The 57,671-nt window shown below is 72.6% G+C and carries 46 protein-coding genes and 3 tRNA genes (1 of these 49 running past the window's edge); 41 read left to right on the top strand and 8 right to left on the bottom strand.

The features are described 5' to 3' along the window. Window positions 1-107 precede the first annotated feature (107 nt). The 4 genes from tig to clpX all read left to right on the top strand — a co-directional run bounded on the left by tig (window position 108) and on the right by clpX (window position 4,662). Window positions 108-1,520 carry a trigger factor gene (gene tig, locus ACIBCA_RS32275; RefSeq protein ID WP_396286613.1) on the top strand — a complete coding sequence of 471 codons (1,413 nt, stop codon included), beginning with the start codon at window positions 108-110 and terminating at the stop codon, window positions 1,518-1,520. A gap of 266 nt (window positions 1,521-1,786) precedes the next feature. Beyond that, the gene (locus ACIBCA_RS32270) at window positions 1,787-2,404 is read left to right on the top strand and encodes an ATP-dependent Clp protease proteolytic subunit (RefSeq protein WP_396286651.1); all 618 of its coding nucleotides are present in this window, start codon (window positions 1,787-1,789) and stop codon (window positions 2,402-2,404) included. Window positions 2,405-2,460: 56 nt separating this feature from the next. Continuing rightward, a complete protein-coding gene (locus tag ACIBCA_RS32265) occupies window positions 2,461-3,123 on the top strand; it encodes an ATP-dependent Clp protease proteolytic subunit (RefSeq protein ID WP_396286612.1) in 663 nt (220 codons plus the stop codon). A 249-nt stretch (window positions 3,124-3,372) separates the two neighbouring features. Continuing rightward, complete coding sequence (gene clpX, locus ACIBCA_RS32260; protein WP_030058268.1) at window positions 3,373-4,662, top strand: ATP-dependent Clp protease ATP-binding subunit ClpX; 1,290 nt, start codon at window positions 3,373-3,375, stop codon at window positions 4,660-4,662. 74 nt (window positions 4,663-4,736) lie between these two features. Here clpX and ACIBCA_RS32255 read toward each other — a convergent pair whose 3' ends face one another. Continuing rightward, a complete protein-coding gene (locus ACIBCA_RS32255; RefSeq protein WP_396286611.1) occupies window positions 4,737-5,528 on the bottom strand; it encodes a hypothetical protein in 792 nt (263 codons plus the stop codon). A gap of 29 nt (window positions 5,529-5,557) precedes the next feature. Beyond that, window positions 5,558-6,379 carry a hypothetical protein gene (locus tag ACIBCA_RS32250; protein WP_396286610.1) on the bottom strand — a complete coding sequence of 274 codons (822 nt, stop codon included), beginning with the start codon at window positions 6,377-6,379 and terminating at the stop codon, window positions 5,558-5,560. A 189-nt stretch (window positions 6,380-6,568) separates the two neighbouring features. Here ACIBCA_RS32250 and ACIBCA_RS32245 point away from each other — a divergent pair, with 189 nt between their 5' ends. Both ACIBCA_RS32245 and ACIBCA_RS32240 read left to right on the top strand, forming a co-directional pair. Further along, window positions 6,569-9,208 (top strand): valine--tRNA ligase, encoded by a 2,640-nt coding sequence (locus tag ACIBCA_RS32245; protein WP_396286609.1) that lies wholly within the window; start codon window positions 6,569-6,571, stop codon window positions 9,206-9,208. Between the two features lie 340 nt (window positions 9,209-9,548). Next, window positions 9,549-10,076, top strand: coding sequence for a hypothetical protein (locus tag ACIBCA_RS32240; RefSeq protein ID WP_396286608.1), 528 nt, complete (start codon window positions 9,549-9,551; stop codon window positions 10,074-10,076). 52 nt (window positions 10,077-10,128) lie between these two features. On the opposite strand, the gene ACIBCA_RS32235 is transcribed toward ACIBCA_RS32240, so the two are convergent. The 3 genes from ACIBCA_RS32235 to ACIBCA_RS32225 all read right to left on the bottom strand — a co-directional run bounded on the left by ACIBCA_RS32235 (window position 10,129) and on the right by ACIBCA_RS32225 (window position 14,477). After that, the gene (locus ACIBCA_RS32235; protein ID WP_396286607.1) at window positions 10,129-11,667 is read right to left on the bottom strand and encodes a chitinase; all 1,539 of its coding nucleotides are present in this window, start codon (window positions 11,665-11,667) and stop codon (window positions 10,129-10,131) included. Between the two features lie 167 nt (window positions 11,668-11,834). Then, on the bottom strand, window positions 11,835-12,992 hold the full coding sequence (wecB, locus tag ACIBCA_RS32230; protein WP_396286606.1) for a non-hydrolyzing UDP-N-acetylglucosamine 2-epimerase: 1,158 nt from the start codon (window positions 12,990-12,992) through the stop codon (window positions 11,835-11,837). Between the two features lie 51 nt (window positions 12,993-13,043). Next, window positions 13,044-14,477, bottom strand: a complete 1,434-nt coding sequence (locus ACIBCA_RS32225; protein WP_396286605.1) for a glycosyltransferase family 2 protein — start codon at window positions 14,475-14,477, stop codon at window positions 13,044-13,046. 207 nt (window positions 14,478-14,684) lie between these two features. Between ACIBCA_RS32225 and ACIBCA_RS32220 the strand changes: the two genes are divergently transcribed. From ACIBCA_RS32220 to rodA, 8 genes are all read left to right on the top strand, one after another. Beyond that, complete coding sequence (locus ACIBCA_RS32220; protein WP_396286604.1) at window positions 14,685-16,076, top strand: bifunctional folylpolyglutamate synthase/dihydrofolate synthase; 1,392 nt, start codon at window positions 14,685-14,687, stop codon at window positions 16,074-16,076. A 1-nt stretch (window position 16,077) separates the two neighbouring features. Then, window positions 16,078-16,428 (top strand): DUF4233 domain-containing protein, encoded by a 351-nt coding sequence (locus ACIBCA_RS32215; RefSeq protein ID WP_396286603.1) that lies wholly within the window; start codon window positions 16,078-16,080, stop codon window positions 16,426-16,428. 145 nt (window positions 16,429-16,573) lie between these two features. After that, on the top strand, window positions 16,574-16,987 hold the full coding sequence (gene ndk / locus ACIBCA_RS32210; protein WP_396286602.1) for a nucleoside-diphosphate kinase: 414 nt from the start codon (window positions 16,574-16,576) through the stop codon (window positions 16,985-16,987). A 313-nt stretch (window positions 16,988-17,300) separates the two neighbouring features. Further along, the gene (locus ACIBCA_RS32205; protein ID WP_031076009.1) at window positions 17,301-18,326 is read left to right on the top strand and encodes a rod shape-determining protein; all 1,026 of its coding nucleotides are present in this window, start codon (window positions 17,301-17,303) and stop codon (window positions 18,324-18,326) included. Window positions 18,327-18,443: 117 nt separating this feature from the next. Further along, window positions 18,444-19,397, top strand: a complete 954-nt coding sequence (gene mreC / locus ACIBCA_RS32200; RefSeq protein WP_396286601.1) for a rod shape-determining protein MreC — start codon at window positions 18,444-18,446, stop codon at window positions 19,395-19,397. A 3-nt stretch (window positions 19,398-19,400) separates the two neighbouring features. Beyond that, a complete protein-coding gene (mreD, locus tag ACIBCA_RS32195) occupies window positions 19,401-20,042 on the top strand; it encodes a rod shape-determining protein MreD (RefSeq protein WP_396286600.1) in 642 nt (213 codons plus the stop codon). A 54-nt stretch (window positions 20,043-20,096) separates the two neighbouring features. Further along, complete coding sequence (gene mrdA, locus ACIBCA_RS32190) at window positions 20,097-22,313, top strand: penicillin-binding protein 2 (protein ID WP_396286599.1); 2,217 nt, start codon at window positions 20,097-20,099, stop codon at window positions 22,311-22,313. Continuing rightward, window positions 22,310-23,509 carry a rod shape-determining protein RodA gene (gene rodA / locus ACIBCA_RS32185; protein WP_396286598.1) on the top strand — a complete coding sequence of 400 codons (1,200 nt, stop codon included), beginning with the start codon at window positions 22,310-22,312 and terminating at the stop codon, window positions 23,507-23,509. The genes mrdA and rodA overlap by 4 nt, the downstream gene beginning before the upstream one ends. A gap of 82 nt (window positions 23,510-23,591) precedes the next feature. Here the strand turns inward: rodA and ACIBCA_RS32180 are convergent, their stop codons facing one another. Next, window positions 23,592-24,884 carry a M14 family zinc carboxypeptidase gene (locus tag ACIBCA_RS32180; protein WP_396286597.1) on the bottom strand — a complete coding sequence of 431 codons (1,293 nt, stop codon included), beginning with the start codon at window positions 24,882-24,884 and terminating at the stop codon, window positions 23,592-23,594. A 383-nt stretch (window positions 24,885-25,267) separates the two neighbouring features. On the opposite strand from ACIBCA_RS32180, the gene ACIBCA_RS32175 reads away from it, so the two are divergent. The 11 genes from ACIBCA_RS32175 to ACIBCA_RS32125 all read left to right on the top strand — a co-directional run bounded on the left by ACIBCA_RS32175 (window position 25,268) and on the right by ACIBCA_RS32125 (window position 39,852). After that, entirely contained in the window at window positions 25,268-27,211 is a 1,944-nt protein-coding gene (locus ACIBCA_RS32175; protein ID WP_396286595.1) for a TIGR03960 family B12-binding radical SAM protein, read from the top strand. 183 nt (window positions 27,212-27,394) lie between these two features. Then, window positions 27,395-28,159 carry a TIGR03936 family radical SAM-associated protein gene (locus tag ACIBCA_RS32170; RefSeq protein ID WP_396286594.1) on the top strand — a complete coding sequence of 255 codons (765 nt, stop codon included), beginning with the start codon at window positions 27,395-27,397 and terminating at the stop codon, window positions 28,157-28,159. 397 nt (window positions 28,160-28,556) lie between these two features. Then, the gene (locus tag ACIBCA_RS32165) at window positions 28,557-32,156 is read left to right on the top strand and encodes a ribonuclease E/G (RefSeq protein WP_396286593.1); all 3,600 of its coding nucleotides are present in this window, start codon (window positions 28,557-28,559) and stop codon (window positions 32,154-32,156) included. Window positions 32,157-32,389: 233 nt separating this feature from the next. Continuing rightward, the gene (gene rplU / locus ACIBCA_RS32160) at window positions 32,390-32,707 is read left to right on the top strand and encodes a 50S ribosomal protein L21 (protein ID WP_396286592.1); all 318 of its coding nucleotides are present in this window, start codon (window positions 32,390-32,392) and stop codon (window positions 32,705-32,707) included. A 14-nt stretch (window positions 32,708-32,721) separates the two neighbouring features. Beyond that, window positions 32,722-32,979, top strand: a complete 258-nt coding sequence (rpmA, locus tag ACIBCA_RS32155) for a 50S ribosomal protein L27 (RefSeq protein WP_014135732.1) — start codon at window positions 32,722-32,724, stop codon at window positions 32,977-32,979. Window positions 32,980-33,102: 123 nt separating this feature from the next. Beyond that, complete coding sequence (gene obgE / locus ACIBCA_RS32150) at window positions 33,103-34,578, top strand: GTPase ObgE (protein WP_396286591.1); 1,476 nt, start codon at window positions 33,103-33,105, stop codon at window positions 34,576-34,578. A gap of 163 nt (window positions 34,579-34,741) precedes the next feature. Continuing rightward, window positions 34,742-35,878 carry a glutamate 5-kinase gene (proB, locus tag ACIBCA_RS32145; protein ID WP_396286590.1) on the top strand — a complete coding sequence of 379 codons (1,137 nt, stop codon included), beginning with the start codon at window positions 34,742-34,744 and terminating at the stop codon, window positions 35,876-35,878. A 171-nt stretch (window positions 35,879-36,049) separates the two neighbouring features. Then, on the top strand, window positions 36,050-36,574 hold the full coding sequence (locus ACIBCA_RS32140; protein WP_396286589.1) for a hypothetical protein: 525 nt from the start codon (window positions 36,050-36,052) through the stop codon (window positions 36,572-36,574). Window positions 36,575-36,704: 130 nt separating this feature from the next. After that, window positions 36,705-38,027, top strand: coding sequence for a glutamate-5-semialdehyde dehydrogenase (locus ACIBCA_RS32135; RefSeq protein WP_396286588.1), 1,323 nt, complete (start codon window positions 36,705-36,707; stop codon window positions 38,025-38,027). 79 nt (window positions 38,028-38,106) lie between these two features. Beyond that, window positions 38,107-38,691, top strand: coding sequence for a hypothetical protein (locus ACIBCA_RS32130; RefSeq protein WP_396286587.1), 585 nt, complete (start codon window positions 38,107-38,109; stop codon window positions 38,689-38,691). Window positions 38,692-38,784: 93 nt separating this feature from the next. Continuing rightward, complete coding sequence (locus ACIBCA_RS32125; protein ID WP_396286586.1) at window positions 38,785-39,852, top strand: hypothetical protein; 1,068 nt, start codon at window positions 38,785-38,787, stop codon at window positions 39,850-39,852. A 66-nt stretch (window positions 39,853-39,918) separates the two neighbouring features. Here the strand turns inward: ACIBCA_RS32125 and ACIBCA_RS32120 are convergent, their stop codons facing one another. Then, on the bottom strand, window positions 39,919-40,986 hold the full coding sequence (locus ACIBCA_RS32120) for a M48 family metallopeptidase (protein ID WP_396286585.1): 1,068 nt from the start codon (window positions 40,984-40,986) through the stop codon (window positions 39,919-39,921). Window positions 40,987-41,222: 236 nt separating this feature from the next. Here ACIBCA_RS32120 and ACIBCA_RS32115 point away from each other — a divergent pair, with 236 nt between their 5' ends. The 8 genes from ACIBCA_RS32115 (at window position 41,223) to ACIBCA_RS32080 (ending at window position 45,899) form a co-directional block, all read left to right on the top strand. Further along, window positions 41,223-41,369: a hypothetical protein gene (locus ACIBCA_RS32115; RefSeq protein ID WP_158845490.1), complete on the top strand. Its 147-nt coding sequence runs from the start codon at window positions 41,223-41,225 to the stop codon at window positions 41,367-41,369. Window positions 41,370-41,520: 151 nt separating this feature from the next. Continuing rightward, the gene (locus tag ACIBCA_RS32110) at window positions 41,521-41,673 is read left to right on the top strand and encodes a hypothetical protein (protein ID WP_396286584.1); all 153 of its coding nucleotides are present in this window, start codon (window positions 41,521-41,523) and stop codon (window positions 41,671-41,673) included. Between the two features lie 67 nt (window positions 41,674-41,740). After that, window positions 41,741-42,373, top strand: coding sequence for a nicotinate-nucleotide adenylyltransferase (nadD, locus tag ACIBCA_RS32105; RefSeq protein ID WP_031076071.1), 633 nt, complete (start codon window positions 41,741-41,743; stop codon window positions 42,371-42,373). Window positions 42,374-42,388: 15 nt separating this feature from the next. Further along, on the top strand, window positions 42,389-44,299 hold the full coding sequence (locus tag ACIBCA_RS32100; RefSeq protein WP_396286583.1) for an LCP family protein: 1,911 nt from the start codon (window positions 42,389-42,391) through the stop codon (window positions 44,297-44,299). 142 nt (window positions 44,300-44,441) lie between these two features. Further along, window positions 44,442-44,900, top strand: a complete 459-nt coding sequence (rsfS, locus tag ACIBCA_RS32095; protein ID WP_396286581.1) for a ribosome silencing factor — start codon at window positions 44,442-44,444, stop codon at window positions 44,898-44,900. Next, window positions 44,897-45,544: a histidine phosphatase family protein gene (locus ACIBCA_RS32090; RefSeq protein WP_396286650.1), complete on the top strand. Its 648-nt coding sequence runs from the start codon at window positions 44,897-44,899 to the stop codon at window positions 45,542-45,544. The genes rsfS and ACIBCA_RS32090 overlap by 4 nt, the downstream gene beginning before the upstream one ends. A 158-nt stretch (window positions 45,545-45,702) precedes the next feature. Then, window positions 45,703-45,775 (top strand) — tRNA-Ala (locus ACIBCA_RS32085). Between the two features lie 51 nt (window positions 45,776-45,826). After that, window positions 45,827-45,899, top strand: a tRNA-Ala gene (locus ACIBCA_RS32080). 61 nt (window positions 45,900-45,960) lie between these two features. On the opposite strand, the gene ACIBCA_RS32075 is transcribed toward ACIBCA_RS32080, so the two are convergent. Further along, entirely contained in the window at window positions 45,961-46,860 is a 900-nt protein-coding gene (locus ACIBCA_RS32075; protein WP_396286580.1) for a helix-turn-helix transcriptional regulator, read from the bottom strand. 103 nt (window positions 46,861-46,963) lie between these two features. On the opposite strand from ACIBCA_RS32075, the gene ACIBCA_RS32070 reads away from it, so the two are divergent. The 8 genes from ACIBCA_RS32070 to ACIBCA_RS32035 all read left to right on the top strand — a co-directional run. Beyond that, window positions 46,964-48,412, top strand: a complete 1,449-nt coding sequence (locus ACIBCA_RS32070) for an MFS transporter (protein WP_396286579.1) — start codon at window positions 46,964-46,966, stop codon at window positions 48,410-48,412. A gap of 188 nt (window positions 48,413-48,600) precedes the next feature. Next, window positions 48,601-48,673, top strand: a tRNA-Ala gene (locus ACIBCA_RS32065). Between the two features lie 97 nt (window positions 48,674-48,770). After that, window positions 48,771-50,066 (top strand): hypothetical protein, encoded by a 1,296-nt coding sequence (locus ACIBCA_RS32060; protein WP_396286578.1) that lies wholly within the window; start codon window positions 48,771-48,773, stop codon window positions 50,064-50,066. 359 nt (window positions 50,067-50,425) lie between these two features. Further along, window positions 50,426-53,305: a leucine--tRNA ligase gene (gene leuS, locus ACIBCA_RS32055; protein WP_396286577.1), complete on the top strand. Its 2,880-nt coding sequence runs from the start codon at window positions 50,426-50,428 to the stop codon at window positions 53,303-53,305. Between the two features lie 303 nt (window positions 53,306-53,608). Further along, on the top strand, window positions 53,609-54,358 hold the full coding sequence (locus tag ACIBCA_RS32050) for a hypothetical protein (protein ID WP_396286575.1): 750 nt from the start codon (window positions 53,609-53,611) through the stop codon (window positions 54,356-54,358). A gap of 101 nt (window positions 54,359-54,459) precedes the next feature. Continuing rightward, window positions 54,460-55,305: a DegV family protein gene (locus ACIBCA_RS32045; protein WP_396286574.1), complete on the top strand. Its 846-nt coding sequence runs from the start codon at window positions 54,460-54,462 to the stop codon at window positions 55,303-55,305. A gap of 125 nt (window positions 55,306-55,430) precedes the next feature. Continuing rightward, complete coding sequence (locus ACIBCA_RS32040; protein ID WP_396286573.1) at window positions 55,431-56,231, top strand: helix-hairpin-helix domain-containing protein; 801 nt, start codon at window positions 55,431-55,433, stop codon at window positions 56,229-56,231. Window positions 56,232-56,268: 37 nt separating this feature from the next. Further along, window positions 56,269-57,671, top strand: partial view of a ComEC/Rec2 family competence protein gene (locus ACIBCA_RS32035; protein WP_396286572.1) — the 5' portion only. Its footprint extends 451 nt past the window's final position; only the first 1,403 of its 1,854 coding nucleotides appear in the window; the start codon lies at window positions 56,269-56,271; the stop codon falls past the right edge of the window.

Below are 57,671 nucleotides of genomic sequence, written 5' to 3'. Positions count from 1 at the left end.
CTCCAACCGCCCATCGCCCGTCTCGCCCGACCCTCCCGTACCGGCTCCGGCCGTGCGGTGGGAGCGGGCGTAGACAACCTGACCGCAAGCCCCTAGGAGACCTAACCGTGAAGAGCGCCGTCGAGACTCTGAACCCGACCCGGGTTCGACTCACCGTCGAGGTGCCCTTCGAGGAGCTCAAGCCCAGCCTCGACGCGGCGTACAAGAAGATCAACCAGCAGGTCTCGGTCCCGGGCTTCCGCAAGGGCAAGATCCCGAACCGTGTCATCGACCAGCGTTTCGGCCGTGGCGCCGTGCTGGAGGAGGCCGTCAACGACGCCCTGCCGCGCTTCTACACGCAGGCCGTCGACGAGGGCAAGATCGAGGTCCTCGGACAGCCCGACATCACCAACATCGAGGGTGTCGAGAAGCTCGCCGACGGCGGTGACCTCAAGTTCACCGCCGAGGTCGACGTCCGCCCGGAGATCACCCTGCCGGACTTCTCCTCCATCGAGGTGACCGTCGACCCGATCGTCGTCGCCGACGAGGACATCGAGAAGTCGCTGGAGCAGCTGCGCGAGCGCTTCTCCTCGGTCAAGGACGTCGAGCGCGCCGCCGCCGAGGGCGACGTCGTGGTCGTCGACCTGGTGGCCAAGGTCGACGGCGAGGTGCCGGACGACGGCACCGCCACCGGCGTGAGCTACGAGATCGGCTCGGGCCGTCTCATCGACGGCATCGACGAGGCCGTCGTCGGCCTGTCGGCCGGCGAGGAGAAGACCTTCGAGACCGAGCTCAAGGGCGGCACCCAGGCGGGCAAGACCTCCGAGGTCACCGTCACCGTCACCGCCGTCCAGGAGAAGGAGCTGCCGGAGCTGGACGACGAGTTCGCCCAGCTGGCCAGCGAGTTCGACACCCTCGAGGACCTGCGCGCCGACTCCCGCAAGCGCCTGGAGCGCATGAAGGAGTATGACCAGGCCACCCAGGCCCAGGAGAAGGTGCTCGACGCCCTGCTCGCCCTGGTCGAGATCGAGTTCCCGGAGAAGCTGCTCGCGGACGAGATCCAGACCCGCAAGCACAACCTGGAGCACCACCAGCTGGAGCCGATGGGCCTGGACCTCGACACCTACCTGGAGACCCAGGGCAAGTCCCGCGAGGAGTGGGACGCGGAGATCGAGGAGCAGGCGAAGAAGGGCATCAAGACCCAGTTCGTCCTGGACCAGATCGTCGCCGACGAGGAGCTGGGTGTTAACCAGGAGGAGCTGACCGAGCACCTCATCCGCCGCGCCGCCGGTTCGGGCCTGACCCCGGACCAGTTCGCGCAGCAGGTCGTCCAGGGCGGCCAGGTGCCGATGCTGGTCGGCGAGGTCGCCCGCGGCAAGGCGCTGGCCACCGTGGTCGAGGCCGCCAAGGTCGTCGACACCGAGGGCAACGAGATCAACTTCGACGACGAGGACGAGACGGCCGAGACCGTCGAGGCCCCCGTCGAGGCCGAGGCTCCCGCCGAGGCCGAGGCCGCCGCCGAGGAGAAGACCGAGGCCTGAGTGCCCCGGTAGCCCCCTGAGGCTCACAGCGGGCCCGGACGCCGTACGGTGTCCGGGCCCGCTGCCGTCCCACCCCGCGCGTACGACCCTGCGCTCACAGCGAACAGTTCTGCGTGAGGGATTCTGCGGCCCCGCCTGCGCGTTAGGGTCCTTGGACAGCAACAATCACGACGTGATACCCGGAAGCTGTGCGACACCGTGGGAGCCGCCGAGCGGCTCCCCAAATCGACTGAGCAGGTGCCTAAGTGACGTTCCCGCAGATGCAGATGCCTGGCCTGATGGCGCCGCACGCCGCCGCTGGTGACGTGCTCGGCGGCCTTGGCGACCAGGTCTACAACCGGCTGCTGGGCGAGCGGATCATCTTCCTCGGCCAGCAGGTCGACGACGACATCGCCAACAAGATCACCGCCCAGCTGCTCCTGCTGGCCGCGGACCCGGACAAGGACATCTTCCTCTACATCAACTCTCCGGGCGGCTCGATCTCGGCCGGCATGGCGATCTACGACACCATGCAGTACATCAAGAACGACGTCGTCACCATCGCGATGGGCATGGCCGCCTCGATGGGCCAGTTCCTGCTGACGGCGGGCACCCCCGGCAAGCGCTTCTCGCTGCCGAACGCCAACATCCTGATGCACCAGCCCTCCGCGGGCCTCGGCGGCTCCGCGACGGACATCCGCATCCAGGCCGAGCAGCTGCTCCGGACCAAGAAGCGCATGTCCGAGCTGATCGCGCACCACAGCGGCCAGACCTTCGAGCAGATCACCCAGGACTCCGACCGTGACCGCTGGTTCACGCCGGAGGAGGCCAAGGCCTACGGTCTGATCGACGACATCATGCACAGCGCCGCGGACGTCCCCGGCGGCGGCGGCACGGGCGCCTGAGCCTCGGCCCGGCCCACGACACCACCGTCCCAACGCCTCGGAGGACAAGGACCCCCATGAACATCCCCAGCCTGTCGGCCGCCAAGGCCCGCGTCGAGGACATGCGCGCCGAGGGCCGCTACATCGTCCCGCGCTTCGTCGAGCGCACCACGCAGGGCATCCGCGAGTACGACCCGTACGCGAAGCTGTTCGAGGAGCGCATCATCTTCCTCGGCTCGCAGGTCGACGACGTCTCGGCGAACGACATCATGGCGCAGCTGCTGTGCCTGGAGTCGATGGACCCGGACCGCGAGATCCAGATGTACATCAACTCGCCCGGCGGCTCGTTCACGGCCCTGACGGCCATCTACGACACCATGCAGTACGTCAAGCCGGACATCACCACGGTCTGCATGGGCCAGGCGGCCTCCGCCGCGGCCGTGCTGCTCGCCGCCGGCACCCCCGGCAAGCGGATGGCGCTGCCGAACGCCCGTATCCTGATCCACCAGCCCTACACCGAGACCGGTCGCGGTCAGGTGTCGGACCTGGAGATCCAGGCCAGGGAGATCTTCCGGATGCGCGAGCAGCTGGAGGAGATGCTCTCCAAGCACTCCAACAAGTCGGTGGAGCAGGTGCGCGACGACATCGAGCGCGACAAGATCCTCACCGCCGAGGAGGCCGTGGAGTACGGCCTGATCGACCAGATCATCTCGACCCGCAAGACCTCGCTGACCTCCTGAACGTCAGCACCCTCCGCGGCGGGGCGCGCACCCTGGTGTGCGCCCCGCCGCGGTTCGGACGGACTCTGCAGACGGCATCTGTTCGGTATCAATTCGCCCAGGGCGTAGGGCAGACCCGGCGAAGAGGACGGAATCCCGGGCCCGGCAGAGTACCTTCGGATAGCGAGACCGATCGCCGTCGGGCGTCGTCGGTCCACAGCACCAGGCCCCGGAACCCCTGCGGGGCCCCTGGCGAAGGGGAAGCACCTCGTGGCACGCATCGGAGACGGTGGCGACCTGCTCAAGTGCTCGTTCTGCGGCAAGTCGCAGAAGCAGGTGAAGAAGCTGATCGCCGGCCCAGGCGTGTACATCTGCGACGAGTGCATCGACCTGTGCAACGAGATCATCGAGGAGGAACTCGCCGAGACCTCCGAGGTGCGCTTCGAGGAGCTCCCGAAGCCGCGTGAGATCTACGAGTTCCTCGACCAGTACGTGGTCGGCCAGGACCTCGCCAAGAAGGCGCTGTCGGTCGCGGTCTACAACCACTACAAGCGCGTCCAGGCCGGTGAGGCGGGCCGCAGCGGCGGCAACGGCCGCGAGGACGCCATCGAGCTGGCCAAGTCGAACATCCTGCTGCTGGGCCCCACCGGCTCCGGCAAGACCCTGCTGGCGCAGACCCTGGCCCGGATGCTGAACGTGCCGTTCGCGATCGCGGACGCCACGGCGCTCACGGAGGCCGGGTACGTCGGCGAGGACGTCGAGAACATCCTGCTCAAGCTGATCCAGGCGGCGGACTACGACGTCAAGAAGGCCGAGACCGGGATCATCTACATCGACGAGATCGACAAGGTCGCCCGCAAGAGCGAGAACCCGTCGATCACCCGTGACGTCTCCGGCGAGGGCGTGCAGCAGGCGCTGCTGAAGATCCTGGAGGGCACCACCGCCTCGGTGCCGCCGCAGGGGGGCCGCAAGCACCCGCACCAGGAGTTCATCCAGATCGACACCACCAACGTGCTGTTCATCGTCGGTGGCGCGTTCGCGGGCCTGGAGCGGATCATCGAGGGCCGCGCGGGTGCCAAGGGCATCGGCTTCGGCGCCAACATCCGCTCCAAGCGGGAGTCGGACGCCAGCGACCACTTCCGCCAGGTCATGCCCGAGGACCTGGTGAAGTTCGGCATGATCCCCGAGTTCATCGGCCGTCTGCCGGTGATCACCAGCGTGCACAACCTGGACCGCGAGGCGCTGCTGCAGATCCTCACCGAGCCGCGCAACGCGCTGGTGAAGCAGTACCGCAAGCTGTTCGAACTCGACGGCGTGGAGCTGGAGTTCTCCCGGGACGCGCTGGAGGCGATCGCCGACCAGGCGATCCTGCGCGGCACCGGCGCGCGCGGCCTGCGGGCCATCATGGAGGAGGTGCTGATGTCCGTGATGTACGAGGTCCCCTCGCGCCAGGACGTCGCCCGCGTGGTGGTGACCGGGGACGTCGTCTCCAAGCACGCGATCCCGACCCTGGTCCCGCGCGACATGATCAAGCGCGAGCGCCGGGACAAGAGCGCCTGACGCTCCCCGCCCGTGGAACGTGGAACGTGGAAAGGGCCCCGCACCGACCGGTGCGGGGCCCCTTCCGTCCGTGCTTACTTGGCGATCTCGGAGGTCGCGCGCAGGTCGCGGGTGTCCGAGGCGAGCTTGTCGAGATCCGGGTTGACCCCGTTCTCGGCGTCCGTGTTCATCACCATGACGAGGCTGCTGCTGTCGGCCCAGGCGCAGATGCCGATCTTGGTGTCGCCGTTCTCGACGAGGGTGCCGCACTCCATGTCGCCGCCCTTGGGGCCGGCGTCCACGCTGTGGCGGTTCTCGATGGTCGAGCCCTTGGCGGCCACGCCGTCGAACGCCTGGTTCAGCTGGTCCTTCGGGTTGAGGATCTTGCCGTAGGCGCCGGCCACGATCATCTTCGGCTGGGACTGGGTGTCCTCGTACAGGGCGGCCACGCCGGTGGGGGACCAGTTGCCGTCGCCCTTGCCGAGGCTGTCCGTCATCGCCTTCTCCATGGCGGCGGTGACGGGGGAGTCGTCGTTGCGCTTCATGTCCTTGAATTCGGCGGGCAGGACGACCTTCTGGGTGCCGGCGTTGCTGACGGCGTCGTAGGCGAAGTAGGCCAGGCCGCCGCCGGCCAGGACGACGACGCCGAGGCCGACGCCGAGGCCGATCCACAGGCCCTTGCGGGACTTCTTCTGCGGGGGCACGGGCGCGTACGCGCCGCCGTAGCCGGGGTAGGCCTCGGGGCCGGGGGTACCCGGGGCGCCGGGGTAGCCGGGCTGCGGCTGGGGCGCGCCGTAACCCGGCTGGGGGGCGCCGTAGCCCGGCTGGGGGGTGCCAGCCGGGTAGCCCGGCTGCTGCGGGGCGCCGTAGGGGGTCTGGTCGGACACGCGAGTTCCCTTTCTGGGGAATGACGGGATTACTTCGCGACCTTCATGAGGTCGCGTATCGCCCGGGTCTTGTCGGCGGCTTGGGAGGGGGTGAGCCCTTGGGTGGCGCCGGACATGAAGCTGACCCGGCCGTACGTGGAGCGGTCGGCCCAGACGCAGACGACCGGGCCGGGCTTGCCGAGGGAGGTGGTCGCGCCGCAGGAGAGGCGTGCGGAGGAGCTCCGGCCGTCCCGTGCGGGGTAGTCCGCCAGCGGCGTGGCCCAGGTGAGGGAGCCGGCGCTCTTCTTGGCCTCGTCCATGACCACGACCGGGTCGTTGAGCTCGCCGAAGAGGCCCGCCACCACGATGTAGTCGCTCTTGTCGGAGCCCTTGTCGAAGGCGACGCCGAGGGTGTGCAGGTTCCTGCCGTACACCGCCACCTCGGGCTTGGTGACGTCGGTGCTGTCCTCCTTGACCAGGCCGCGGTCGTAGCCGTTGCCGATGGTCTGGGGCGCGACGAGCTTGTACGTGCCGGGCTTGTCGTCCCCGCCGCCGCCGAGGTACTTCCAGGCCGCGAACCCGCCGCCGCCGAGCACCAGCGCGCCGATGACCAGCCCCGCGACCAGGCCGCCCCTGCCCTTGCGGGGCGGCGGCGGGTAGCCCGGGTAGCCGGGCTGCGCGGGGTAACCGGGCTGGACGGGCTGGACGGGCTGGGCGGGGTACTGGGGCGGGCCGTACGGAGGCTGCTGCTGCGGGTAGCCGCCGTACCCGGGCTGGGGCTGCGGCTGTCCGTACGGGGGCTGGCCCCCGTACGGAGGCTGGCCGCCGTAGGGCGGTTGCCCCGGCGGATACTGCTGCCCCTGCCCGTACATCTGCTCGTGCCCCCCCGCCGCTCGCGCGGCCCTCCGCCGTCTCGAATAGTTCCGTACACTTCCCGATGATCGGACCAGTGCGCACGGCACGTTATCGCACGGGGGCGACGACGGAGCCGCCCGTGCGGGGCTCCGGGCCGTACCGAAAGCGGTTCGTGACCCACGCCTCCGTTACGTAAACTGTGCGTCGTGACCGACACGACGAACCAGCGCCCCGTGAGCACCTTTGCCGGGGACGATGCGGCAACCCTCCCGACGACCTACACCCCCGCGGACGTAGAGGGCGAGCTGTACGAGCGCTGGGTGGACCGTGGCTACTTCACCCCGGACGCGAAGAGCGACAAGCCCGCCTACACCATCGTCATCCCGCCGCCGAACGTCACCGGTGCCCTACACCTGGGCCACGCCTTCCAGCACACGCTGATGGACGCGCTGACCCGCCGCAAGCGCATGCAGGGCTACGAGACGCTCTGGCTGCCGGGCATGGACCACGCGGGCATCGCCACCCAGAACAAGGTCGAGCAGCAGCTCGCCGAGTCGGGGCTCTCCCGCCACGACCTGGGCCGCGAGGCGTTCGTCGAGAAGGTCTGGGAGTGGAAGCGCAACTACGGCGGCCGCATCCTCGGCCAGATGCGTCGCCTGGGCGAGGGCGTCGACTGGTCGCGCGAGCGCTTCACCATGGACGAGGGCCTCTCGCAGGCCGTCCAGACCATCTTCAAGCGCCTCTTCGACGACGGCCTGATCTACCGCGCCGAGCGCATCATCAACTGGTGCCCGCGCTGCCTGACCGCGCTGTCCGACATCGAGGTGGAGCACGAGGACACCCCGGGCGAGCTGGTCTCGATCCGCTACGGCGACGGCGAGGACTCGATCGTCGTGGCCACCACCCGCGCCGAGACGATGCTCGGCGACACCGCCGTCGCCGTCCACCCCGGGGACGAGCGCTACCGCCACCTCGTCGGCCGGACCATCAAGCTGCCGCTGACCGACCGTGAGATCCCGGTCGTCGCCGACGAGCACGTGGACCCGGAGTTCGGCACCGGCGCCGTCAAGGTGACCCCGGCGCACGACCCGAACGACTTCGCCATCGGTCAGCGCCACGACCTGCCCAACCTGACGGTCATGGACGAGCACGGCGCCATCACCGTGCACGGCCCCTTCCTCGGCATGGACCGCCTGGAGGCCCGCTCGGCCGTCGTCGGCGCGCTGCGCGAGCAGGGCCGCATCGTCGCCGAGAAGCGCCCGTACATGCACGCCGTCGGCCACTGCTCCCGCTGCCACACCGTGGTCGAGCCGCGGCTGTCGCTGCAGTGGTGGGTCAAGGTCGAGCCGCTGGCCAAGGCCGCCGGCGACGCCGTGCGCGACGGCAAGGTGGAGATCCACCCGAAGGAGCTGGAGCGCCGCTACTTCGACTGGGTCGACAACATGTACGACTGGTGCATCTCGCGCCAGCTCTGGTGGGGCCACCGGATCCCGGTCTGGTACGGCCCCGACGGCGAGGTCGTCTGCGTCGGCCCCGACGAGCAGCCGCCCACCGGCGAGGGCTGGCACCAGGACCCGGACGTCCTGGACACCTGGTTCTCCTCCGGCCTGTGGCCGTTCTCCACGCTCGGCTGGCCGGAGAAGACCGCAGACCTGGAGAAGTTCTACCCGACCGACGTCCTGCTGACGGGCCACGACATCATCTTCTTCTGGGTCGCCCGGATGATGATGTTCGGTCTGTACGCGATGGACGGCGAGGCGCCGTTCAAGACCGTCGCCCTGACCGGTCTGGTGCGCGACGAGTTCGGCAAGAAGATGTCGAAGTCCTCCGGCACCGCCGTCGACCCCCTGGACTGGATGGACGCCTACGGCGCCGACGCCGTCCGCTTCACCCTGGCCCGCGGCGCCAACCCCGGCGCCGACGTGCCGATCGGCGAGGACTGGGTCAAGGGTTCGCGCAACTTCTGCAACAAGATCTGGAACGCGACCCGCTTCGCGCTGATGAACGGCGCCACCGTCGAGGGCCCGCTGCCCTCGCCGGAGGAGATGACGGCGGCCGACCGCTGGATCCTGTCCCGGCTGAACGCCACCGTCACCCAGGCGGACGCGCTGTACGAGGACTACGAGTTCGCCAAGGTCTCGGACGCGCTGTTCCACTTCGCGTGGGACGAGGTCTTCGACTGGTACGTCGAGCTGTCCAAGACCACCCTGGCGGCCGGCGGCGCGCAGGCCGACGCCTCGCGCCGGGTCCTCGGCGAGGTCCTGGACGTCACCCTGCGGCTGCTGCACCCGGTCGTCCCGTTCGTCACCGAGACCCTGTGGACCAGGCTCACCGGTGCCGAGTCGCTGGTCGTGACCGAGTGGCCGAAGGACAGCGGCTTCCGCGACGCCGCGGCCGAGGGCGAGATCGCCACGGTGCAGCAGGTGGTCACCGAGGTCCGCCGGTTCCGCATCGACCAGGGCCTCCAGGACCGCCAGCGCGTCCCGGCCGCCCTGGAGCTGGACGGCACCGCGCTGGCCGCCCACGAGGGCGCCATCCGCTCGCTGCTGTGGCTGACCGCCCCCGGGGAGGGCTTCGCGGCCAGCGCCTCGCTGCCCGTGGCCGGCGCCACCGTCGCCCTGGACCTCTCCGGCACCATCGACGTCGCGGCCGAGCGCAAGCGCCTGGCCAAGGACCTCGCGGCCGCCGAGAAGGAGAAGGCGCAGACCACCGCCAAGCTCGGCAACGAGGCGTTCCTCGCCAAGGCGCCGGACGAGGTCGTCGCCAAGATCCGGGGCCGCCAGGAGGGCGCCGAGGCCGACATCGCCCGGATCACCGCCCAGCTCGCGGCGCTGCCGCAGGGCTGAGCCCGGACGGACCGTCGAACCCGTCGAACCGTCGAACCGCCCCGAGGGGCCGCTTTCCGCGACGAGCGGAGGGCGGCCCCTCGGGCGCTTTCGGGGGCGCGGATTTTTCCTCGCACCCACGGCTACGCCTAATAGAGCAGCAACATTGCTCCCTTCCGGCGAATATTCATCCTGGACCGGGTGAGGTCCAATTCCGCTCGAATCGATTCCGGTCTTGCCCGCGCGCGTTCGCGGAAGTTTGCAGGACGGATGTGTACGGTGTGCACGGAGTTTCCGCGGAGGGTTTCCGCGGTGGGATTTCGCGGAGCGTTCTGCCGAGCGACGGACGGGAGGGCACGGCGTGGTGGTCACCGAGGAGCTGGTCGACGAACTGCCTGCCGAGGCGGTCGAGGAGGCCAAGGCCAGGGCGGCGACGCTGCTGCTCGCCTTCCGGCACGGCAACCAGCTCGCGTTCGACCACGAGCTGGACCTGCTGCTCGCCGAGCACGCCGCGCGCGAGGTGACCACCCTGCTCACCTGGATCGCGGCCGAGGCCGTCCGCAAGGCGTACGCCCCCGAGGTCGGCGACAAGGTGTTGCGGGCGATGGCCCGGCGGGCCCCCGCCGAGGCCGGGGACGTCCTGGTGGACGAGGAGGCGGCCCACGCGGCCCAGCTGATCGAGGCGGTGGCGGCCGGCGAGGTGGGCGAGGTGCGGGGCCTGGTGTCCGCGACGGCGGACACCACCTATCTGCTCGGCGGGCTGCTGCAGGGCGTGGCGATGATGCTGCCGTTGCTGCCCGAGGGCGAACTGGCCGAGATCACCGCCGAGTTGCGCCGCCGTCACGGCGGCGGCTGCGGGCAGGTGCCGGAGGCCCGGGCCGGCGACTGAGCGCGGCCCGGGCCTGCGGCGGCCGGTTGAGGCAGGCGGTTACGGCAGTCGGTTACGGCATGGCGTGCAGGTGGCTGCCGATGGTGCCCGAGACCGGGTTGCCGGCGCCGGCGTCCCAGTTGGTGGACCAGGTCATCGCGCCGCCGATGCCCGGCCAGGTGGTGTCGGGTTTGTAGGAGCCGCAGTTGGTGCCCCGCGCCAGGCAGTCCAGCGCGGAGTTCACCACACCGGCGCCGACGTAGCCGCCGCCCGCGGCGCTGGTGGAGGCCGGGATCCCGAGGCCCACCTGGTCGGGCCGCAGTCCGCCCTTGAGCTGGATGCACGCCAGGGCGGTGAGGAAGTTCTCGGTGCCCTGCGAGTAGACGTTGCCGTCGCAGCCGTTCATCGCGCCGGAGTTGTAGTACTGCATGTTGACGATGGTGAGGATGTCCTTCACGTTCAGCGCCAGCTTGAAGTACTCCATGCCGGTGGACTGCATGTCGATGGTCTGCGGCGCCATGGTGAGGATGAACCCGCTGCCGGCCCGCGCCGCCAGCGCGTGCAGGGCCTGGCCCATGTAGGTGGAGCTGATCCCGTTCTCCAGGTCGATGTCGATCCCGTCGAAGCCGTAGGACTGGATCAGTGACCAGGCGCTGTCGGTGAAGGCGGCGGCCGAGGAGGAGTCGCCCACCCAGACAGTGCCGTTCTGCCCGCCGATGGAGAGCACGACCTTCTTCCCGGCGGCCTTCTTGGCCGCGATGTCGGCCTTGAACTGGGCGTCGGTGTAGCCGCCGAGCCGGGAGGAGAGCTTCGGGTCGAGGGTGAAGCCGAGGCCCCCACGGGTGGCGGTGGCGTCGGCGAAGGCGACCGCGATGATGTCGTACGCCGCCGGGACGTCGCTGATCTTCTGGACGGGGGCGCCGTTGTCGAAGTTCTGCCAGTAGCCGGTGAGCACGTGCTTGGGCAGGCCCGGCGGCTTGGTGGAGGTCGAGGTCGCGGTCGGGCTGGGGGAGCCGGTGCCCGTGTCGGTGGCGGTCGGCGAGGGGCTCGGGGAGGCGGTGCCCGTCACGGTCGGGCTGGGGGAGGGCTGGGTGCCGCCGGGGCCGAGGAGCGAGACGTCGTCGGCGAGGAAGGCGGGCTGCCCGTACCAGCCGTGCACGTAGACGGTGATGCTGGTGGTGCTCGGGCCGGTGGTGAAGCCCGTGCTCAGCTGGCTCCAGCCGCCCGAGGGCGTCCAGGTGCTGGGATCGCCGCCGCCGGTGCCGCGGGCGCCGAGGTAGACGTAGCTGCCCTGCACCCAGGCGCTCAGCTTGTAGGTGGAGGAGGGCTTCACGGCGACGGTCTGGGTGCACTCGCCGGTGTCGCTGTTGCCCGGGGTGGACTGCAGGGCGTACGTGCCGGTGTGCGCGGTGGCGCTCTGGACGGTGCCGGCGGTGCAGGTCCAGCCGCTCAGGCCGCCGGTCTCGAAGCCGCCGTTGGTGATCAGTTCGCCGTCGGCGGCGTGGGCGCCGGTGTCGGCGACGACGAGCCCGGCCAGGCCGAGGGCGAGCGCGCTCGCCCCGGCCAGCAGGGAGTGGACGGCGCGCGGGCGCCGGTGTCGGGCAGGAGGCATGACTCCATCTCCAGTGGGGGAGGCCCGGCGGCGTCCTGGTGGGGGTGGAGCGCCGTCCGGGGTGTCGATGGTGCGCTTGCGGGAGCTACCGACAACTCAAGTCCCCGTCAGGGAAGGAGACTTGCCTCACAAAATGGAGTAGACCAATTCTGCTGTCAAGAGGGCCGCTACGCGGCCTGCGGCCACTCCTGCCGGTGGTCGGCCGGAGCGGTGGTCTCGGCCAGGGCGGCGGTCAGGGCGGCGATACGGGCCGAGGCGAGGCCGTCGCCGTACGGGCTCGGGGTGGCCGCGAGGCGGGCGAGGCGCTCGGGGGTGTCGGCCAGCCACTCGCGGGCGAGCGCGCCCAGCTCCTCGCCGGGCTGCACCAGCGCGGCGAAGCCGGCCGTCATCGCCTCGGGGCGCTCGGTGGAGCGGCGCACCACCAGCAGGGGGCGGCCGAGCACGGTGCACTCCTCCTGGACGCCCCCGGAGTCGGAGACCAGCAGGGCGGCGTGGCTCGCCAGGCCCAGGAAGTCCCCGTAGCCGACCGGGCCGGTGACGGCGATGCGCTCCAGCAGGCCCTCCAGGCCGAAGCGCTCGACGGCGGCCCGGGTGCGCGGGTGCATCGGGAACAGGACGGGGGTGCCGGCGCGGGCGATGCGGTCCAGCTCGGCGAGGACGGCGCCGAGGGCCTCGGCGGTGTCGGTGTTCTCCGGTCGGTGCACGGTGGCCAGCACGTACGCGTCGGGGGCGAGCCCGTGCGCGGCGAGCAGCGCGGCGCGGGTGGCCTCGTCGGGCAGCCGGCGGCGCACGACCTCGACGACGGTGTTGCCGGTGAGCTCGATGCGCTCCTCGGCGAGGGCCTCGGCGCGCAGGTTGGCGACGTTGTCCTCGGTGGCGGCGCAGAGCAGGTCGGAGACGTGGTCGACCATCACCCGGTTGTGCTCCTCGGGCATCGCGCGGTCGTGGCTGCGCAGCCCGGCCTCGACGTGAACCAGCGGGATCTCACGGGCGTTGGCGGCCAGCGCGCCGGCGAGGGTGGCGTTGGTGTCGCCCTGGACGACGACGGCCACGGGCCGGTCCTCGGCGAACGCGGCGTCCAGCTGGCCGAGGGACTGGGCGATCTGGCCGGCGCGGGGGCGGCCGCCGACACCGGTGAGCAGCTCGGGCCGGGGCAGGCCGAGGTCGCGCAGGAAGCGGCCGGACATGGCCTCGTCCCAGTGCTGGCCGGTGTGGACCAGGCGGGTGGCGTCGCCGAGCTCGTGGATCAGCGGGGCGAGCTTGACCAGCTCGGGGCGGGTGCCGAGGACGACGGCGACGCTGGACGGGGGCAGGCACATGCTCATGAGGGGGCTCCTGGGTGGCGACGTCGGGGGAGGCTCAGTGGGCGCGGAGGCTCAGGACTCGAGGGCGGTGGGGGCGCCGAGGGCGACCTTCTCGGCGTTGCGCCGGGTCTTGGCCCAGCCGTTGCGGCCGAGCAGCACCCGGGCGGCGCCGCGGGTCGCGACGATGAACAGGTGGTAGGCGTACAGCCAGACCAGGACGCCCCACAGCAGCGCGGTGAGCCGGCTGCGGTCGGGGTGGACGAGGCTGCGGTAGGCGAAGCCCCAGAACACCATCGGCAGGGTGGCCAGGACGAAGGCGAGCAGCATCCAGGGCCCGAAGCGCAGCTGGAACTCGGCGGTCTCCTCGGGGAAGAGCACCAGGCCGGCACCGGTGATCCCGAGGGAGAGCGGCAGGAGCAGCACCAGCAGCACGCAGACCACGGGCTGGAGGAAGGTGTACAGCACCTCGGCCTTGCCGGCCGCGGTGTAGTGCGGGGAGCGCAGGACCCGGCCGGTGTAGCGCAGGCACTGGATGTTGCCCTGGGCCCAGCGGGTGCGCTGGGTGAGGAAGCGGCGCAGCGAGATCAGGCCCTCCTGGGAGACGCTGGTCTCGCTGACGTGGGTGAGCCGCCAGCCGGCCAGGCGCAGGTCGAGGCCGGACTCGTAGTCCTCCAGCAGGGCGCGCTCGGGCCAGGGGCGTCCGGCGCGGCCCTCCTCGGCGGTGAGGGAGTCGAGGGCGGTGAGCCGGACGAACTGGCCGTTGCCGCCGAGGCCCACGCTGCCGGTGCGCCGGCGCAGCAGCTGCATGCCGGCGTTGTTGGCCTGGAACTCGACGTCCTGCATCCGTACGAGGGCGCGGGCGAGGGCGTTGGCGGCCCGGCCGCGCCCGGGCAGGGGGAGTTCGTCGTCCGCGTTGCGCATCCGCACGCCGATCTGGACGGCGCCGGTGTCGGGGCGGCCGAGGGCCTTGGCGTTGCAGACCTGGGCGAGGGTGCCGGGGTCGAGCTGTCCGTCCGCGTCGACGACGCCGATGACGACGCGGGAGCGGTCGGTGCCCTCGGGCAGCCGGGCGGAGATCTCGCGGTAGGCGGCGTTGAGGGCGGCGCCCTTGCCGATCCGGGCGTGGGGGCGGCGGCGCTGGACGAGGTGGACGCGCGGGTCGTGCGCGGCGGCGGCGAGGACGAGCTCGCGGGTGGCGTCCTCGCTGTCGTCGTCGATGACCCACAGGTGGGCCTCGGGGGCGCTCGCCCGGAGGCCGTCCAGGGTCTGGACGACCACGGCCTCCTCGTCGCGGCAGGGGATGACCAGGTGCCACTGGAGGGCGGCGGGGTCGCCGGGTTCGGCGGGGGCGTTGTGCCGGAAGGCGTGGCGGGAACCGGCCCAGTAGACGAGGAATCGGCCGAAGACGAACACCATGTAGCCGACGAGGAGCAGCGAGATCAGCCCGGCGAACCAGACGATCGTGTCCTGGCGGAGCACGATCCACTCGTGCAGAGCGTCAGGCATGGCGCGGTTCTCCTCAAGATCAAAGGCTGATGTCTCCCTAGAGTTGCGAATCGATGCTCCATTGCCGTTCAAACTCGCTATATCAATAGTAAAGGGAGCAAACCGCAAGGTTAAGGTGAAGACCGGGCAAAGTGGCCGTTGTCACCCCGGCCCCGACCCGGCCGTACCCCGTCAGGACGGACCGCCGCCGCTCCGTAGACTGTGGTCGTGAGCGACAAGGCCGACCCGAACCCCTACACCCTCCGTCCCGCGGACGGTTCCCCCACGGACGCGCTGCGCGACGTGGAGGTGGAACTCTCCAAGCGCTGGCCGGAGAACAAACTGGAGCCCTCGCTCGACCGGATCGAGGCGCTGATGGACATCCTGGGCCAGCCCCAGCGGTCCTTCCCCTCCATCCACGTCACCGGGACCAACGGCAAGACCTCCACCGCCCGGATGATCGAGCAGCTGCTCAACACCTTCGAGCTGCGCACCGGGCGCTACACCAGCCCGCACGTGGAGTCCGTCACCGAGCGGATCAGCCTGGACGGCGCCCCGATCACCCCCGAGCGCTTCGTCGAGGTCTACCGCGACATCGAGCCCTACGTGCAGATGGTCGACGCCGCCCAGCCGGTGGCGATGTCCTTCTTCGAGGTGCTGACCGGCATGGCCTACGCCGCCTTCGCCGACGCCCCGGTGGACGTCGGCGTGGTCGAGGTCGGCATGGGCGGCTCCTGGGACGCCACCAACGTCATCGACGCCTCCGTCGCCGTGATCACCCCCATAGGGCTCGACCACACCGACAAGCTCGGCGAGACCACCGGCGAGATCGCCGTCGAGAAGTCCGGGATCGTCAAGTCCGGCGCCGTCGCCGTCGTCGCCCAGCAGCAGCTGGACGCCGCCCAGGTCATCCTGCGCCGCGCCGTCGAGGTGGACGCCACCGTCGCCCGCGAGGGCATGGAGTTCGGCGTCATCCGCCGCGAACTGGCCGTCGGCGGCCAGCTGGTCACCCTGCGCGGGCTCGGCGGCGAGGAGTACGAGGACGTCTTCATCCCGCTGCACGGCGAGTACCAGGCGCAGAACGCGGCGCTCGCCCTGGCGGCCGTCGAGGCCTTCTTCGGCGTCGGCGGCGCCCGCGGCGGACAGCTCGACGTGGACAAGGTCCGCCAGGGCTTCGCCGGGGTCTCCTCCCCGGGCCGCCTGGAGGTCGTGCGCCGCAGCCCGACCATCCTCCTGGACGCCGCGCACAACCCGCACGGCGCCCAGGCCACCGTGGCCGCGCTCACCGAGTCTTTCGGCTTCACCCGGCTCGTCGGCGTGATCGGCACCTCCGGGGACAAGGACGTGGCCGGCGTGCTGGAGGCCTTCGAGCCGATCCTGGCCGAGGTCGTCATCACCCAGAACTCCACCCACCGCGCGATGGACGTGGACGCGCTCGCCGCCCTGGCCGTCGAGATCTTCGGCCCGGACCGCGTGCAGGTCGAGCCCCGCCTCGACGACGCCATCGCCGCCGCCGTCACCCTCGCCGAGGAGGAGGGCGACCTCGGCGGCGCCGGGGTGCTGGTCACCGGTTCGGTCATCACGGTGGGCGAGGCCCGCCTGCTGCTCGGGAGGAAGTGACATGAGGACGCTCTGCTCCTCGACCCTGATCGGCGAGGCGTTCCTGCTGCTCTTCGCGGCCTGCGTCGCGATGCGGCTCTCCAGCGTCTCCACGGCGACGGTCTGGATCGTCAGCGGCATCGCCATGGCCCTGTGCCTGGCGCTGTGCGGCATGATCAACCGCCCCGGCGCGGTGCAGATCGGCTGGGCGCTGCAGATCGGCCTGATCGCCACCGGTTTCGTCCTGCCGACCATGTTCGGCCTCGGCGTGGTCTTCGCGGGCCTGTGGTGGTGCTCGGTGCACTACGGCCGCAAGGTCGACACCTTCAAGGCCGCCCGCGCCGCCGCCGAAGCCCAGGCCGCGGCGGCCTAGGCCCTCTCTTTCGGATGTTGTCGCCCGGCAAGATCCGAAAGAGAGGGCCTCAACCACCTCACCGGGGCGGCAAGCCGACACGCCGTGTACGCAAGGTAACCTTCGCCCCGTACCCCCCGCTCATCCCCTCCCGAGGAGACGCACCGTGTCCCAGCGCACTCTCGTCCTGCTCAAGCCCGACGCCGTCCGCCGTGGCCTGGCCGGCGAGATCATCAGCCGCATCGAGCGCAAGGCCGGCTGGCGCTTCGCCGCCGTCGAGCTGCGCACCTTCGACCGGGCGACGCTGGAGCAGCACTACGCCGAGCACGTCGGCCGCCCGTTCTACGAGCCGCTGCTGGAGTTCATGACCTCCGGCCCCTCGCTCGCGCTGATCGTCGAGGGCGAGGAGGTCGTGAAGGGCATCCGCATGCTCGCCGGGGCCACCAACCCGCTGGAGGCCGGCGCCGGCACCATCCGCGGCGACTTCGCGACGATCACCCGCGAGAACCTGATCCACGCCTCCGACTCCCCGGAGTCCGCCGAGCGCGAGATCAAGATCTTCTTCCCGGCGCACGCCTGACCTCTCAGGACAACAGGGCCGTACGTCATGCCCCGGTCGGGACCATTGGCCCGGCCGGGGCATTCTTATCGGGAAATAGGCAACCATCGCCTCCGACACGGCGTCCCAATCCTCGGAGAAGCCATCACGCTCCGGACAATGGACGGTATGCCCCACGTCGACGTCCCCACCGCGCGGCGTGACTACGATGGACGCGACTCGAGGGCCCGGTAAGGCAGCTCAGCTGGTCTCCGCCCAAGCGCGGGCGCGCGCTTTCGTCCCCCCTCCATGAACCCCGAGCCCGGGAAGGCACCCACACCCCATGGCGAGCAACCTGTCGTTCATCGGACGAGACCTGGCGATCGACCTCGGAACTGCCAACACGCTGGTGTACGTCAGGGGCAAGGGCATCGTCCTCAACGAGCCGTCCGTGGTCGCGGTCAACACCAACACCGGCGGCATCCTCGCGGTCGGCGCCGAGGCCAAGAAGATGATCGGCCGCACGCCGGGCAACATCGTCGCCATCCGCCCGCTCAAGGACGGCGTGATCGCCGACTTCGAGATCACCGAGCGGATGCTGCGCTACTTCATCCTCAAGATCCACCGCCGCCGCTACCTCGCCCGCCCGCGCGTCGTGGTCTGCGTGCCCTCCGGCATCACCGGGGTCGAGCGCCGCGCCGTCATCGAGGCCTCCTCGCAGGCCGGCGCCCGCCAGGTCCACATCATCGAGGAGCCGATGGCCGCCGCGATCGGCGCGGGCCTGCCCGTCCACGAGGCCACCGGCAACATGGTCGTCGACATCGGCGGCGGCACCACCGAGGTCGCCGTCATCTCCCTCGGCGGCATCGTCACCGCCCAGTCCATCCGGGTCGCCGGCGACGAGCTGGACAACGCGATCGTCCAGCACATCAAGAAGGAGTACTCCCTCCTCCTGGGCGAGCGCAGCGCCGAGCAGATCAAGATGAGCATCGGCAGCGCCTTCGGCCTCGAGGGCGAGAAGGACGAGCACGCCGAGATCCGCGGTCGCGACCTCGTCAGCGGCCTGCCCAAGACCGTCGTCATCTCCGCCGCCGAGGTCCGCGAGGCCATCGACGAGCCGGTCAACTCGATCATCGACGCCGTCAAGACCACCCTCGACCAGTGCCCGCCCGAGCTCGCCGGCGACGTCATGGACCGGGGCATCGTGCTCACCGGCGGCGGCGCCCTGCTGCGCGGCCTGGACGAGCGGCTGCGCCGCGAGACCGGCATGCCGATCCACATCGCCGAGAACCCGCTCGACTCCGTCGCGCTCGGCTCCGGCAAGTGCGTCGAGGAGTTCGAGGCCCTCCAGCAGGTACTCGACGCCTCGCCGCGCCGTTAACCGTACGCCGACCCGTCCGGCACCCACCGCAAGAATCCGACACTCGACCGAACGGGCGGCCGCCCGGGCCCCACAGCCCCGCGCGGCCGCCGGGTACGAAGGGGCAGTACCAGCACCGTGAGGGACACACGAGAGAGTCGGCTGCTGCTCATCCTGCTGGTGGCCGTCGCCTTCGCGCTGATCACCGTGGACATCAAGGGCGGTGAGGACTCCCCGCTCGGCGGCGCCCGCCGCGCCGCCGCGAGCGCGCTCGGCCCGGTCGAGCGCGGCGCGGCCACCATCGTCGACCCCGTCGCCGACACCGTCCGCGCCTTCCGCGACGCCGCCACCGACAGCGGCCGCGCCGACCAGCTCGCCCGCGAGAACACCGAACTGCGGCAGAAACTCGCCTCCTCCGACATGGCGAGCGGGCGCGGCAAGCAGCTCGACGACCTGCTGCGCACCGCCGGCGCCGGCGGCTACACCGTCAAGGCCGCCCAGGTCATCGCGATCGGCCCGGCCCAGGGCTTCTCCTGGACCATCACCATCGACGCGGGCAGCGACGACGGACTCACCCGCGACATGACCGTCATCAACGGGCAGGGCCTGGTCGGCCGGATCACCACCGTCGCCCCGACCACCGCCACCGTGCTGCTCGCCTCCGACCCCGGCTTCTCGGCCGGCACCCGGCTGGAGGGCAGCGGCGAGATCGGCTTCGCCTCCGGCGGCGGCGACAGCCCGATGAAGGTCTCCCTGCTCAACGGCAAGGCCCAGGTCAAGGCCGGGGACCGGCTGGTGACCTTCGGCTCGCAGAGCGGGCGCCCGTTCGTCCCCGGCGTGCCGGTCGGCAAGGTCACCGAGGTCCAGGCCAACGCCGGACAGCTGACCAAGACCGTGCTCGTCGAGCCGTTCGTCCAGTTCACCCGGCTGGACCTGGTCGGCGTGGTCGTCGTGCCGCCGCGCGCCGACCCGCGCGACGCCGTGCTGCCGCCCGCCCCCGCGCCCGGACAGCCCCAGGCCCCCGCGCAGGCCCCCGCCCCCGCACCGACCGCGCCCGCCGCCCCGCCCGCCAAGCCCACTGGGGGGAACTGAGCCATGCGCCTCGCCCGCATCCCCGTCTCCGCCGCCCTGATCCTGATCGGCCTGATCCTCCAGGTCAGCGTCTTCGGCCGGCTCCAACTCCCGGGCGCGACCCCGGACATACTGCTGCTCGTCGTCATCGGCCTCGCGCTGGTGTACGGGCCCACCGGCGGCTGCCTGGTCGGCTTCTTCGCCGGCCTGGTCGCCGACCTCGCCCCGCCCTCGGACCACGCGATCGGCCGCTACGCCCTGGTGCTCTGCCTGATGGGCTACGCCGCCGGACTGCTGCGCCCCGACCACGGCCGCCAGCGTTCCGTCCTCAGCTCCCTGATGGTCGTCGGCGCCGCCGCGATCGCCTCCACCCTGCTGTACGCGATGGTCGGCGCCCTCGTCGGCGACACCGCCGCCCGGCACGTGGGCCTGGGCGGCCTGGTGATCAGCGCCCTGCTGTACGACCTGCTGCTGGCGCCCTTCGTGGTGCCCGTGGTGATGCTGCTCGGCCGCCGCTTCGGGCGCGACCCGGTGGCCGCCGCCGACGGCAACGACGAGGGCGGCCCGGGCCTGGGCACGCTGGCCCGCTACCGCACCACCCGCGAGGCGTCCTCCGGCCCGTCCTACAAGAAGCGGCGCATGCCCGGCTTCGCCCGCCGCCCGTAGCCCCTCGGGGCCCCTGGAACCTTCGACCTCCCCGCATCCTGGAGCGCACGAGACGTGAGCAACATCCCCGAGACCGGCCGTACCCGGCGGGTGACGATCCGTCTGGTGGTGCTGCAGATCCTGGTGCTGTCGCTGCTCGCCACCCTGGGCGGGCGGCTGTGGTACCTGCAGATCCGCAACGCCAAGGAGTACACCGCCAAGGCGACCGGCAACCACATCCGCGAGGTGGTCGAGCCGGCCGTGCGCGGCGAGATCCTGGACGCCTCCGGGCGGGTCCTGGCAGGCAACGAGACCCGGCTCGTGGTCTCCGTCAGCCGTACCTCCCTGCTGCAGCAGAAGGACGGCGGCAAGGCGGTGCTCGGCCGGCTGGCGGGCGTGCTGGGGATCCCGGCCAAGGACGTGCAGGAGAAGGTCCGGCTCTGCGACGCCAAGACGCAGCAGCCCTGCTGGAACGGTTCTCCCTACCAGCCGATCCCGGTGACCAAGGAAGCCACCACCCAGCAGGCGATGCAGATAATGGAGCGCCGCGAGGACTTCCCCGGGGTCACCGCGCAGCCCACCGCCGTGCGCCGCTACACCGGCGCCGAGGGCGCCAACCTCGCCCAGGTGCTCGGCTACCTCTCGCCGGTCACCGACGAGGAGGTCGGCAAGACCGCCGACAAGAAGGGCCTCGACCGCTACCTGCCGGCCGACCAGATCGGCCGCGCCGGGCTGGAGTCGGTGTACGACCGCGACCTGCGCGGCACCGCCGGCATCACCCAGCTGGAGGTGGACAACCTCGGCCGGGTCATCGGCACCGCCGGGACCGTCGCCCCGCAGACCGGCGACAACCTGGTGACCAGCATCGACGCCCGGGTGCAGAAGGTCGTCGAGGACAACCTCCTCCAGGCCATGAACGACGCCCGCAACACCTTCGACAAGGTCACCAACCGCAACTACGAGGCCGACTCCGGCGCCGCCGTCGTGATGGACGTGCACACCGGGCGGATCGTCGCCATGGCCAGCGCCCCGACCTACGACCCCAACCTGTGGGTGGGCGGCATCAGCGGCAAGGACTACCAGTCGCTGACCAGCAAGGACTCCAACTTCCCGCTGCTGAACCGCGCCATACAGGGTCAGTCCGCCCCCGGCTCGACCTTCAAGGTCATCTCCACCACCGCCGCCGTGCAGGCCGGCTACTCGCTGGACGGCCACTACGACTGCCCGAAGAGCCTGACCATCGGCGGCCGCGAGTTCAAGAACTTCGAGAGCGAGAACTTCGGCGCGATCTCCCTGGAGAAGGCGCTCGAGGTCTCCTGCGACACCGTCTTCTACGGACTGGCCTACGACCAGTGGATGAAGGACGGCGGCATCAAGCCCAAGAAGGACCCGGGCGACTGGTTCTTCAAGACCGCCCACCAGTTCGGCCTCGGCGCCAAGACCGGCATCGACCTGCCGGCCGAGGTGCCCGGCCGGGTGCCGGACCGGCAGTGGAAGCAGTCCTTCTACGACAACAACAAGGACGCCTGGTGCGCGCAGGCGCAGAAGGGCGGCAACAGCTTCTCGGACCAGATCGCCCGGGAGAACTGCGTCGACGGCTACCAGATGCGCGCCGGTGACGCCGTCAACTTCGCGATCGGCCAGGGCGACACCCTCGTCACCCCCGTGCAGATGGCCCGGATCTACTCGGCGCTCGCCAACGGCGGCACCTTCTACCGGCCCACCATCGCCAAGGCCGTCATAAGCCCGGGCGGGGATCTCGTCCGCGAGATCGCCCCGCACGAGGACGCCAGGTTCCCCGGCGACGACAAGCTGCTCAGCTACATCAACCAGGCCACCGCGGGCGTCATCACCAGCGGCACCGCCGCCTGGAAGTTCGGCGGGGCGGGCTGGCCGCAGAACAAGATCGAGCTGCACGCCAAGACCGGCACCGCCGAGGTCGAGGGCAAGCAGACCACCTCCTGGCTGACCACGTACAGCAAGGACTACGCCGTCGTCATGACGATCAGCCAGGGCGGCACCGGCTCCGGCGGCTCCGGCGACGCCGTGCGCCGGATCTACCAGGCGCTGTACGGCGTGGTCGACGACAAGGGCACCATCGACCCGTCGAAGGCGCTGCTGCCCACCCCGCAGGCGCAGCTGCCCAAGTTCAACCCGGACGGCACCGCGATCATCAAGCCGGCCGCCTACCTGGCCGACGCCGCTCCGGCCGCGCCCGCGCTGCCGTACGGCACCCTCGCCGCGGACAGCGCGCTGGAACCGACCCGAGGCCCCGGAAGGGGGCGGGCATGACCTCCTACGGCTCCTACCGGCAGCTGCGGCTGGCCCCGCAGCGCACCGGGGTCTCCAAGGCCCTGGCCAAGGACTCCCCGCTGTGGCGGCTGGACTGGATACTGCTGCTCGCCGGGCTCGCGCTCTCGCTGGTCGGCTCGATACTGGTCTGGTCGGCCACCCGGGGCCGGGACAACCTCACCCACGGCGACCCGCAGTACTTCCTGTACCGGCACCTCACCAACTTCGTCATCGGCCTGGTCCTGTGCGCCGTGGTGATAGCCATAGGGAGCCGGCGGACGCGCACCCTGGTGCCCTTCGTCTACGTCGGCGTGATCCTGCTGCTGATGGCCACGCTCAGCCCGGTGGGCTCCACCGTCAACGGCGCGCACTCGTGGATCCAGCTGGGCGGCGGGTTCTCGATCCAGCCGGCCGAGTTCGCCAAGGTGGCGATCCTGCTGGCGATGGCGGTCGTGCTCTCGGACCAGGTGGACGCGGGGGAGCGGGAGTTCCCCTCGCACCGGGCGGTGTTCCGGGGCCTGATCTGGGCCTGCCTGCCGATGGGCCTGGTCCTGCTGATGCCGGACGCCGGATCGACCATGGTGATGTCCGCGATCGTGCTGGGCATCCTGCTCGGCTCCGGCGCGGCCAACCGCTGGGTGCTCGGACTGCTGGCGGTCGGCGTCGCCGGCAGCATCGCCGTCTGGAAGCTCGGCCTGCTGAGCCAGTACCAGATCGACCGCTTCGCGGCCTTCGCCAACCCGCAGCTGGACCCGAACGGCGTCGGCTACAACACCGCGCAGGCCCGCATCGCCATCGGCTCGGGCGGGCTGACGGGCAAGGGGCTGTTCCACGGCACGCAGACCATAGGCCAGTTCGTGCCGGAGCAGCAGACCGACTTCGTCTTCACCGTCGCCGGTGAGGAGCTGGGCTTCGTCGGCGCCCTGGCGATCATCGCGCTGGTCGGCGTGATCCTGTGGCGCGCCTGCCGGATCGCCCGTCAGGCGACGGACCTGTACGGGACGATCGTGGCGGCGGGGATCATCGCCTGGTTCTCGTTCCAGGCGTTCGAGAACATCGGGATGTGCCTGGGCATCATGCCGGTGGCGGGCATCCCGCTGCCGTTCGTCTCGTACGGCGGGTCGTCGATGTTCTCGGTCTGGGTCGGGATCGGGCTGCTCCAGGCGGTGCGCAGCCAACGGCCCATAGCGGCCTGAGAGTTGGGGCTTGTGGGGCCGGTCCGGGATCTCCGGGCCGGCCCCGCTGTCGTTTCGGGCTCTCGTGTCGGGTGGGGTGTGGTCAGAGCAGCAGGTCCGCCGTGGTGAGGACGGCCCGGGTCTGGTGGGCGAGCTGCTCCTGGACGGGGACCCAGCGGGCGCCGAAGCGGTGGCGCAGCTGGTCGAGGCTGTCGGTGACGATCGCGCGGGCGCGGTCCCTGGCCACCTCCGCGGCGGCGCCGCGCGCGCCCGCGAGCAGGCGCAGCAGCAGGGAGGCGACGCGCAGGGGCAGCCGGGCCGCGACCAGCCCGGCGGTGGTGACCCGCGCCACGGTCAGCGGCCCGGCGCTCCACCGCTCCCGCCACTCCTCGGCCATGGGGGGCCCGACCGCCAGGTTGAACTCGGCCGTGCGCAGCAGCGGCGCGTGCTCGTCGCGGGCGCGCGCCGGGACGTGGGGGAGCAGGGCGATGAGCTCCGCGGCCCGGGTCTCGAGGGCGCGGGCGGCCGCGTCCACGGCCTCGGCGGGGCGGGGGTGGGGCCGGGCGTCGGCCACCGCGTCCACGGCCCACATCGGCACCTCCAGGACGGCCGTGACGGCCCCGTACCGGGCCGCGTAGGACCAGGTGGACAGCTCGGGCTCGTCCGGCAGGGCCTGGGGGGCGGCGGTGCTGCCGGGGGAGGGCATCAGGTACGTGCCGGGGGCGGGGCTGGGCCAGCCGATGGCGTCGTAGCAGTCGAGGTCCAGGGGCAGTCCGGCGCGCTCGGCGGAGCGGGCGAGGCGTTCGGGCAGGCCGGGGACGGGGCCGGTGAGCTGCACGAAGGCGCCGCCGAAGTCGACGCCGTGCAGCGAGCACTGGAGGAAGGGCCGCAGTTCGTCGATGAGGTCGGTCAGCGCCCGGCTCTCCGGCATCGGCGGACGGCCGGAGCCGGGGGCGGGCAGCAGCTCCGGCTGCTCCTCGAAGGAGGGGCGGAAGAAGTGTTCGTAGTGGCGGCGCATGGTGAGCGGGCCGTCGAGCCAGCCGGAGCCGAGCGCGGCGCCGTCCGGGTCGAGGCACAGCAGCAGGTGCCAGGACAGGCCGGGGCGGGCGGGGCGGTCGAGGAGGATCTCGGCCAGGCGCAGGGCCCCGGCGGTGCCGATGGGTTCGTTGGGGTGGGGGCCGCCGACGATCAGGGCGGCGCGGGGGCCGCGGTCGACGGAGAGCAGGAGCAGCGGGCGTCCGGCCCGGGAGTGGCCCACTTCGCGCAGCCGGCAGCGGTCCGGGTGGCGCAGGGCGAGCCGCCGGGCGGCGGATTCGGCCTGGGCCTGCGTGGGGTAGCGGGCCGGTCGGGTGTCGAGGGTCCGCAGGGGACGGACCCGCCGACCGGTGTCGGTCATGGTTCTCCTTGCGCCGGGCACGGGGCCGCCGGGGGAGCGGTTGGCACGGGGGTACCGGGAGCGGGGGACGGGGAAACGGGGAGGGGTGGGCGGTGAGGCGGGCGGTGAGGGAGGGGACGGGCCGGGCCGGGGCTACCCGGTGCGGGTGCGAGCGTACGACTCAACTCGGGTGTCCGGAAGGGGCGCAGAGTTGTCTGACGGGGCCCTGCCAGGACGGCGCGGGCGCCCCGGGGCGCAGCGCGGGCACGTTCGGGGCGCCCGGGGGCCGTGCGCGGGGCCGTTCGGGGGCCAGGCCGGTCGTCCACGGGATTGGGCTACCCTTGAGGGTCACCCCTCCCGTGCCGACCAGCGGCACCGAATCACGTCGTAAGGGTTCCTAGTACATGACTGTCGAATCGGTCTTCCCACGCCTGGAGGCCCTCCTCCCGCACGTCCAGAAGCCGATCCAGTACGTCGGCGGCGAGCTCAACTCGACCGTCAAGGACTGGGACGCCTGCGACGTCCGCTGGGCGTTGATGTACCCCGACGCCTACGAGGTCGGCCTGCCCAACCAGGGCGTCATGATCCTCTACGAGGTGCTCAACGAGCGCGAGGGCGTCCTCGCCGAGCGCACCTACAGCGTCTGGCCCGACCTCGAGGCGCTGATGCGCGAGCACGGCGTGCCGCAGTTCACCGTGGACGCGCACCGCCCGGTGAAGGCGTTCGACGTGTTCGGCCTCTCCTTCTCCACCGAGCTCGGCTACACCAACATGCTGACCGCGCTCGACCTCGCGGGCATCCCGCTGGAGGCGAAGGACCGCACCGACGAGGACCCGATCGTCCTGGCCGGCGGCCACGCCGCCTTCAACCCGGAGCCGATCGCCGACTTCATCGACTGCGCCGTGATCGGCGACGGCGAGCAGGCCGTCCTCGACATCACCGAGATCGTCCGCGCCTGGAAGGCCGAGGGCCGCCCGGGCGGCCGGGACGAGGTGCTGCTGCGCCTGGCCCGTACCGGCGGCGTGTACGTGCCGCGGTTCTACGACGTCGAGTACCTGCCGGACGGCCGCATCGGCCGTGTCGTGCCGAACGCCCCCGGCGTGCCGTGGCGGGTGTCCAAGCACACCGTCATGGACCTCGACGAATGGCCCTACCCCAAGCAGCCGCTCGTCCCGCTCGCCGAGACCGTCCACGAGCGGATGTCCGTCGAGATCTTCCGCGGCTGCACCCGCGGCTGCCGCTTCTGCCAGGCCGGCATGATCACGCGCCCCGTGCGGGAGCGAAGCATCACCGGCATCGGCGAGATGGTCGAGCGCGGGCTCAAGGCGACCGGCTTCGAGGAGGTCGGCCTGCTGTCGCTCTCCAGCGCCGACCACACCGAGATCGGCGAGGTCGCCAAGGGCCTGGCCGACCGCTACGCCGAGGACAAGATCGGCCTGTCGCTGCCCTCCACCCGCGTCGACGCCTTCAACATCGACCTCGCCAACGAGCTCTCCCGCAACGGGCGCCGCTCGGGCCTCACCTTCGCCCCCGAGGGCGGCAGCGAGCGCATGCGCAAGGTGATCAACAAGATGGTGTCGGAGGAGGACCTCATCCGCACCGTCGCCACCGCCTACGGCAACGGCTGGCGCCAGGTGAAGCTGTACTTCATGTGCGGCCTGCCCACCGAGACCGACGAGGACGTGCTCCAGATCGGCGAGATGGCGAAGAACGTCATCCAGAAGGGCCGCGAGGTCACCGGCCAGAACGACATCCGCTGCACCGTCTCCATCGGCGGGTTCGTGCCCAAGCCGCACACCCCGTTCCAGTGGGCCCCCCAGCTCTCCGCCGAGGCCACCGACGCCCGCCTCGCCAAGCTGCGCGACTCCATCCGCGGCGACCGCAAGTACGGCAAGAACATCGGCTACCGCTACCACGACGGCAAGCCCGGCATCATCGAGGGCCTCCTCTCCCGCGGCGACCGCCGCATCGGCGCCGTCATCCGCGCCGTCTACGACGACGGCGGCCGCTTCGACGGCTGGCGCGAGCACTTCTCCTACGACCGCTGGATGGCGAGCGCCGAGAAGGGCCTCACCGGCACCGGCGTCGACGTCGACTGGTACACCACCCGCGAGCGCACCTACGAGGAGGTCCTCCCCTGGGACCACCTGGACAGCGGCCTCGACAAGGACTGGCTCTGGGAGGACTGGCAGGACGCCCTCGAAGAGGTCGAGGTCGACGACTGCCGCTGGACCCCCTGCTTCGACTGCGGGGTGTGCCCCCAGATGCAGACGAGCATTCAGATCGGTCCGACCGGTAAGAAGCTGCTGCCGCTGACGGTCGTCGGGGGCGCCGAACAGGTGAAGTAGCCCGGATGGTGGTGGGGCGGCCCCCGGTCCTCGGGACCGGGGGCTGTCACGTGGGGGTGGGTGGGGCGCGTACCCTTGCTGGTGACAGGTGTCCGGTGCAGTGGCCCGGACGGGGATCGAAAGACAAAGGACTGAGCGACTCTGGCACGCCGTACGCCCGACGGTCCGCCGCCCGCGCCGACGGTGCAGCGGATTCGCCTCCGCTACACCAAGCGCGGCAGGCTCCGCTTCACCAGCCACCGTGACTTCCAGCGCGCGTTCGAGCGCGCGCTGCGCCGGTCCGCCGTTCCGATGGCCTATTCGGCCGGGTTCACGCCGCACCCGAAGGTCTCGTACGCCAATGCCGCTCCCACCGGGGTGGCGAGTGAGGCGGAGTACCTGGAGATCGGGCTGGCCGCGCACCGGGACCCGGAGGCGCTGCGGGCGCAGCTGGACGGATCGCTGCCGCCTGGGCTGGACGTGATCGACGCGGTCGAGGTGCGGACGCCCAACTTCGTGGAGCGCCTGGAAGCCTCCGAATGGCTCGTCCGGCTGGACGGGGTCGAGGAGGGCGAGGCGGCCCGCGCGGTGGAGGTGTTCCTCGCCGAGGAACGGGTAGAGGTCGAACGCCTCACCAAGAACGGCGTGCGGGTCTTCGACGCGCGCGGTCCGGTGGCGGCACTGGAGCTCGCCCCGCCGCAGGTCGGCGACGGTGCGGACACGGCGGTCGGTTCGGGGCACGATGTTCGGACGGGCCGTCCCTGTGCGATACTGCGCCTGGTAGTACGACACGCCACACCCGCCGTACGACCCGACGACGTATTGTCCGGTCTCCGTGCGACGGCCGACCTGGCGCCGCCGGTCCCCGCAGAGGTGACCAGGCTGGCGCAGGGGCCGCTCGACGAGGGGACCGGCACGGTGACCGACCCGCTGGCGCTCGACCGCGCCGCGGCCCCGGCCGGCTCGTAAGAGGCCGCCGGGTCGCGCGTGACCTGCGTCCGCCTAGCGGGCGGAGGCCGGGTCCAGTGCCTCACTGGGCCCGATGGGTCCTCCAGGGTTCCCGCGGCTCCCCAGGGGAGCGAGCGTCGTCGCAGCACAGGCCGGCCACCCCCGTCCGGGAGCCACCCGGGCCCGGGGGACGGCGCAGCTTGCGAAAACCACAGAAGACTGGTCAGACCAGAAGACTTTCGACACCCCGCAGAGCGCGGGGCGCCGAGCGAGACTACGAGCCCCTGTGCGGCTTCGCGTCCGCGCGGCGGCACCGTGAAAGGGTCCGGCCCGAGCATCCTCCGCGATGCCGGCCGCCCACCGGTGCCGTGACGTGTCCGGATGCGGAGCCCGGGGGCCTGACGGGAGATCCACCCGCATGCTCGATAACACCGATCCGCAGCAGGCTGCGGCCACGGAACAGAACGAAACCGCCGCGACCGGTGGCGAGGGCGCGTCCGCCGCTCCGCCGCGCCGGCGTCGCCGGGCGGTGTCCCGCCCGGCGGGTGCGCCGCAGGGCGCCGACACGGCCGGGACGGTGATCGCCGAGACGGTGGCGCCGGCCGAGGAGAAGGCTCCTGCGGCTGAGAAGGCCTCGCAGGCCTCGCAGGCCGAGAAGACTGAGAAGGCCGAGAAGGCCGCCGCCGTCGAGGAGAAGGCGGAGAAGCCCGTCCGGGCGCGCCGGACCCGTAAGCGGGCCGAGGCTCCCGCCGGGGCTCCGGAGGCCGCGTCGATCGCGGTGACCGGGCCGGCCGAGGAGAAGGCCCCCGAGGCCGAGAAGGCCGCCGCCGCCGAGGAGAAGGCGGAGAAGCCCGTCCGGGCGCGCCGCGCCCGCAAGCGGGCCGAGACGCAGCCCGTCGAGGAGCCGGTGGCCGTCGAGGCGCCCGCGCCCGTGGCAGCCGCCGCCGAGCCGGTGGCGGAGGAGGCTCCGGCCGCCCGTCGCCCGCGCCGCCGTCGCGTGGTCGAGGCCGCGCCGGTCGTCGTGCCGGTCGAGGAGCCCGTGGCCGAGGAGCCCGTGGCGGAGGAGCCGGAGGTCGAGGAGGAGGCCGTCGAGGCGCCCGTCGCCGAGGCCCCGCCGGTCGTCGAGGCCGAGCCGCACCACCGCACGCGCCGCCGCGCCGTCCGCCCGGCCACCGCCGTGTTCCAGGCACCGGTCTTCCAGGAGCCCGCGCCCTTCGTCGCGCCGGCCCAGGCTCCCGCTCAGCCGAGCGCCGCGTCCGTGGCCGAGCCCGCCCCGGTCGCGGTGCGGGCCGAGCCGGCCGCCGAGCGCGAGGAGGACGAGTTCGAGTACAGCGGTGTCGGCCGCCGCCGCCGGGTCCGCACCCGGGTGGAGCCGAACCGCCGCCGGCCCGCCGCGGCGAAGCGCGCCGTGGAGGCCCCGGCGCCGGTCGAGGCCCGTGTCGAGGCGCCGGCTCCCGTGACTCCCGTGGCTCCCGTGGCCGTCGAGCAGCCCGCCGTGGAGGCCCCCGCCGCCGGTCCCGAGACCGAGGACGAGTGGGAGGACGGCCGCCCGTCGCGCCGCCGCCGCCGGGGTGGCCGTCGCCGCCGCCGCGGTGAGGCCGAGGAGTTCGAGGCCGAGGCCGCCGAGACCCCCGCACCGGCCGCCGCGGTCGCCGCCGAGGAGCTGGACGCCGAGGAGGAGGACGAGGACGACGACCTGGCCGCGGGCCTGTCCTCCTCGCGCCGTCGTCGCCGTCGTCGCCGCCGCAGCGGTGAGTCCGGCGCCGTGGAGACCGCCGAGACCACCGAGGACGGCGTCCGTACGGTGGTGAAGGTGCGCGAGCCGCGCCGCCGCTCCACCGAGCCGTCCTTCGACCCGGACGAGGTGCAGTCCATCAAGGGCTCGACCCGTCTGGAGGCCAAGAAGCAGCGCCGCCGAGAGGGCCGCGAGCTGGGCCGCCGCCGGGTGCCGATCATCACCGAGGCCGAGTTCCTGGCCCGCCGCGAGTCGGTCGAGCGCGTCATGGTGGTGCGCCAGAACGGCAACCGCACCCAGATCGGCGTCCTCGAGGACGGCGTGCTCGTCGAGCACTACGTCAACAAGGAGCAGGCCACCTCGTACGTCGGCAACGTCTACCTGGGCAAGGTCCAGAACGTGCTGCCGTCGATGGAGGCCGCCTTCGTCGACATCGGCAAGGGCCGCAACGCGGTGCTGTACGCCGGTGAGGTCAACTTCGGCGCGCTGGGCGGCCACGGCGGCCCGCGCCGGATCGAGTCGGTGCTCAAGTCCGGCCAGTCCGTGCTGGTGCAGGTCTCCAAGGACCCGATCGGCCACAAGGGCGCCCGCCTGACCAGCCAGATCTCGCTGCCCGGCCGCTACCTGGTGTACGTGCCCGAGGGCTCGATGACCGGCATCTCCCGCAAGCTGCCGGAGAACGAGCGCGCCCGCCTCAAGCAGATCCTCAAGAAGATCGTCCCGGACGACGCGGGCGTGATCGTGCGCACCGCCGCCGAGGGCGCCTCCGAGGAGGAGCTGACCCGCGACGTCCAGCGGCTGCAGCAGCAGTGGGAGGACATCCGCAAGAAGGCGGCGACCGGCAACGCCCCGGCGCTGCTGTACGGCGAGCCGGACATGACCGTCCGCGTCGTGCGCGACATCTTCAACGAGGACTTCACCAAGGTCATCGTCTCCGGCGACGAGGCGTGGACGACCATCCACGAGTACGTCTCCAACGTGGCCCCGGACCTCGCCGAGCGCCTCCAGCGGTGGACCTCCGAGGTGGACGTGTTCGCCACCTACCGGATCGACGAGCAGCTGATGAAGGCGCTGGACCGCAAGGTCTGGCTGCCCAGCGGCGGTTCGCTGGTGATCGACCGCACCGAGGCGATGATCGTCATCGACGTCAACACGGGCAAGTTCGTCGGCCAGGGCGGCAACCTGGAGGAGACGGTCACCCGCAACAACATCGAGGCGGCCGAGGAGATCGTGCGCCAGCTGCGGCTGCGCGACCTCGGAGGCATCATCGTGATCGACTTCATCGACATGGTGCTGGAGTCCAACCGGGACCTGGTGCTGCGCCGCCTGCTGGAGTGCCTGGGCCGGGACCGGACCAAGCACCAGGTGGCGGAGGTCACCTCGCTGGGCCTGGTCCAGATGACCCGCAAGCGGGTCGGCCAGGGCCTGCTGGAGTCCTTCTCCGAGCCGTGCGTGCACTGCAACGGCCGCGGCGTGATCGTCCACATGGAGCAGCCGGGCACCCACGTCCACGCTCCGGCGGCCCCGGCCGCCGAGGCGGGCTCGGGCGGCGGCAAGCGCCGTCGCCGGGGCAAGGGCGGGGCGGGCCAGGAGGAGCCGCAGGCCGTCGAGTCGGTGGAGTCCGCCGAGGAGATCGAGGAGCTCGAGCTCGTCGAGATCGGGGCCGAGGCCGTCGAGGAGGCCGCCGAGCCGGTGCGCGAGGAGATCGAGGGCCAGCTGGCCCTGGAGGTCCCGGGCGTCGAGGCGGAGCCGGTCGTGGAGGCTGCCGAGGCGGTGGTCGTCGAGGCTCCGGTGGCCGCTGCTCCGGCGGGCCGTCCGCGCCGCCGTGCGGTGCGCAAGGCGACGGCTCCGGCGGGCTCGCCGCAGGGCGCCGAGATCGTGGTGCTCCAGGCGAAGGCCGACGCGGCGCTGGAGGCGGCCCTGCAGGCTGCCGAGACCGCCGTCGAGACCGCCGTCGAGACGGCTGTCGAGGTCGCCGCCGAGGCCGCGGTCGAGACGCCCGCCGAGGCCGAGGCCCCCGCCGGGACCGCGGCTGAGACCGCGGCCGAGGCCGTGGCGGAGAGCGCCGAGCCGGTCGAGGAGGCGCCCACCGAGGAGCCGTCGGCCGAGGAGGCGCCGGCTCCGAAGAAGCGGGCCGCGCGCAAGACCGCCGCGAAGAAGACCGCCGCCAAGAAGACCACCACGGCGGCCAAGAAGACCACCGCCCGCAAGACCGCGACCAAGCGGACCAGCGCGGCGGCCAAGAAGGCCGCGGCCGCCGAAGGTGATACGGCGGCCGAGTAGTGCCCATGGCCCGGGGCGGGAGCGCTGCTCCCGCCCCGGGCCGTACGAGCCGGTTTGCCCCCGTGCGGGCCGGTCCGTATTCTTGACCCTTGGCGTGTTTCTACGCCGTGCTCCCGAGCAGATCACCTTCCCGTAGAGCCGCGTTCGCGCGGCGGGACGGGGAGAGGCCCCTGTGTCCGTACCCAGGTGGCTGGCGTCGGGAGTTCCGACCGAGTAGGGAAAGTAGGTACCGCATGTACGCGATCGTTCGCGCAGGCGGCCGCCAGCACAAGGTCGCCGTCGGCGACGTGCTGGAGATCGACCGTGTCGAGGCCAAGCCGGGTGACTCGGTCGAGCTCTCGACCATCCTGGTGGTCGACGGTGACGCCGTCACCTCCGACCCGTGGGTCCTGGCCGGCGTGAAGGCTCACGCCGAGGTTGTCGACCAGACCAAGGGTGACAAGATCGTCATCCTGCGTTACAAGAACAAGACCGGCTACCGCCGTCGCCAGGGTCACCGTCAGCAGCACACCGCGGTGCGCATCACGAGCATCGACTCGGTCAGCAAGTAAGGGGATAGCGAAAAATGGCACACAAGAAGGGCGCAAGCTCTACTCGTAACGGCCGTGACTCGAACGCCCAGCGCCTCGGCGTGAAGCGCTTCGGCGGCCAGGTCGTCTCCGCCGGCGAGATCATCGTCCGCCAGCGTGGCACCCACTTCCACCCGGGTGCCAACGTCGGCCGCGGTGGCGACGACACCCTGTTCGCCCTGACCGCCGGTGCCGTGCAGTTCGGCAACCGTCGCGGCCGCAAGGTCGTCAACATCGTGGCCGTCGAGGCCTGAGTCCCCACGGACTCCCGGGTCGTGTGACGACTCACAGTGAAGGGTGGGCCGGAATGTTCCGGTCCACCCTTCACGCTTTACGCAGTAAGCAAGCAGACCCACTTCCGCACTGGAGGCACACCCATGACCACCTTCGTGGACCGCGTCGAACTTCACGTCGCCGCGGGTAACGGGGGCCACGGCTGCGCCTCCGTGCACCGGGAGAAGTTCAAGCCGCTCGGAGGCCCCGACGGCGGCAACGGCGGTGAGGGCGGCAGCGTCATCCTCACCGTGGATGCGCAGATCACCACCCTGCTCGAGTACCACCACTCGCCCAAGCGCAAGGCCACCAACGGCAAGCCCGGCGCCGGCGGCCACCGCACCGGCGCGGACGGCGAGGACCTCGTCCTGCTCGTCCCGGACGGCACCGTGGTGCTGGACCGCAACGGCGAGGTGCTGGCCGACCTGGTCGGCCACGGCACCAGCTTCGTCGCCGCCCAGGGCGGCCGCGGGGGCCTCGGCAACGCCGCGCTCGCCTCCGCCCGCCGCAAGGCCCCCGGCTTCGCCCTGCTCGGCGAGCCCGGCGAGTTCCGCGACATCGTGATGGAGCTCAAGTCCGTCGCCGACGTCGCGCTGGTCGGGTACCCGAGCGCCGGCAAGTCCTCGCTGATCTCGGTGCTCTCCGCCGCGAAGCCGAAGATCGCCGACTACCCGTTCACCACGCTGATCCCCAACCTCGGCGTGGTCACCGCGGGTGACACCGTCTACACCGTCGCCGACGTGCCCGGCCTGATCCCCGGCGCCAGCCAGGGCCGTGGCCTGGGCCTGGAGTTCCTGCGCCACGTCGAGCGCTGTTCCGTGCTGGTGCACGTGCTGGACTGCGCCACCCTGGAGCCCGGTCGCGACCCGCTGACCGACCTGGAGACCATCGAGGCCGAGCTCGCCGAGTACGGCGGCCTCGACGACCGCCCGCGGCTCGTCGCGCTCAACAAGGTGGACGTGCCGGACGGCCAGGACATCGCTGACCTCACCCGCGAGTCGCTGGAGGAGCGCGGCTACCGGGTGTTCGAGGTGTCCGCCGCCTCCCGCAAGGGGCTGCGCGAGCTGAGCTTCGCCCTGGCGCAGATCGTCGGCGAGGCGCGCGCCGCCAAGCCCGTCGAGGAGTCGACCCGGATCGTGCTGCGGCCCAAGGCCGTCGACGACGAGGGCTTCACCATCACCGAGGAGGACGGCGCCTACCGCATCCGCGGCAGCAAGCCGGAGCGCTGGGTCCGCCAGACCGACTTCAGCAACGACGAGGCCGTGGGCTACCTGGCCGACCGCCTGGCCCGCCTCGGCGTCGAGGAGAAGCTCTGGAAGGTCGGGGCCAAGGAGGGCGACACCGTCATCATCGGCCCCGACGACAACGCCGTGGTCTTCGACTGGGAGCCGACCATGGCCGCCGGCGCCGAGATGCTCGGCCGCCGTGGCGAGGACCACCGGATGGAGACCCAGCGCCCGGCCGTCGACCGCCGCCGCGAGAAGCAGAAGGGGCGGGACGCGGCCGAGGCCGAGTACCTCGCCTTCGAGGCGCTCTCCAGCAGCCGCCAGGCCGCCATCGAGGACGGCGACGAGGACTGACCCCCTCCCGTGCGCACGGGCGGCCCCCGGAGACCGAAGGGTTTCCGGGGGCCGCCCGCGTTCCAGCCGGTGAAACTCCCCGCCGGTGACCTGCGCCGATCGCGTAGATTGCGGTGACGGCGGCCCGGGCCGCACCCCGCACTCCGGAAGGGCGATCAGCGAGATGAGCGAGGACGCACTGCGCGAGGAGGTGCTGACCGCGCGGCGGATCGTCGTCAAGGTCGGTTCCTCCTCCCTCACCACGGCCGCCGGCGGCCTGGACGCCGACCGGGTCGACGCCCTGGTCGACGCGATCGCCAAGGTGCGCACCCGCCCGGACGCCCCCGAGGTCGTCCTCGTCTCCTCCGGCGCCATCGCCGCCGGGCTCGCCCCGCTCGGCCTGGACAAGCGCCCCAAGGACCTGGCCCGCCAGCAGGCCGCCGCCAGCGTCGGCCAGGGCCTGCTCGTCGCCCGCTACACCGCCTCCTTCGCCCGCTACGGGCTGCGCGTGGGCCAGGTGCTGCTCACCGCCGAGGACGCCAGCCGGCGCGCCCACTACCGCAACGCCTACCGCACCCTCGACCAGCTGCTGGCGATGGGCGCCATGCCGGTCGTCAACGAGAACGACACCGTCGCCACCGCCGAAATCAAGTTCGGTGACAACGACCGGCTCGCCGCGCTCGTCGCCCACCTCGTGCGCGCCGACCTGCTGGTGCTGCTCTCCGACGTGGACGGCCTCTACGACGGCGACCCGTCCCGCCCCGGCACCAGCCGAATCGCCGAGGTGCGCGGCCCCCAGGACCTCGACGGCATCTCCATCGGCAGCGCCGGCAAGGCGGGCGTGGGCACGGGCGGCATGGTCACCAAGGTCGAGGCCGCCCGGATCGCCACCGGCGCCGGCATCCCCGTGGTGCTCACCGCCGCCAGCCAGGCCGCCGACGCGCTCGCCGGCCGGCCCACCGGCACCCTGTTCCTGCGCACCGGCAGCCGCGGCTCCGACCGGATGCTCTGGCTGGCCCACGCGAGCAGCCCGCGCGGCGCCCTGCACCTGGACCCGGGCGCCGTCGAGGCGGTCGTCTCCGGCGGCGCCTCCCTGCTGCCCGCCGGCGTCGTCAAGGTGGTCGGGGACTTCACCGCGGGTGATCCCGTGGACCTTCTTGCGGAAAACGGCCACATCGTCGCCCGCGGACTGGTCAACTTTGATGCGAGGGAGTTGCCCCGCCTGCTCGGCCGGTCCACCCACGACCTGGCCCAGGAGTTCGGCGCCGCGTACGAGCGCGAGGTCGTCCACCGCGACGACCTGGTCGTTCTGCGCGGCTGACCAGCCGGCCGACACCCGGCCGATCGGCGGGAGTACGGCCGGCGGTCCGCTCCGTGCGGGAGCGGCCCGGTCGCGGGCGAGGAGGGGCGCAGCCGTGCGGGTCGGCCGGGGCAGGCCGACGGGTGCGGGGACGACACGAGATCGCCGAGATCGCCGAACAGGAGGCCGCCGGTGGAAAGCAGGCGCGAGGCAGCGCTGACCGGAGGGCGGGCCGGCCGGCGGCTGACCGGCATCGACGGCGGGCGGGGGAACGAGCCCGCCGAGCCGGCCGGTCGGCCGACGCACGGCCCGGCGGGGCTGCGCGAGGTGCGGCCGCAGCGCGAGGACGCCACCCGGCCGCCGACCGTGCCCGAGCAGGCGCGGCTGTGGCACGTGGTGCTGAGCGTGGCCGGGCAGGTCACCCCGCTGACCTCGCTGCGCAGTTCGCTGGAGCGGCTGGCGCACGACCACTCGTTCTTCCTGACGGCGCGGTACGCGGCCGACCACGCCGAGATCCGCTACTGGGAGCAGGCCAGGGACCTCCACGACGCGGCGGCGATCGCGCTGCGGCTGTGGGGCGAGCACAAGGTCACCGCGGGCCTGCCGCCCTGGGAGATCGTCGGGCTGGAGGTCGTGGACCGGGCGACGTACCACAAGCGGGTGGCGGAGGGCTTCGGCGATCCGCCGCCGCACCTGGGCGGCGTGCACCCGTACTGACGGGCGTGCACCCGTACTGACGGGCGTACACCGGCACCGACCGGCGCGGGCCCGTACCGACCGGCGCGGGCCCGTCTCGTGGGCTGAAATGCGGCGTCGGCGGGGTGGGCCGGTCGCTACCCTTGGCGGCATGATCAGCGAATCCGCCTCCGCCGACAGCCCCGTCCTCGCCGCCGCGCGCCGCGCCAGGGAGGCGTCCGCCGCCCTCGCGCCACTGCCGCGCCGGGCCAAGGACGCCGCGCTGCTGGCGGTCGCGGACGCCCTGGAGGCCCGCACGGGCGAGATCGTCGCGGCCAACGCCGAGGACGTGGAGCGGGCCCGCGCGGCCGGCACCGCCGAGTCGGTGATCGACCGGCTCACCCTCACCGGGGAGCGGATCGCGGCGATCGCCTCCGACGTGCGCGACGTGGCAGGTCTGCCCGACCCGGTCGGCGAGGTGGTGCGCGGCTACACCCTGCCCAACGGCCTGGACGTGCGCCAGGTGCGGGTGCCGCTCGGCGTGGTCGGCATCATCTACGAGGCCCGGCCGAACGTCACGGTGGACGCCGCCGCGCTCTGCCTCAAGTCCGGCAACGCGGTGCTGCTGCGCGGCTCCGCCTCCGCCTACCGCTCCAACACGGCGCTGGTCGCGGTGCTGCGGGACGCGGTGGCCGCCGCCGGGCTGCCCGCCGACGCCGTCCAGCTGGTGCCGGGGGAGAGCCGGGAGTCCGTCCAGGAGCTGATGCGCGCCCGCGGCCTGGTCGACGTGCTGATCCCGCGCGGCGGCGCCTCGCTGATCCGTACGGTCGTCGAGGGCTCCACCGTGCCGGTGATCGAGACCGGGACCGGCAACTGCCACGTCTACGTGGACGCCGAGACGGACCTCGCGATGGCGGTCGGCATCCTGCTGAACTCCAAGGCGCAGCGCGTCAGCGTCTGCAACGCGGCCGAGACGCTGCTGGTGCACCAGGACGTCGCGGACGCCTTCCTGCCGCTCGCCCTCGCCGCCCTGGCCGAGGCCGGGGTGACGGTGCACGGCGACGAGGCGGTGCTGAAGGCCGCCGAGGGCTCCGCCGCCACGGTGGTGCCGGCCACGGACGAGGACTGGGGCGCCGAGTACCTCTCGTACGACATCGCCGCCGCCGTGGTGCCCTCGCTGGACGCGGCCGTGGCGCACATCCGCCGCTGGTCCTCCGGCCACACCGAGGCGATCGTGACCACCTCGCAGGGCGCCGCCCGGCGCTTCACCCAGCTGGTCGACGCCGCCACGGTGGCCGTCAACGCCTCCACCCGGTTCACCGACGGCGGTGAGTTCGGCTTCGGCGCGGAGATCGGCATCTCCACCCAGAAGCTGCACTCCCGGGGCCCGATGGGCCTGCCGGAGCTGACCAGCACCAAGTACGTCGTCACTGGTGACGGGCACGTGCGCGGCGAGGCGACGCAGACCGTGGGCGGGGCCGGACCGTCGCGGTGAAAGGGCTTCCGTCACCCTGGTGACGGACCAACTGCGATGAGCCACAGACAAATCGCCCGGCCGGTAATACGCTGAATCCGTGGCTGAGGACTTGGGGGGCTTGCCGTACCCCGACGGCGCCGACCACGGTGGTGCGGACGACGAGTTCGCCACCGTGGTCTTCGATGAGACCTTCGTCCGGTCCGCCGCCGTGCACGAGCCGACGGCCAAGGAGCGGCAGCTCGCCGCCGCCGAGGCCAGGTTCGAGCCGGACACCGCGGGCCCGGGCTGGAGCTATGACGCCCCGGTGGGCGACGGGCTGCCGCTGGAGCTGCGCCCGCACCCGAGCGGGCTCGACGACGACCACTACTGTCCCGACCCCTGGTCGGCCTCCGGCCGCTCCGGCGGGCGGGCCCGGCGCTGGGGCCGGCGCGGGTACGACCCGGACCTCGCCCGGCGCCGGTACGTCGCCCAGCAGCGGTGGCACCGGCCGGTGGCCTGGGTGCTGGCCGTGATCATGGGCGTGAGCCTGGTGGCGGTGGCCGTCGCCGCGGTCTACCAGGGCGTGGGCGGCCCCTCCGGTGCGCCGCGGCGCCCGGACTCGGGCAGCAGCAGCGCCGGGGTGGACCCGACGCCGGTGCCGGCCGAGCCCTCGCTGGTGGCGACGGGCCCTGCTGCTCCCTAGGGGCGCGCGCCCCGGGCGGGTGGTCACGCAGGGCCACCGGCAATCCGTGCGGAGGCCCTCGTGGAGGCGCCGGTGGGCGCCTACCCTGGTGGTATGGGTGACCCGCCGCGAGAGCCTCCCGAGGGTGCGCCCGAGGGCGGTTCCGGGAACGAGGACGAGTACCGGTCCGTCGTCTTCGACGAATCGTTCGTCCGGGCTGCCCGGATCCAGGAGCTGTCGGCCCGGGAGCGGCTGTCCGGCGCCTTCGGCCGGGCGACCCGGCCCCGGGTGCGGCTCGGGCCGCTGGGCAGCGTGCCCCGGCAGGCGCTGGCCCTGCTGCTGCTCATCCTGCTGGCCTTCGGGGCCGCGGTGTACTTCGGCGTCAGCTCGCCCAGGGGCGTCCCGGCGCGGCCGGAGGGCGACCAACTGACCGTCAGCCTGGTGGCGTTGAGCCCGGCCTCGGCCGTCCACCCGGTGGCCGACCCGGCGAACCCGTTCGCCGCGCTGCCGCCCGGGTACGGGGACGGGACGATCGGGCTGAACACCCCGGGGGCGACGTCCACCGGGCACTTCAGCCGGGTGGAGGTGGCCAAGGCGCTGGACACCGTCCAGCACTACCTGGCGGCCTCCTCGCTGGCGCCCGTCGTGCTGGACCAGGGCTCCACGGCGCAGGTGCGGCCCTTCGTCACGCCCGGTGAGCAGGCGCAGTTCGACGCGAGCACGGCGCAGCCGGTGGACGACCGCCACCACGCGCTCACCGGCTGGATGGTGCGCTTCGACCCGGCGAAGGTGGCGCTGGCCACCGACTCGGTGCGGGTGGCCGGGGCGATGCGGGTCGACGAGTCGGACGCCGGGACGCTGGAGATCACCACCGACCACACCTTCGTCTACGCGCTGAAGCCGGCGGGCGGGGCGGCCGGGGCGCCCGTCACCCTGGAGACGGTGCGCCGGGAGCTGACCTTCCGGTTCGACCGGGTCGACCTCGCGGCGGGGCAGCTGCGGCTGGTGGACTCGGTGCTCCAGGCCGGGCCGCAGTCCTGCGCCGCCTCCTCGGCGGGCTACCTGCAGCCGGTGCTGGCCGCCGGGCCGCAGGGCGCGGCGGCCGAGCCGCCGACGGCGGCGGACCCGGGCGACCACGGGCGTCCGGCCTGGCAGGTCTGCGGGGTGCTGGCGGGGGGCTGAGCCCGCGCACGGCGACGGCCGGTGCCCCCCTTCCGTGGGGGCACCGGCCGTTCGCCGTGAGGAACGTCAGCTGTCGCGGTTCTCGCGGCCGCCAGCGTCGGAGGAGCCGTTGCGGGGCCCGCCCGTGAAGGTGTCGCGCAGCTTGCCGCCGACGGTCGCGGCGCCGCCGGCGACGTCCCGCAGCAGGCCCATCAGCGGGTCCTTGCTCTCCTTCACCGAGGTCGTGTAGTGGTCGGCGGCGGCCTTCCACTGCTCGGTGACCGAGGCATCCGGGTCGTCCGTGCGGCGCGGGTAGGCGCCGGCCAGGATCGAGCGGTACTCGTCGCTCTCCGCCCACTTCTTCAGCTGGGCGACCCGAACGACCGCGAACGGGTGTGTCTGGGGCAGCAGTTGGAGCAGCTTGAGGACACCGTCGCGCAGGTCCCCGGCCTTCTCGTACTCCTCGGCCTGCTCCAGGAAGGCGTCGACGTTCATCTGGGCCAGGTTGTGGCCGCCGGCGAGCTTCATCAGGGCCCGCATGGACGCCTGGAGGTCCTGCCCGGCGAGCAGGCCCGCCCGGTCGCTGGACAGCTCGGCCTTGCGGAACCACTCCTTGAGGGCGGTGACGATCGCCATGATGGCCAGGTTGCCGAGCGGCACCCAGGCGATCCGGGTGGCGATGTTGGTGAGGATCAGCAGCATCGTCCGGTAGACGGCGTGGCCGGACATCGCGTGGCCGACCTCGTGGCCGATGACCGAGCGCAGCTCCTCCTCGTCGAGCAGCTCGACCAGGCCGCTGGTGACGACGATGATCGGGGTGTCGATGCCGATGGTGAAGGCGTTGACGGTCGGGTCCTGGGAGACGTACAGGTCGGGGACCTGCTCCAGGTCGAGGACGTACGCGGCGTCGCGGACCATGTCGTGCAGCTCGGGGAACTGCCGCTCGGAGACCTTGACCGCGGTGGCCAGGAACATCAACCGGATCGCACGCTCGGAGACCAGGCCGGCGAGCTTCTTGAGGATGTCGTCGAAGCCGGTCAGCTTGCGCAGGGCGACCAGTGCCGAGCGGTCGGCGGGGTGCTCCCAGGCCCGGGTGGAGATCTCGGGGAAGCGCTGGCGCCGGCGGCTCGGGGTCTTCTCGGTCGGGTCGGTCATGGTCTGAGTACCTCCTGGTCGACGGCGGCCCCGGCTCCACGGCCGGCCCCCGCTGGTCTTCGCCTGTTACGACTGCTTGTGCAACGCGCGTGGTTGCGTACTCGTCCCCGGGAGTCAATGTACGCGCGGTGCGGGGGCCGGTGGGCGGCGGCGGTGTGAGGGCGGTTTACCCTGATTGCCCTGGAGAACCGAGACCGGACCCGGCCGCGGTACCGAGCAGTTCGAGGAGCCCGCAGATGTCCACCGCCGACCTTGTCAGCCTGGCCGCACCCATCTCCGACGAGCCCGGCCCGGGCATCTTCCTGCGGGTCATCGTGATCGCCTCCTTCGTGGGCATCGGCCTGCTGGTGTGGATCATGGCCCGCGCCTTCCGCGGCAACTAGCCGCCGTCGCAGGGCGGCAGGCTCACGCCCGGTCAGCGGCGGTGGGCCGCCGAGCGCTTGGCGCGTGAGCCCCCGTACGATGACGGGTGGGCCCTCACCGGCCCGGAACCACCCCAGGTCCGTTCACCGAGCCGAGAAGGTCCAGACGACCATGACCACTGCCGCACTCCCCGTCCTGAACCTGCTCGCCGAGGGTGAGGGGGGCAACCACGACAGCCTGAACCCGGCTCTGACGGGCGGCGCCGCGCTGTTCATCCTGATGCTCCTGCTCTTCATCGTCACCCGCTTCAACCGCGACCGCTGAGCCGGACCGGGGCACCGCCCGGGGACCGTTCCCGGGCGGTGACGCGCGTCGCGTAAGGTGAGGCGCCATGGGAGAGCAGGCCGGGAATCCCGGCGGACCGGAACCGGTGAAGAAGCGCCTCGGCGTGATGGGCGGCACCTTCGACCCCATCCACCACGGCCACCTGGTCGCCGCCAGTGAGGTCGCCAGCGCGTTCCACCTGGATGAGGTGGTCTTCGTGCCCACCGGACAGCCGTGGCAGAAGACCGACCGGCACGTGACGCCGGCCGAGGACCGCTACCTGATGACGGTCATCGCCACCGCGGAGAACCCGCAGTTCTCGGTCAGCCGGATCGACATCGACCGCGAGGGCCCGACGTACACCGTCGACACCCTGCGCGACCTGCACGCCATGCACCCGGACGCCGACCTCTTCTTCATCACCGGCGCCGACGCGCTCGCCCAGATCCTCACCTGGCACGACTCCGACGAACTCTTCTCGCTGGCCCACTTCATCGGATGCACCCGGCCGGGGCACACTCTCTCGGACGCCGGGCTTCCGGTGGGCGGGGTCTCCCTGGTGGAGGTCCCGGCGCTGGCCATCTCCTCCACGGACTGCCGCAACCGGGTCGCCAAGGGCGAGCCGGTCTGGTACCTCGTCCCGGACGGCGTGGTCCGCTACATCGACAAGCGGGCGCTGTACGCGCCGCACGGGACCTGAGCCAGGAGCGGTTGCATGAGTGAGCGCGGCGGACAGCGGCCGGAGGACTGGTCGACCGGGCAGTACCCGCAGGCGTACCAGGGCCAGGGGTACGAGCAGGGGCAGAACCCGCAGGCCCCGCAGGCCCCGCAGAACCCGCAGGACGCGCAGCATGCGCAGCAGCCGTACGGGCAGCAGCCCTACGAGCAGTATGACCAGCACGAGCAGTACGACCAGTACGGGCAGCCGGTCTACGGGCAGGGCTCGTACGGCGGCGGGTACGGGCAGCAGCAGGGCCAGCAGACCGGGCAGTTCCCGCAGCAGTACGAGCAGCAGCAGTACCCGCAGCAGCACGACCAGTACGGCCAGCCGGTGTACGGGCAGCAGCAGTACGACCAGTACGACCAGTACGGGCAGCCCGTGCAGGCGTACCAGCAGGGCGGCTACGCCTATCAGGAGCAGGGCCAGGACCAGGGCGGCGCGGGGTACGGCTACGACGGGTACCAGCAGGCCCCGCAGGCGTACCAGGGCGAGCCGGCCGTGCCTGCGGAGCCCGCCGTCGTCGCGGAGCCCGAGCCGGTCGCGGCGCCGCCCGTCGTGCTGCCGCGGGCGCGCACGCCCAAGCCGGCCGAGGCGGCGCCCGCCAAGGCGGCGCCGCCCTCCGAGCAGGTCGCCGGGGCGCGCGGCGGCAAGGGCGCCAAGGCGCCCAAGGACGCCTACGCCACGGGCGAGTTCTCCTTCGCCGAGGAGGAGGCGGAGGAGTCCGAGGACGTCATCGACTGGCTGAAGTTCACCGAGTCCCGCGGCGAGGTGCGCGCCGAGCGGCGCCGCAAGCTGCGCAACCGGCTGATCGGCCTGGCCGTGGTCGTGGCGCTCGCCGCGGGCGGCACCGGCGGCTACCTGTGGCTCTCCTCCGACCAGCCCACCGCGGCCGCCGCGGCCGGCGGGCGGTCGGTCAACGTGGTGCACCTGCGCGACCTGCAGGGCAAGGTCTCCAGCGCGCTGCTGGTCAACGACGCCGGGGGCAAGAAGGGCACCGTCCTGCTGCTGCCCGACACCCTGCGCCTGCCCGGCCCCGGCGACCCGCCGGTGACCACCGTCGGCCAGGCGATGGACAGCATCGGCGCCTCGGGGGCCCGGGACGGCCTGGCCACCGTGCTCGGCGCGCCCGTCGCCGGCACCTGGCGCCTGGACACCCCGTACCTGGAACTGCTGGTCGCCCAGCTCGGCGGCGTGCGCGTGGACACCAACGCCGAGACCAAGGACGCCGCCGGCAAGCAGCTCTCCCCGGCGGGCAAGAACACCCTGCTCGGCGGCAAGGCGGCCGTCGCGTACGCCACCCTCCAGGCGCCCGGCGAGAACCGCGACGCCCAGCTGGCCCGGTTCGGGCAGGTGCTGGACGCGGTGGTGCGGACCATGCCGACCGCGTTCCCCGACGCCAAGGACGACGTGCACCGGATGAACGCGGTGCTCGACCCCTCGCTGCCCGAGGACGCCCTGGCCGGGGTGCTCGCCCAGCTCGCCCAGCAGGCCAAGGACGGGCACCTGTCCACCGCCACGCTGACCGTCAGGCCGGACGGCGGGCTGGACGAGGCCACCGCCGGCAAGCAGGTCAAGGACGTGCTCGGCGGCACCGTGAAGTCGGCCGCCTCGGGCGACGCCCCGGCCCGGGTCTCCATCCAGGACGCCACCGGCAACGACCAGGCGGCCGCCGCAGCGCAGGTGCAGGTCACCAACGCGGGCCTGACCTTCGTGCCCGGAGGCGCCAAGACGGCGCCGCAGGCCGCCAGTGAGATCCGCTACACCGACGACGCCCGCCAGGCGGCGGCGAAGTCGCTGGCGATCAGCCTCGGGCTGCCGGAGACGGCGGCGAAGAAGACCGGCGACGCCCAGAACGCGGACCTGGTGGTCGTGCTCGGCAAGGACTACCAGGTGCCGAAGGGCTGATCGCCGCCCGGGCGCCCCCGGGCCCCTCGATCGCCGACGGAAAAAGGCGTTCCGGGGGCGCCCGGGCGGCGTGAGATCCTGGAAGGCGATCCCCGGCCGCGTGCCGGGGCCGCCCCCCATGCCGCCGAGCCGGAAGAACACCGTGACCGTTACCGACCACAGCCAGCAGCTCATCAACGTCGCCGCGCAGGCGGCGGCCGACAAGCTCGCGCACAACATCATCGCGTTCGACGTCAGCGAGGTGCTGTCGATCACCGACGCCTTCCTGATCGCCTCCGCGAACAACGACCGCCAGGTCCGCGCCATCGCCGAGGAGATCGAGGACCAGCTGCGCGAGCAGCTCGACATCAAGCCGGTGCGTCGCGAGGGCGAGCGCGAGGGCCGCTGGGTCCTCCTCGACTACCTGGACATCGTCGTGCACGTCCAGCACTCCGAGGAGCGCTCCTTCTACTCCCTCGACCGGCTCTGGAAGGACTGCCCCGAGCTGCCGCTCCCGGCCGACGCCGTCGAGTCGCGCAACCGCCCCGACGCCCACACCGACGAGGCCGGCAACGCCGTCGCCCCGGCCGACGACTTCGGCAAGCCCGAGGAACTGCACTGAGCGGGACCGCGCGGGGACCGCGCATCGTCTTCTGGCGGCACGGCCAGACGTCCTGGAACCTCGAATCGCGGTTCCAGGGCACGACGGACATCGACCTGACCGAGCAGGGCCTCGAACAGGCCCGGCGCTCCGCCCGGCTGCTGTCCGGGCTGCGCCCCGACCTGCTGGTCTCCTCCGACCTGATCCGGGCCCGGCGCACCGCCGAGGAGCTGGCCAGGGTCACCGGGCTGGACGTGCAGCACCACGAGGGCCTGCGGGAGACGTACGCGGGCTCCTGGCAGGGCCTGACCAACGCCGAGATCCGTGAGCGTCACCCCGAGGAGTACGCGGCCTGGGCGGCCGGCGAGCCGGTGCGGCGCGGCGGCGGCGAGCTGGCCGACGAGGTCGCGGACCGGTCGGTGCCCGTGGTGCTGGAGGCCGTCGAGAAGCTGCCCGAGAACGGCACGCTGGTCGTGGTCAGCCACGGCGGGACGATCCGCACCATGCTCGGGCGGATGCTGGGCCTGGAGCCGGCCCTGTGGGAGTGCTTCGGCGGGCTGTCGAACTGCTGCTGGTCGGTGCTCGGCCGGGGCGCGCGCGGCTGGCGGCTGCTGGAGCACAACGCGGGCACGCTGCCGCAGCCGGTCATCGGCGACGACACCTGAGGGCCCCGGCGGCCCCGGCGGTACGGCCGGGGTCGGGGGCCCTTCCAGGAGCCGACGAGGATCGGATTTCGCAGTTCCGGGCCTGACCGGCTAGAGTCTTCCTCGTTCGCACGGAAGGAACGCGGCCCGGGAGGGAAGCGGAAGATCCGGTGGCGTGCGGGGCTATAGCTCAGTTGGTAGAGCGCTTGCATGGCATGCAAGAGGTCTGGGGTTCAATTCCCCATAGCTCCACTCCGCATCGGCGGTCGTGGAAACCGGTAGGTCCAGGGTCGTCCGTGTCGCGGGGCTATAGCTCAGTTGGTAGAGCGCTTGCATGGCATGCAAGAGGTCTGGGGTTCAATTCCCCATAGCTCCACAGTGGTTCGAGAGGCCGTCACCCGATGGGTGGCGGCCTCTCGGCGTTCCGGCCGTGTTCCTCACAGGTCGCAGGTGTGCGTCCAGCCGCCCGGCGTCAGGGAGTTGAGCCGCTCGACCAGCTCCCGGTCGTCCGGGGTCTCCGGGACGTACACGACGATGTAGCACTCCGGGACGCCCGGCACCGTCAGATACGTCGCGTTCAGCCGCATCACCCCGAGCGCCGGGTGGCGGAACACCCGCCGCAGGGTGTGCGGCGGCGCCACCTCCTGGCGGGCCCACAGCTCCCGGAACACCTCGCTGCGGGCCGACAGCCGCCGTACGTGCTCCTCCCAGACCGGCTCACCGACGTGCTTGCCGTACGCCGAGCGCAGCACCGCCACCATCCGCGGCAGCGTCTCCTCCGGGTTCTCGCACGGGTTGCAGCACAGGGGCGCGGTCAGCATGCACCAGAGGCTGTTGAAGAACACCCCGCCGTCCGGGCGCATCCGCTCGGTGCCGAACAGCGAGCGGTACGGCCGGTTGAAACTCAGCACGTCGAAGCGGGTGTTGGAGATCGCCGCCGGAAGCGGGGCGAGCGAGTCGAGGATCACCTGGATCGAGGGGCTCAGCTCCGGCGCGTCCGGCTGCGCGAGCGGGGAGGGCTCCAGCCCGGCCAGCCGGAACAGGTACCGGCTCTCGGTGCCGTCCAGCCGCAGCGCCCGGGCCACCGCCAGCAGCACCTGCTCGCTGGCGTTGATCGGGCGGCCCTGCTCCAGCCACGTGTACCAGGTCACCCCGACCCCGGCGAGCTGGGCGACCTCCTCGCGGCGCAGCCCCGGGGTGCGGCGGCGCAGCCCGGGCGGCAGGCCGACGTCCTCGGGGGTGACCCGCGCCCGGCAGGCCTTCAGGAAGCGGGCCAGTTCGGTACGGCGGTGTCCGCGGCCGGCCGACGCGGTGGGCGGTTCCTCCAGCACGGTCATGGCGTCCATCGTGCCGCAGGGCGCGCCGGCGATACAGGTGCTGGCGGTACCAGGATCGGCAGGCTCTAACCACTGGTACCGGCGCGCCCGCAGGCTGATCGTCATGACCCACCTCCAGACCCGGCCCGGCGCGGCCACCGGCACGGCAGCGGGCACGGTTGCGCGGCCCGGGCCGCTCCTCGCGCTCGTCCTGTGCGGGCAGTTCATGGCCGTGCTCGACGGCTCCATCGTCAACGTCGCGGTGCCCACCATCCGCACCGACCTGGGCGCCTCCGGCGCCGCCCTGCAACTCGTGATCGCCGGGTACTCCATCGCCTACGCGGTGCTGCTCATCACCGGCGCCCGGCTCGGCGCCCGCTTCGGGTACGGCCGGCTGTTCCAGGCGGGCCTGGCGGGCTTCACCGTCACCTCACTGGCCTGCGGCCTCGCCCCGGGCACCGGCTGGCTGATCGCCTTCCGGCTGATGCAGGGCGCGGGGGCGGCGGTGATGGTGCCGCAGGTGATGAGCCTGCTGCAGCGCACCTTCACGGGGGCCGCGCGGGCCCGGGCGATCGGGCTGTTCTCGGGGGTGACGGCCGCCGGGGTCGCGTTCGGGCAGATCGCCGGAGGGCTGCTGGTCGGCGCCGACCTGTTCGGCTCCGGGTGGCGGCCGGTGTTCCTGGTCAACGTGCCGATCGGGCTGCTGCTGATGGCGGCCGGGGTGCGGCTGCTGCCGCGGCTGCCCGGGGACGCCTCGCGCGGCTTCGACCTCCCCGGCCTGGTGACGCTGGCGGCGGCCCTGGGCCTGCTGGTGGTGCCGCTGGTGCTCGGCCACGAGCTGGGCTGGCCGGTCTGGGGCTGGGCGATGCTCGCGGGCAGCGTGCTGCTGTTCGGCCTGTTCACGGTGATCGAGCGCCGGATCGCCCGCGCCGGCGGGCAGCCGCTGATCTCCGGGCGGGTGCTGAAGGCCCCCGGGCTGCGGCCGTCGGTGGCGGGGCTGTTCACGATCATGGCGGCCTACGCGGGCTTCATGTTCACCTTCGCCCTGCACCAGCAGGCGTCGCTGGGCCACGGCGCGCTGAAGGCGGGGCTCTGCTCGGCCCCCGTCGCGATCGGCTTCGGGGTGACCAGCCTGTACTGGCAGAAGCTGCCGGCGCGGTTGCACGGGGTGCTGCCGACGCTCGCCGGGGTGCTGCTCGGGGGCGGGTACCTGCTGCTGGGGGTGCTGCTCGGGGGCGGCGCCGGGATCGGGGCGGTGGTGCTGCTGGAGACGGGCCTGCTCGGCCTCGTCGCGGGCTGCGCGTACGCGCCGCTGTTCGCCCGGGCGCTGGCGCGGGTGGCGCCGGAGGACGCGGCGGACGCGAGCGGGGTGACGGTGACGGTGCTCCAGCTCGGGCAGGTGGTCGGGGTCGCGGCGCTGGGGTCGGTGTTCCTCGGGCAGGTGGACCTGCCGGCGCCGGCGGCCGACTCGGGGCACGCGCTGCTGGTCACGCTGGGGGTGAACCTGGTGGTGGTGTTCGCCGGGGTGGTCTTCGCGGCGCGGAGCCGGCGGGCGGGTGCGGCGACTGGGTGAGGTGCCCTCGGGCAGCCGGGCCTCGGGTGGCCGGGCCTCGGGTGGCCGGGCCTCGGGCGGCCTGGTCTCAGGCAGTCTGGCCTCAGGAAACGGATTTCAGGAGCACGCCCCGGACCGTGTAAAGTAGTCGATGTCGCCGAGGGAAACGGACGGGAACGGCCGAGGAACCCGGTGACGTCGCAGGTCGAGGGGCTATAGCTCAGTTGGTAGAGCGCTTGCATGGCATGCAAGAGGTCTGGGGTTCAATTCCCCATAGCTCCACAGTGGTTGAAGAGCCGCCTCCCAGTCGGGGGGCGGCTCTTCGCCGTTGTGTCCATGCCATCGGCGGTGGGGCCCCGAATCCCGCTACCGTCGTTCCATGGCGGATCTGCAGCGAAGGCGGAACGAGGAGCTGGCCCGGATACTGCACCAGCTCGGCTGGAGCCCGGAACGCCTGGCCCGCGAGGTGAGCCTCGCCCTGCCGCCGGGCCTGGCGATCAGCTCCACCGCCCCGTACAAGTGGCGCGACCGGGGCATGGTGCCGCGCAGCCCGCACGACCAGACCGTCTGCGAGGTGCTCAGCCGCACCCTGGGCATCGCCGTCACCTACGAGCAGCTGTGGGGCCGGATGGGCGGCCACCGCGGCGCCAAGATCCTCTCGCCCGGGCTGCTCACCGACGCGTGGACGGCCGACACCGCGCAGACCGCGCTGCGCGAGGCCGCCACCGACGCCGGGCCCGTACGGCTCACCGACCTCTTCCGCAGCGGCGACCTCGACGTGGCCGCCGACCGCCTGGCCACCCCGCCCCCGCCCGTCGGCGGCGGCGAGGGGGCGCTGCGCGTCGACCCCACCCTGGTCGGCGACCTGGGCCTGTCCTACCGCAGCAAGCAGCGGCTCGAGCGCTCCTGCGGCGGGGGCCTCGTCCTCGGCCCCGCCCGGGCCGAACTCGCCATGCTGGCCAAGCTGTTGGAGCTCGGCGCGTACGAGGAGCGGCTCGGCCGGGACCTGTACGGCACCGCCAGCAGGCTCGCCCGGCTGGCCGGCTGGGCCGCGTACGACCTCGGCCACGACGCGGCCGCCCAGCGGGCCTTCGTCGCCGCGCTGCGCGCCGCGCACGTCAGCGGGGACGTCCGGCTCGGGGTCGCCGTGCTCGGCGGGCTCGTGGTGCTCGCCACCCAGGGCGCGGGCGGGCGCGGCCTGGACGCCGTCGCCGCGCTGAGCCGCGCCCTCGACGTGCACGGCCGGGCGCTCACCCCCGTCGGGCGGGCCCGCCAGCTCGGCCGCATCTCCCGCGCCCACGGGCGCCGGGGCGACGCCGAGCAGGCCGAGGCCGCCGCCGCCCGGGCCTTCGCCGAACTGGACGGCGTGCCCGGCAGCGAGGAGGCCCGGGCGCTCGTCGCGGGCATGGTCGGGGAGGGGCGCCTGGCGCTCGGGCGCCACCGGATGGCCAAGGCGCTGCTCGCCGAGGCCGTCGCCGGGCTCGGGGCGGGGCGGGCGCGCAGCAAGGCGCTGCTGATGGTGCGCCTCGCCGAGGCCCACCGGCGGCTGGGGGACCGGCGGGAGGCGGCCCGGACGGCGGAGCTGGCGCGGGCCCTGGCGGCGGGGATGCAGTCGGAGCGGCTGGCGCGGGCGCTGCGGGACTTCGACGCGGCGGGGCGGGCGGCGGTGGAGTGAGACCGCCCGGGGCGGCCGGGTGATAACGCTCGGGGCGGCCGGGTGTGACCGTCCGGGGCGGCTGGGTGTGACCGCCCGGGGCGGCCGGGGTGTGACCGCTCGCGGAATGCCCGGGAGGGGGTTGACGGGCTTGCGGTACCCTGAGCCCATGCGAACCGTGCGCCTGCTCCTTAGCCGGCCGCGCTGACCAGGACCGGCTGAGCCCACGGGCGGTGCCGGAGTCGGCGTGGCATCCCCTCCTGCGAGGGGATTTTTTGTTTTCCGCCCCTGCTTTCGCCCCCGGCCCTCTTCACGGGCTGAGCCTTCGGACGGCCGCGCCGCGCGGTTCGCCAACTGACATCGATGGAGCTTGAAGGACCATGAGCGAGACGACCCCTGCGTCCGGCGCGGCCGAGGCCGCCACCGAGCCGTTCCGGTACAGCGCCGCGCTGGCGGCCGAGATCGAGTCCCGCTGGCAGGACATCTGGGAGAAGGAGGGCACCTTCCACGCCCCCAACCCCGTCGGCGAGCTGGCCGACCCGTCCGCCGGTGACGTCGCCTCGAAGCCGCACAGCTTCATCATGGACATGTTCCCGTACCCCTCGGGTGCGGGCCTGCACGTCGGCCACCCGCTGGGCTACATCGCCACCGACGTGTATGCGCGCTACCAGCGCATGACCGGCCACAACGTGCTGCACACCCTGGGCTACGACGCCTTCGGCCTGCCCGCCGAGCAGTACGCCGTCCAGACCGGTACCCACCCGCGGGTCTCCACCGAGGCCAACATCGCCAACATGCGCCGCCAGCTGCGCCGCCTGGGCCTGGGCCACGACCCGCGCCGCTCGATCTCCACGATCGACCCGGAGTACTACCGCTGGACGCAGTGGATCTTCCTGCAGATCTTCAACTCCTGGTACGACGGGGCGGCCGCCAAGGCCCGTCCGATCGCCGAGCTGGTCGCCGAGTTCGAGGCGGGCACGCGCGAGGTGCCGGGCGGTCGTGCGTGGGCCTCGCTGTCGGCCGGCGAGCGCGACGAGGTGCTGGGCGAGTACCGGCTGGCGTATGCCAAGGAGGTGCCCGTCAACTGGTGCCCCGGCCTGGGCACCGTGCTGGCCAACGAGGAGGTCACCGCGGACGGCCGCTCCGAGCGCGGCAACTTCCCGGTGTTCAAGTCCAACCTGCGCCAGTGGATGATGCGCATCACCGCGTACTCGGACCGGCTGATCGCCGACCTGGACCTGCTGGACTGGCCCGAGGCCATCAAGCTGCAGCAGCGCAACTGGATCGGGCGCTCCGAGGGTGCCCGCGTGGACTTCGCCGTCGACGGTGAGGCCATCACGGTCTTCACGACGCGTCCGGACACCCTGTTCGGCGCCACCTACATGGTGCTGGCGCCCGAGCACGGCCTGGTCGACTCCATCGTCCCCGCCGCCTGGCCCGAGGGCGTGCCCGCCGAGTGGACCGGCGGCGCGGCCACCCCCGCCGAGGCCGTCGCCGCCTACCGGGCCGCGGCCGCCGCCAAGTCGGACGTCGAGCGGCAGGTCGAGGCCAAGGTCAAGACCGGTGTCTTCACCGGCGCGTACGCCGTGAATCCGGTCAGCGGCGAGTCCGTCCCGGTGTTCATCGCCGACTACGTGCTGATGGGCTACGGCACCGGCGCCATCATGGCCGTCCCCGCCCACGACCACCGCGACTTCGCGTTCGCCCGCGCCTTCGCGCTGCCGATGCGCTGCGTCGTCGCCCCGACCGACGGCCGGGGCACCGATCCGGCGGAGTGGGACGACGCGTTCGACACGTACGAGTCGGTGATCGTCGGATCCTCGCGCGAGGGCCTGTCGCTGGACGGGCTGAGCGTCGTCGACGCCAAGGCCGCCGCGACCGCCTGGCTGGCCGAGCGCGGCATCGGCGAGGGGACCGTCAACTACCGTCTGCGCGACTGGCTGTTCAGCCGTCAGCGGTACTGGGGCGAGCCCTTCCCGATCGTCTACGACGAGGACGGCGTGATGCACGCGCTGCCCGAGTCGATGCTGCCCGTCGAGGTGCCCGAGGTCGACGACTACTCGCCGCGCACCTACGACGCGTACGACTCCGCCTCCTCTCCGGAGACGCCGCTGTCGCGCAACGCGCAGTGGGTGCACGTCGAGCTGGACCTGGGCGACGGGGTGAAGAAGTACCGCCGCGAGACCAACACCATGCCCAACTGGGCCGGTTCCTGCTGGTACGACCTGCGCTACGTCGACCCGACGAACTCCGCCGAGGTCGTCGACCCGGCCAACGAGGGCTACTGGCTGGGCCCGACGGCCGCCAAGCCCGCCGGCGGCGCCGACCTGTACGTCGGCGGCGCCGAGCACGCCGTGCTGCACCTGCTGTACGCGCGCTTCTGGCACAAGGTGCTGCACGACCTGGGCCACGTCTCGTCCGTCGAGCCGTTCCACAAGCTGTTCAACCAGGGCATGATCACCGCCGACGTCTACCGCGACGAGCGCGGCTTCCCGGTGCCCGCCGCCGAGATCGAGGAGCGCGACGGGCAGTACTTCTGGGAGGGCGAGCCGGTCAAGCGCGAGGCCGGCAAGATGGGCAAGTCCCTGAAGAACGCCGTCGCCCCGGACGACATCTCCGACGAGTACGGCGCCGACACGCTGCGCCTGTACGAGATGTCCATGGGCCCGCTGGACGTCTCCCGCCCGTGGGACACCCGGGCCGTCATCGGCTCGTACCGCTTCCTGCAGCGGCTGTGGCGCAACATCGTCTCGGAGACCACCGGTGAGCTGGTCGTCACCGAGGACGCGCCGGACGACGCGACGCTGCGGGCGCTGCACAAGGCGATCGACGGCATCCGCGGGGACATGGCCGGGCTGCGGTTCAACACGGCCGTCGCCAAGGCGATCGAGCTGAACAACCACCTGGTCAAGCGCGGCTCCACGCCGCGGGTCGTGGCCGAGCAGCTGGTGCTGATGGTCGCGCCGCTGGCGCCGCACATCGCGGAGGAGCTGTGGCGCCGGCTGGGGCACGACGGGTCGCTGGCGCACACCGACTTCCCGGTGGCGGACCCGGCGTACGTCGTGGACGAGTCGGTGACCTGCGTGGTGCAGATCAAGGGGAAGGTGAAGGCGCGGCTGGAGGTCGCCCCGGGGATCGGCGACGCCGAGCTGGAGGCGCTGGCGATGGGCGACGCGGCGGTGGTCGCGGCGATCGGTGACGCGGCGGTGCGGAAGGTGATCGTGCGGGCGCCGAAGCTGGTGAACATCGTCACGGGCTGATTTTTCGACGGTTCGCCGTCGGCCGGGCGGGTGTCCTTCGGGGCGCCCGCCCGGCTCTGTTTCCGGTGGGGTGAGTGCGGGGCGGGTTCGGGGTGGGTTCGGGGCGAGTGCGGGGCGAGTTCGGGGTGGGCGGGGGGCGGGTTCGGGGCGGGTGATCTCCGGGTGATCCCCGATCTGTCCCTGATCTCGGGTTCACGGGCCGGTTTCGGGCTCCTGCGGGGCCGGGGCGGCGGCTACGGTGGAACTCGCGGTGATGCGGCCCGCGTTGGTTCGGGTGGCGCTCGGTTTCGGAAGGTGGCGGCGGTGGACGTGTTCGGCGTTCTGATCGGGCTGGTCCTGCTGTTCGGGATCACGGTTCTCGTCCTGGCCGTGGTCGGGACGGTCAAGGCCGCCAAGGCCGTCGCCAGGAAGGTCGAGAAGCACGAGGCCAACGCGCGCCGGGCCGTCGAGACCGCCACGCTCAAGGCGAAGACGTTCACCAAGGTCGGGCCGCCCGCGCAGATCGCCTCCGTCCGGCTCAAGCTGCGCACCTCGCTGGACGGGACGCGGCAGGTGCTGGAAGGCGGCGTCGAGCAGGACGGGCAGCTCGGGGAGGCGCTGGCGCTGCTGGCGCGGCTGGACGCGCACGCGGCGGAGCTGGACGGGGAGCTGCGGGTGCTGGAGCGGGAGCCGGACACCGGGCGGATCGCGGCGAAGCTGCCGGAGCTGCGGGAGCGGGCGGAGCGGATCACGCACGCGGCGGAGACGATGCGGTGGGCGGCGCAGGACCGGATGCACCGGTTCGCGGAGGACGAGCTGAGTCGGTTGAGCCAGGAGTGCGAGAGCGAGGCGGGGGCGCTGCGGCACTGGGACGCGGATTCGGCGGCTGCTTCGTCTCCGTCCTCCTCGGCTACGTCTTCTTCTCCTTCTCCTTCTTCACCGGCCGGGGGTGCGGCGCGGGCCGGGCTGACGGACGGGAAGGGGCGGCCGAGCGCGGAGGACCTGCTCGGGCTGGCCGACCCGCTCGCGAAGCTGGCGGAGCGGCTGCGCAAGCCGTCCACGGGGCGTCCGTAGCGGTGCTCGTAGCGGCGCTCTTAGCCGCGCTCGTAGCCGTCTCGTAGCGGTGCTCGTAGCTGCGCTGTCCTCTCGGACCGACGGGGAGTAACCTCCGGCTCATGCCCTCCGACCTCGCACTTGTCACCGATTCCACGGCCTATCTGCCGCAGGATGCCCTCGACCGGTACGGGATCTCGGTGGTTCCGCTGAGCGTCTCGGTCGGGGACACGGTCCTCAGCGAGGGCGTCGAGATCGCCCCGAAGGACGTCGCCGAGGCGCTGCGCGCCAGGCAGCGGGTGACCACCTCCATGCCCAACCCGGAAGCCTTCGCCGCGGCCTACCGGGCGGCCGCCGAGGCCGGGGCGACGGGCATCGTCTCGGTGCACATCTCCGGCGAGCTGTCCGGCACCGTCGAAGCCGCCCGGGTGGCCGCCGCCGAGGCTCCCGTACCCGTGCGGGTCGTGGACAGCCGGATGGTGGGCATGGCGCTCGGGTACGGCGTGCTGGCGGCGGCGGAGGCGATCGCGGTCGGCCAGGACCTGGAGGCGGCGGCCGAGGCGGCGGAGCGGCGGGCGGCCGTGACCAGCGGATTCTTCTACGTGGACACCCTGGAACACCTGCGGCGGGGCGGGCGGATCGGGGCGGCGCAGGCGCTGCTCGGGTCGGCGCTGGCGGTCAAGCCGCTGCTGCACCTGGACGGCGGGCGGATCGAGCCGCTGGAGAAGGTGCGGACGGCCTCGCGGGCCATCGCGCGGCTGGAGGAGATCGCGGTCGAGCGGTCGGGGGAGGGGGCGGTGGACATCACCGTGCACCACCTGGCGGCCGAGGACCGGGCCGAGCCGCTCGCGCAGCGGCTGCGGGCGCGGGTGCCGGGGCTGCGGGAGCTGTACGTGGGGGAGGTGGGGGCGGTGATCGGCGCGCACGTCGGGCCGGGGCTGCTCGCGGTGGTGGTCGCGCCCTGCTGAGGTTTGTCCAGGGTTGGGGGCTTTTTCCACTCCTTTGAGTGACGTCTTTGCTCTGAGAACCAGGGTTATCCACAGGTTTTCGGTAATTCGCGTGGGTTCGGCGGGAAATCCCTACCGTCCTCGCCATGACGACCTCGAGCCTGGGCGCGGCGAAGAAGCGCCATGAGATCGACGAGACGGTGCGGCTGCGGATGGCCGCGCTGTTGCCGCCGTCTCCGGAGGTTCCGCCTGCGGTGGAACCCGTGCCGGTAGTGGAACCCGTGTCGGCGGCGGCGCGGTTGAGGTTCGCTTCCGCGCTGGCGCTCGACCGGCGGGCGGTGGCCGGGCTGACCATCCTGCTGCTGTTCGCGGTCGGGTACGCCGTGCAGCACTTCTGGCTGGGCAGGCCGGAGGCGGTCGCCGTTCCGGCGATGGTGGCCGCCTCGGTGGAGCCCTCGGCGGTGGTGGTTGGCGGGGAGTCCGCTGGGGAGCCCGCCGCTCCGGTGACCCTGGTGGTCGACGTCGGCGGCCGGGTGCGCACGCCGGGCCTGCACACCCTGCCCGGTGGCTCGCGGGTGGCCGACGCCCTGCGGGCGGCGGGCGGCGCGCTGCCGGAGGCGGACACCGGGAACCTCAACCTGGCGCGGATGCTGACGGACGGTGAGCAGATCCTCGTCGGCGAGCCGGGCGCCGGTGCCGCCCCGGCCGTCGGCGCCGTCTCGGGGGCGGGGCCGCCGGGAGCCGTGGCGTCTCGGGCGCCCGTCAGCCTCAACCGCGCCACGCTCGAACAGCTCGACGCCCTGCCCGGCGTCGGCCCGACGCTCGCCCAGCGCATCCTCGCCTACCGGGCTTCGCACGGCTCGTTCCGCTCCGTCGACCAGCTCCGGCAGGTCAGCGGGATCGGGGCGCGTACGTACGCGGAGCTCCGTCCGCTGCTGATCCTCTGACGTTCCGTCCTTCTCGGCTCCGAAAGGAGGCTTCACCATGACCGCCGCCGCTACCTCGACCGTCAATGACTTCCGACTGCTGTTGCCCGCCGTCGCGGCGTGGGTGGTCGCCGCGGTGCTCCTGCCGCTGGGGCCCGGGCACGAGGCCCTCCTCTTCACGGCAGCCGGAGCCGCCGCCCTCGCCGCCGTCCTCCTGCTCAGCCGGCCGCGACACCGGCACGGGGCCGTGGCGACGCTCGCCGCCGTCCTGCTCACCTCGGCGGCGGCCGCCATCGCGACACCGCTGCACACCGCCGACCTCCACCGGGGGCCGCTGCCCGGGCTCGCCCGTGCGGCTACTCCGTTTGTGGTGGAGGTGGAGCTGACCGTCACGGGGGACCCGAAGGTCCACACCTCCCGGGGCGGCACCGGCGGCGGGCAGCCGCTCGTCACCGTGGAGGCGGTGGCGGACCGGGTCACCGTCCTGCCCAGCGGGAGGGCCACTGAGACGGCCACGCCCGTGACCGTCATGGCCCGGGGCCCCGAGGCCGAGGCCTGGAAGCGACTGCTCCCGTCCGAGCGGCTCGCCGCCGAGGCCGAGGTGCGGCCACCGGGGGAGGGGCACGACACGGAGGCGTCGGCGCTGCTCGTCGTGCACGGGCCGCCGCGACGGATCTCGCCGCCGGACGTGGCCCAGCGCATCGCCGGGCGGCTGCGCGAAGGGCTGCGCACTGCCACCGACGCACTGCCGCCGGACGCGCGGGGGCTGCTGCCCGCCCTGGTCGTCGGTGACATCTCCCGGTTGCCCGAGGACCTCGACGAGGCGTTTCGGGCCACCGACCTGGTGCACCTGGTGGCCGTCAGCGGCGCCAACCTGGCGATCGTCCTCGGCCTGCTGCTCGGCGCCCCCGGGCTGGCCGGAACTGCCGAACGGCGGGGACTGGCACCGGTGTTGGGCCTGTCGCTGCGCACCGGCGCGTTGCTCGGCGCGGGGTTGATCCTGGCATTCGTCACCGTCTGCCGGCCTGAGCCGAGTGTGTTGCGGGCCGCCGGGACGGGGCTGATCGGGATGCTGGCCCTGGCCACCGGCCGCCCCCGGCAGGCGGTGCCCGCGCTGGCTGGCGCCGTTTTGCTCCTCGTGCTGGTGGACCCGTTCCTGGCGCGGTCGTTCGGCTTCCTGCTGTCAGTGCTCGCCACCGCCGGGCTGCTTGTCCTCGGGCCGCACTGGGCCGAGGCGCTGCGTGCCCGGGGCTGGCCGCAGCACCTCGCGGGCGCCTTCGCGGCGACGGCGGCGGCCCAGGCGCTGTGTGCGCCGGTGACGGTGGTGCTCTCCGGGCACGTCAGCCTGGTCGGGATTCCGTGCAACCTGCTCGCCGAACTGGCGGTCGCCCCGGCGACGTTGCTCGGCTTCGGCGTGCTGGTGCTGCAGCCGGCGCTGCCGGGCGGGGCCCGGTTGCTCGC

It is taken from the genome of Kitasatospora sp. NPDC051170, from assembly GCF_044455705.1.
GTDB lineage: Bacteria > Actinomycetota > Actinomycetes > Streptomycetales > Streptomycetaceae > Kitasatospora.
This window is presented reverse-complemented; position numbering and strand designations above follow the sequence as displayed.

What these genes read in the sequence shown, in the direction of transcription:
- rpmA (WP_014135732.1), top strand. Translation starts at nt 32,722, where the DNA reads ATGGCACACAAGAAGGGCGCAAGCTCTACTCGTAACGGCCGTGACTCG.
- ACIBCA_RS32215 (WP_396286603.1), top strand. Translation starts at nt 16,078, where the DNA reads ATGAGGACGCTCTGCTCCTCGACCCTGATCGGCGAGGCGTTCCTGCTG.
- ACIBCA_RS32100 (WP_396286583.1), top strand. Translation starts at nt 42,389, where the DNA reads ATGAGTGAGCGCGGCGGACAGCGGCCGGAGGACTGGTCGACCGGGCAG.
- ACIBCA_RS32120 (WP_396286585.1), bottom strand. Translation starts at nt 40,986, where the DNA reads ATGACCGACCCGACCGAGAAGACCCCGAGCCGCCGGCGCCAGCGCTTC.
- ACIBCA_RS32265 (WP_396286612.1), top strand. Translation starts at nt 2,461, where the DNA reads ATGAACATCCCCAGCCTGTCGGCCGCCAAGGCCCGCGTCGAGGACATG.
- ACIBCA_RS32175 (WP_396286595.1), top strand. Translation starts at nt 25,268, where the DNA reads ATGACTGTCGAATCGGTCTTCCCACGCCTGGAGGCCCTCCTCCCGCAC.
- obgE (WP_396286591.1), top strand. Translation starts at nt 33,103, where the DNA reads ATGACCACCTTCGTGGACCGCGTCGAACTTCACGTCGCCGCGGGTAAC.
- leuS (WP_396286577.1), top strand. Translation starts at nt 50,426, where the DNA reads ATGAGCGAGACGACCCCTGCGTCCGGCGCGGCCGAGGCCGCCACCGAG.
- ACIBCA_RS32045 (WP_396286574.1), top strand. Translation starts at nt 54,460, where the DNA reads ATGCCCTCCGACCTCGCACTTGTCACCGATTCCACGGCCTATCTGCCG.
- ACIBCA_RS32125 (WP_396286586.1), top strand. Translation starts at nt 38,785, where the DNA reads ATGGGTGACCCGCCGCGAGAGCCTCCCGAGGGTGCGCCCGAGGGCGGT.
- ACIBCA_RS32180 (WP_396286597.1), bottom strand. Translation starts at nt 24,884, where the DNA reads ATGACCGACACCGGTCGGCGGGTCCGTCCCCTGCGGACCCTCGACACC.
- ACIBCA_RS32075 (WP_396286580.1), bottom strand. Translation starts at nt 46,860, where the DNA reads ATGACCGTGCTGGAGGAACCGCCCACCGCGTCGGCCGGCCGCGGACAC.
- ACIBCA_RS32110 (WP_396286584.1), top strand. Translation starts at nt 41,521, where the DNA reads ATGACCACTGCCGCACTCCCCGTCCTGAACCTGCTCGCCGAGGGTGAG.
- ACIBCA_RS32165 (WP_396286593.1), top strand. Translation starts at nt 28,557, where the DNA reads ATGCTCGATAACACCGATCCGCAGCAGGCTGCGGCCACGGAACAGAAC.
- rplU (WP_396286592.1), top strand. Translation starts at nt 32,390, where the DNA reads ATGTACGCGATCGTTCGCGCAGGCGGCCGCCAGCACAAGGTCGCCGTC.
- rodA (WP_396286598.1), top strand. Translation starts at nt 22,310, where the DNA reads ATGACCTCCTACGGCTCCTACCGGCAGCTGCGGCTGGCCCCGCAGCGC.
- ACIBCA_RS32270 (WP_396286651.1), top strand. Translation starts at nt 1,787, where the DNA reads ATGCCTGGCCTGATGGCGCCGCACGCCGCCGCTGGTGACGTGCTCGGC.
- mreD (WP_396286600.1), top strand. Translation starts at nt 19,401, where the DNA reads ATGCGCCTCGCCCGCATCCCCGTCTCCGCCGCCCTGATCCTGATCGGC.
- ACIBCA_RS32070 (WP_396286579.1), top strand. Translation starts at nt 46,964, where the DNA reads ATGACCCACCTCCAGACCCGGCCCGGCGCGGCCACCGGCACGGCAGCG.
- ACIBCA_RS32040 (WP_396286573.1), top strand. Translation starts at nt 55,431, where the DNA reads ATGACGACCTCGAGCCTGGGCGCGGCGAAGAAGCGCCATGAGATCGAC.
- ACIBCA_RS32250 (WP_396286610.1), bottom strand. Translation starts at nt 6,379, where the DNA reads ATGTACGGGCAGGGGCAGCAGTATCCGCCGGGGCAACCGCCCTACGGC.
- ACIBCA_RS32225 (WP_396286605.1), bottom strand. Translation starts at nt 14,477, where the DNA reads ATGCCTGACGCTCTGCACGAGTGGATCGTGCTCCGCCAGGACACGATC.
- ACIBCA_RS32115 (WP_158845490.1), top strand. Translation starts at nt 41,223, where the DNA reads ATGTCCACCGCCGACCTTGTCAGCCTGGCCGCACCCATCTCCGACGAG.
- nadD (WP_031076071.1), top strand. Translation starts at nt 41,741, where the DNA reads ATGGGAGAGCAGGCCGGGAATCCCGGCGGACCGGAACCGGTGAAGAAG.
- ACIBCA_RS32135 (WP_396286588.1), top strand. Translation starts at nt 36,705, where the DNA reads ATGATCAGCGAATCCGCCTCCGCCGACAGCCCCGTCCTCGCCGCCGCG.
- wecB (WP_396286606.1), bottom strand. Translation starts at nt 12,992, where the DNA reads ATGAGCATGTGCCTGCCCCCGTCCAGCGTCGCCGTCGTCCTCGGCACC.
- proB (WP_396286590.1), top strand. Translation starts at nt 34,742, where the DNA reads ATGAGCGAGGACGCACTGCGCGAGGAGGTGCTGACCGCGCGGCGGATC.
- ACIBCA_RS32235 (WP_396286607.1), bottom strand. Translation starts at nt 11,667, where the DNA reads ATGCCTCCTGCCCGACACCGGCGCCCGCGCGCCGTCCACTCCCTGCTG.
- ACIBCA_RS32060 (WP_396286578.1), top strand. Translation starts at nt 48,771, where the DNA reads ATGGCGGATCTGCAGCGAAGGCGGAACGAGGAGCTGGCCCGGATACTG.